Below are 57,073 nucleotides of genomic sequence, written 5' to 3' on the forward strand. Positions count from 1 at the left end.
TTATAGTATCCTCTTTCCTCTTTGTGGAACACATGAGCAATGACATCTCCTAAATCAATCAAGACCCATCTTGCTTCGTCAAAGCCCTCCATCTTTTTAACTTCGATGCCGCCTTCTTCTGCAAGGTGTTTCACTTCTCTTGCAATGGCCTGTACTTGTTTGTCAGAATTCCCGTGACAAATGAGAAAATAATCTGCAACAAGTGAGATCCCTTGCATATTCAGGGCAATAATGTCCTCTGCCCGTTTATCATCGCACGCTCCAGCTGCGATGTTTAAAATTGATGATGCATCCATCAAAATTCCTCCTTAGTTGTTCTTTTGCACAAGTGAGTTATAAGTAGCAAGTGTATCTGGGAAAACCGGCTGATTCTTTTTCATTAAAAAGCTGACGGTGTTTTTTAAAGATTGAATCAAGGCAAGGTCCAAATCCTGCTCTGCTAACTCTCTTACTTCCTCTACACCAGGAAAATGGCGTCCTGGCTCTATATAGTCGGCCACATAAATAACTTTTTCAAGCAATGTCATGTTCGGTCTGCCGGACGTATGGAATTCAATGGCTGTTAAAATATCTTGGTCGTTAATTCCAACTTCTTTTTTGACCAAATAGGCACCAACTGGGGCATGCCAAAGCTCAGGTGAATATTTAAGCAATAGAGGGTTCATCTGTTCTTGCTGGATGATGCCCTTCATTTCTTCTTTCGGTCTAAATTTAGCATAATCGTGGAAAATAGCCGCGACCTCTGCTTTTTTCACATCTGCACCAAAACGTTCAGCTAATGAAATGGCCGTCTCCATGACCCCAATTGTATGTGTATATCTATGCTCTGTTAACTGCTGTTTGACACAGTTTAAAGCTTCTTCACGATTCATATAAATGATGCTCCTTTATATAACACTCAACCGCTTTCGGAATCAAATAATCAACAGGTTTCCCCTGCTTCATTCGCTGCCTAATCAATGTCGATGATACATCAAAAGCCGGAACATCTGCAAACAAAAGAGGATACGCCGTACTTCCTTCATAACCTGGTCTTTTCATTCCAATAAAGGTGATCATCTGAAGCAAATCATCGATTCTATGCCATTTCGGCAAATACTCGACCATGTCCGCTCCAATCATAAAAAAGAACTCATCTTCAGGATGGCGCTTCTTTAACAGCTCAACCGTATCTACTGTATAAGATGGACCCTCCCGCTCCATTTCAATAAGCTCAACTCGAAAATGAGGATTTGTCTGAATCGCTTTTTCCACCATTTTTACGCGGTGATGACTCTCTGCTCGTTTTCGGCCCGTTTTATGAGGGGGCTTGTGATTTGGGATAAACCAAATTTCATCAAGTCCTACTTGGAAACGCACCTCACTTGCCATCAGCAAATGCCCATTATGCGGGGGATCAAACGTACCGCCGAACAATCCTATTTTTTTCATATCATATCCACCTTTACGGCAGCTTAATTTGTTTATTTTCCTTTGATTCCTTATAAAGGACAATCACATTTCCGATCGTTTGAACGAGTTCAGCTTTTGCACCTTTTACAAGTGCTTTTGCAACCTCTGTTTTGTCCTCGTCGCAGTTTTGCAATACGCTGACTTTCAAAAGTTCTCTTGCTTCAAGCGCCTCGGAAATTTGCTTGACCATATTGTCATTTACCCCGCCTTTTCCAACTTGAAAAATAGGTGATAAATGATGTGCTTGCGCACGTAAAAAACGTTTTTGCTTACCTTTTAACATGGTGTTCCTCCTAATTTCTCTATGACAATTGACTTCATTTTTCGGGCGTCAGGTGTAATGCCCGTCCACAGTTCAAAGGCTCTTACCGCCTGACCAACAAACATGCCGACGCCATCGACTGTTTTCAAACCTAACCCGGCTGCTTCGCTTAGCAGCTTTGTTTCTATTGGATTATACACAATATCACAAACGACCGCTGTTTTTTTTGCGTTCGCTAAAGAAATCGGGGTTTCTTCAACATTCGGATACATACCAATCGAGGTCGTATGGATGATGACATCATATTCCCCAAGCCGCTCTTCTGCTGTATTTAATGCAATGGCACGAGATGTGATTTTCCCATCGGCACTTTCAATTAAAGCCTCAGCTTTTTCAATGGTGCGGTTGGCTATATCAAATTGTTTCGGTGCATACTCAGCAATTGTCGTGTAAATCGCTCTTGCTGCTCCACCAGCACCAAGCAGGAGAAATGACAGCTCTGATAACGGCTGATCCAAGGCTTCAAGCAATGAATGAAGAAAGCCTTCTCCATCTGTATTGTACCCAACGAGCTGATCTCCTTCGAGCCGCACCGTATTGACGGCACCAAGGCGTTCAGCTGTCACATCAATTTTGTCGAGGTACTTCATGATGTCTACCTTGTGCGGAACAGTGACGTTAATGCCGCTGATTCCTAACGCTTTCATGCCGCTAATCGCATCTTTCAGGTCATCATTTTCTACTTGAAAGCCATGATAATGTCCATCAATTCCAGCATCCTTTAATGCTGCATTATGAATATCTGGAGACATTGAATGGCCAACAGGGTTACCGATTACTCCGTATAAAGGTTTCAAGGTCTCTCCCCCTCTGAACATTTAAATTAACGAACGTCTCATAAACACGTGCACGCCTTTTGGCGCATACACTTTGATTTGTTTCCCAGCATCATTTGCAGTCACCCAGCCTAATCCTGAAAAGACAATGTCCATTTTTGGCTGATCGATGGTGAAAGTATGCGGAACGAGCGGCGGGAAATCTTCCATTCCCTCTTTTGATGGCGGTGAAAGCAGTTCACCTGCATGCTTTTCATATAAGTCATCCGCATTCTCCATCTTCGTCCTATGAATATTGAGTTCATTTGGCATGTAGCAGACAAAGGATGTTCTGCCGCCTTTTACATAATCAAATCGAGCCAGTCCGCCAAAGTAAAGCGTTTGAGCTTCATTTAACTGGAACGTTCTCGGTTTCAATTCTTTTTTCGGCGTTAAAATCTTTAAGTCATTTTTGCCGACATAGTGCGCCATTTGATGGCGGTTGATGATCCCCGGTGTATCGAATAAAGCAGACCCGTCATCAAGCGGGATTTCAATCGCATCAAGTGTTGTCCCTGGATATTGGGATGTGGTAATCACATTCTCTTCTCCAGACACCTCTTTGATAATGCGGTTAATAAATGTTGATTTCCCAACATTTGTACAGCCGACAACATAGACATTTCTGCCCTCACGGTAATGATCAATGGCCTCCATGACCTCAGGCACACCTTGTCCTCTGCTCGCACTGATTAAAAACACATCAATCGGATTGAGCCCATTTTCTTTTGCTTCCCGCTTCATCCATTGAACAAGACGGTCTTTTTTCACGGATTTCGGTAAAATATCTACCTTGTTGCCAACAAGTAAAATGGGATTGCCACCAACAATACGGCTCAGTCCATTAATCCAGCTTCCGTTAAAGTCAAAAATATCAACGACCTTGACGATCAGAGAATCAGTCTCGCCAATGCTGTGTAAAATATTTAAAAAGTCGTCTTCTGTTAAAGACACATCCTGAATTTCATTGTAGTTCTTTAACCTAAAACAGCGCTGACAGATCACATCTTCTTTCAATAGAGATGCTGCCGGCGCATATCCTAATTGATCTTTATCTTCCGTCTGAATGGCTACACCGCAGCCAATACAAACAACCTTTTCCATTATTACTCTTCCTCCCACTGAATGTGGCCCTTACGCTTTAAGGCTCCTAAAATTCTGCGTTCAATCTGCCTGTTAAACTTCGTGAAAAATCCGTCCGATGCCGCAACAGGTACAACCAAAATGGTATGGAAGCCATGCCTGTTTCCGCCAAGCACATCTGTCATAAGCTGATCGCCAATGACAACCACATCTTCTTTCTTCAATTGCATATCAGCGACGGCCTTATTAAAGGCTCTTCCCATCGGTTTTCTCGCTTTATAAATAAACGGGATATGAACCGGCTCAGAAAAAAGCTTGACCCTTTTTTCATTATTGTTCGATACAATCGTCACCTGTATCCCGTGATCTTTCATCTCTTGAAACCATTCAATTAAACGCGGGGTCGCACTTGGACGATCCCATTCTACTAGTGTGTTATCTAAATCCGTAATAATTCCTTTTACATTTCGTTCTTTTAGTTTTTGCGGCGAAATGTGGAAAATACTTTTCACAAATTCATCCGGTAAGAAATACTTCTTTAGCACAATTTGCACCCTTTCTTCCATTGGTTTTTCAGCGATTGTGTCGAATCAAATCACAATTTGTCTGTCTATCGAATACAATGAAAAAGTTTTCGACATATGATGAGGACCTTCAACAGGTGTGGATAATTTTACACACATTATCCACCTATATTTCATCACGCTTTCATTCAATTATAAACACTCTACCCACAAGTTATCCACTTAACCATGTGGATAACAGAACGATTGTTCTTGTTTCCCATTCATGGTAGATTAAAGGTACTTCAAAGACATTCGATCAACCTATGATGATATGTCTTTTCCTCAAGTTTTATGCCAACTTTTTCAGGGGAGGTGTTTTTCCCATCATATGGGTTTCTAGTATGAAAAAGCTGTCAGATGATTTACTTATAGAATCGTATTATAAAGCAAATGAAATGAACTTAAATCGCGACTTCATTGAATTAATTGAGACAGAAATGAAAAGACGTTCGCTCGGGCATATGCTCTCTGTTTCCTCTTAATTCCATATATCCAGGAACCATGCCTCCCGAGCACTCTCCTTTTTTAAACTCAGGTGACTGATATTATATCACTTGCGCTATAGGCTTACTACTATTTTCCGTAAAAAACACCCCTTCTGATCAAAGAAGAGGTGTCTTATTTGCAAGGCTGTTCATTCCAAAACCATAACCCTCCACCTACGACCAAAATAACGACAAGGAACACAACAAGAAAAGCGTAACCGATTCCTGCTCCTTGAGCTGGATAAGGTGAACACGCAGGGTAAGGATAAGGACATCCCCACATATCAGTTACCTCCTTCTAAGAAGATATACTGTTAGACTATGCTGGATGGATCGTCTTGTTTAGGCTGATGGCCTGCATTTAAAAATGTTTAATGACATCACGCTCTTTGATTTCGTTATAAATGATTCTTGCCCCTTTTGGTGTCATATGATTGCCAGAAGGGTCAATGAGGCCAGACTGAATCAAGGCGTTGTCACTATCTTCACCCGCTTCTCGGATGAACGCTTTCCAATTGTCGACAAGCGGCACTTGCTGTTTTTCAGCTACTTGTCTTGTGATGTCATTGTATGAGTTTTGCCAAGCTCTCGCCCCGCCTCTCTCAGCAAAATAAGATGACTTATATCTAGAATAATAATACAAGCCCTTTTTGCCTCCTTCCACCACAGGCACGCACGTCATGAGGATCGGGGTAATTCCCTCTTTCCTACTTTCAGAAATGAAGTAGGATAAGTTTTCTTTAAATCGTTTTTTGGTCACACGGGGATGTTTCCCGTCTAGAATCGCCGCATCATTTGTACCGAACATGATGAGGACGTAAGTTGGTTTTTGTTTTAAAATATCCTGCTCAAAGCGAAGCTTCGCATCTTCTGTTGTCTGCCCGCCAATCCCGGCATTCTGTACCTTAATTTGGCCGCGCTCGACGTTTTTCATGAGATTCACCCATTTTTCAGATGTGGGATAATCTCGAAAATCCCAGTTCGATCCTCTTGTGTTACTGTCACCAAATGCAATGACACTTTCCTGCGCCTGCTTCGAGCACCCAGCCGCAACACATATCAGGATGAAAAGGAAAACAAATTTCTTCACAACATTCACCTCCAAAAGCCCTCTTCATATAGTAAACGACAAGACTTTTGGTTTCAATGAATGACTGTTTCTTATGGTAATTGAACCGGCAGATAATCTCTGTCATGGTGCAGTAGTTCGCTTACTTTCACAAACTCATAGCCCCTTTTCTTTAGTTCAGGTACGACTTGTTTCAGCGCTTCTACTGTCTGCTTACGATTTCCTCCGCCATCATGTAAAAGGATGATATCACCGCCCTGAATATTCTCAATAATACGGCTGGCAATTTTGTGAGCACCTGGCCTTGACCAGTCCTTCGGATCTTGCGTAAAGGACCACATTACGATATCGTATCCTTGCTTAGAAAGAATGCGGAATGACTTCATTGTCAAGCGCCCGCCCGGGGGACGAAATAATAAGGGTCCGCCAGGCTGGAGAGAAGCGATATGAGCCGCTGATTCTTTTAATTCTTGCTTGATTTCTTTCGATGACAAAAGGTCAAAATACGTATGGTTCATCGTGTGATTGCCAAGCTCATTTCCTTCGCTCACAATCCGCTCTGCGAGCAGGGGATATGCATGAATACGGCTCCCGATGACAAAAAAACTGGCATTCACTTCATGCTCTCTCAGTACATCTAGTATTTGATTTGTGTATACCGGATGAGGCCCATCATCAAAGGTTAACGCAATCTTTTTCCGTTCCTCTCTCATGTCCCAAAAGGCTCGTCCCGTTTTTTCTAGGTCGATTCTTTTTAATGTACGCGCCTCTATGTTATCAGGAACAAAAGCGCATATTACCAATATACATAACAAGATATGCAACCCTTTCATCAGACCGCCTCCACAGAACATCATTACACATTAAATTGCCCGCTTTCTGATGAATTCATTCAAGTTTCGTGGTCGTCTACGCTTCTTTTTCACATAAAAAAAGCCGGCCCATCAGGCCCGCTTTTTGTCTCACGTTTGGTTTCTCTCTTCAACTGTCGAACGTTGCTTAGAATTCATACAGACACTCTCCTTCTTGGATTTGATTTTGAGCCCATAACAATTTTTGATAATACTGGTTGGACTTCTGGTATTGTTGAGAGGTTTCTAAGGCTGTCGCAATTTCTAGTGAGATATCCTCTATATAAGAGTATAGGCTAAGTTTTTCCAAATAATCAATGGTTTTTTGCAGTTGTTCTTCATTGATTTCCTGAACATATAAAGCATCCAGATACTCAAACATATGACAGAACAGCTGGTCTTCATGCTTCTTTGCGGCCAATTTCCCATCCTCTAATATGCGCCTTGCTTCAATCTGCTCATTTTGTCTAAAAAGCAGCTTGGCCAGTGTATAAAGTGTATGAGGCAGCGTGGGAAGCAGCTCTTTTTTGGCGAGGTCAGCCGATTCGGTTAAATATCGTTCTGCTTCTTCTCGATAACCTAACTCCCCGTAACATTTCCCTAAATTATAGAGTGCTGAGCTATAGATGCGCGGGTGATCAATTTCGGATGCGAGTTGTTTCGCCTTTTTCAAGTGAGGCAGTGCTCGATCTTTACGTTTTAAATCTTGATAATTTCCCGAGATGACAAAGAGGCACTGAATAATGCGAATGGAATATGCATCATGCTGATCGTATATTTCAAGCGCTTTTAAAATATGGTGCATGGAGACATGCGTTTGTTTCATTATATAGTAGGCTTCTGCTACTTTAAAATGAAACTCGGCCTGCTCAATATCATCAAATACCATAGACAGCTGTTTTTCTGCCATGCGATAATATTTGACGGCCTCCAAATATTCTTTTTGACTAAACTCATGCATGCCACGAAAAAATGCATGGTAATAATGCAGCATATCAGATAACTCATGATTGGAATTTTCGATTTTATCGACAAGGTTAGATACTGAGAAAGGTTGATATTTTGAAGGGTGTATATAGTCGAGCATAATTTGGTGCCGAAAACACATGAGCTGATAATAAATCAGTAAATGCTGGTCCTCTTCCATACGTTCAATTTCCGCTTCTACTTCCGCTTTCAAGATTTCCGCATCTGGAACACTGAACTGCCGTATCATTCGATACCATTCATTAATTTTCATACCGACATGTGAAGAAAGAACCTTCCCCATGTTCCGAAAAAACCCCTTCCTTTTCGGTCTAATATTACATATTTTAGCACGCTTCTAGACCGCCAAGCACCGCAAAGAAACCGCAAACATATGAGAGGGGCAGCAAAAACATACGCACAGAAGCACGTTTCTTTCAGATAAGATGATTTTTTCATCGTACAGACACAGACAATCCTTCCTTCACATACATTTGAGGATATAGGCAGCGGCCTAAACATGGTGGAGGTGAAAATCGTGGCAGGAGTATTTACAGCGATGGGATTGATGGTCAAAGAATTGGTGTTTTTAGTGTCCTATGTCAAAAACAATGCCTTTCCACAGCCCCTTTCGGGAGATGATGAAAAAAAATACTTAGCCCTTATGGCAGAGGGCGATGAACACGCAAGAAACATGCTGATTGAACATAACCTTCGGCTCGTCGCCCATATTGTCAAGAAATTTGAAAATACCGGGGAAGACGCTGAAGACCTCATCTCCATCGGGACGATCGGACTCATTAAAGCCATCGAAAGCTATTCCTCTGGAAAAGGAACAAAGCTGGCAACATATGCTGCGCGGTGTATTGAGAACGAAATCCTCATGCATTTACGCGCACTCAAAAAAACAAAAAAGGACGTCTCTCTGCATGACCCCATCGGTCAGGATAAAGAAGGCAACGAAATTTCATTAATTGACGTCTTAAAATCAGAAAATGAAGACGTGATTGATACCATTCAGCTCAACATGGAGCTTGAAAAAGTAAAAGAATATATCGACATTCTCGACGGCCGGGAAAAAGAAGTCATCGTCGGCCGGTTCGGTTTGGACTTAAAGAAAGAGAAAACGCAGCGGGAAATAGCCAAGGAGCTCGGGATATCGCGGAGCTATGTGTCTCGGATAGAGAAACGCGCACTGATGAAGATGTTTCATGAGTTTTACCGGGCGGAGAAGGAGAAACGGAAGCGGGAGAAGGGGAAGTGATTTGAATTTTGTAAAAGAATCCTTCTTGTTAGTGGATAAAAAACAGACCATATGAGGTCTGTTTTTTATTTTATCTCTAAGCTAATGTCTTTCTGTATTACTTATTAAAAATAGCCGTATTCTATTTAATTGCCTAATGGGAGATCCTCTTTGTTAATTAAATATAACTTGTTATTATCTTGATATTTGCTAGGATAATGACCAATTAGATACTTCGTTAGGGTTTTCAGTTCAGCTATATCAATCATTTTTGATTCTATAGCATTTTCCCAAAGTGTATTCAATGTTTCATCATCTATTATCTCTAGCACTTGCGGAACAAATTTTTTATTTTCTCGTTTATACGCTTGATAAGCTGTATAAGAAACCGCATCTAATACTGAATACCAGCCATATTGTTTTTGTTCATCTTTTTCTTTATTTGCGAACTCGGCTACATCCATATAATCTTCACTATCTATGTAGTTACATAAATCATCTGCACTTAACTCTTTACCAGAAAGCCATTTCCAGCAATCTTCTAAAGCTTTTTCTCCTATGTGGTAACCATCATCTTCTTTATCTATGAATGTATACATTTTTTCGGCTATTGCTAAGCCTAGTGCAACTTTAGCTTCTTCACTAATGTCATTGATAAAATCCATTCTATAGCCTCTTTTCTATTTTTTTATTTTAACGACATTTTCTGTAACACCATTTTTAACATCAAAAGATAAAGTATCTCTTGGGTACGGGACACTTGGATCTCGTTCTGATGTTACTTTTATTTTCAATTCAGGATAGTGATCTGTCAGTTGCTTGAATATTCTCCTCTTTCCTCACTTGGAACTTGATCAAACAAACCTTTTGTACATTTCCTATCTAAACTCTAAAAAAACACGCCTTCATAATCAAAACCATGTTCATCATACCCTACATGTAAATGCATAGTTTCATCTAAGTTATGTAACTTCTCATATGTACTCACTTTCATCTTGCTCCCTCTAACTTTTCTTATCATACTGAAAATCAATATCCCTCAACTCTACCCATTCAACAAGGTCAGGAACTGTTTTTGTCGTCAAAAAATGGTGAACGATTTGATAAGCTTGATCCCGATTGATGTAGCTACATGACGGCACATACAATGGGGCGCCTGCGACCAAATGCTCGATCGTTTCAATTTTTTCTCCCTTTTTAAAAGGGACCAAAAAATTTGGATATCTCATGATCAAGAACCCATACGGTTCCGTATAAAAGAAAACTAGACTTTCACTTTCCCAATCTTCTTCTATCTCAATGGAAGATTCACCGTTTCCTTGTTTCCAATACTCTTCACCCTCCTGAAAGAAAATTCTTTTCATGAATTCTTCTCTCGGATTTTCTACTGGAGCTCCTGTGGGGCCGTAGTATAAAAACATCCATATCTCTCCTTCATACCTATATCAACTTGTTAACCAACTGTTCTATTTTCTTCAAATTGATAAAAAGCTTGTGGGTCTTCGTTTAATTTTAATAAGTTATATAACTTTGGGTTTAACTTTTGAAAGTTTTGCTTGCTGATCCATTTTACTTCTTCAATATCATGATCCGGATCGAGAATATCTATTTGCCCTCCGGTGCTTTCAGCAAAGAAGGTGATTATCAGAGCATGATGCTTTTTGTCTTGAAAGACTGCTTCTCGAACCGAATGAATTTCATTTACTTTGCAAACATACCCTGTCTCTTCATTCACCTCGCGTATCACGGCTTGATGCAGGTGTTCGCCTTTTTCTACAGCCCCACCCGGCAGTTCCCAATATCCCTTTACATTTTTAACTGCTAAAATATTTTCTTCCGTATCGTAAATAATAGCTGATACTACATCTACTCGTTTCAAATATATCTACCTTCATCGCTCTTTGTTTACATCAATTGTCGAATAAATAGCACGAACTGTTCATTTCAATACATTCATTATACGGTATCCTTGATACATGCAAAAAGAAGCATTCAGCAGATTGGATGCCCCAGCATGTGGATCATCATCATTTTACTGATTGTCCTCATTTGGTTTACTTGGAATATCGTTTCGTTATTAAGACAAATGAAAGAATCAAATGAGAAAAATATACAACTGTTAGAACATCAAAAACCGCAAAAATAAAAACCTCACTCTTTTAGAGAGAGGTTTCTTAGCGTACGCAAGTATTCTTACCGTTTCTCATGAAACAACATATTTCTGATTCGTTGAATATAATGCAGCGCAATATGAACGAGACATAAAATAAGCCCGATCATCGCAAGTATATAGATGGGCAGCATCAAACCAGGTACATAGTTAACGATAAAACCCAAACTAAATGCTGTCAGCATATATAGGCTAATCAACCTCATGAATACCATCCGAAGCCCTCCCTTTCTACACTCACTTTAACATGATTTCCCTTTATTTTCATAATATGCTTTAAAAAATGCGAATCTACTAAGATTCGCATAATCATTACGTATTCAATTCACCTTTCTTCTCACGCGCTTCCTTCCACTGCTCAAGCTCAGACACCGTCAATAATTGATATCCCTGTTTGGTGAGTTCTTTGATAATCGTGACGGCTGCGTTGGCTGAGGTGTCATAGATGTCGTGCATTAAGACCGTTTCACCGCTAGATGCATGGGCTAGAATGTAGTTCGCGACGTATTGGCTGTTTCGATATTTCCAGTCTTCAGGATCCACATCCCAAAGGGTCACTTTCATGTGAAGAGCTTCGTTGATTTGTCCGTTTGTCCCGCCATATGGCGGTCTAAAATGAGTCGGTGTGAACCCGCTCGCTTTTTCAATGATTTGCTGCGTGTCTTCTACTTGTTTGACCGCTTGTTTTAAAGGGAGTCTTGTGAGCAAAGGGTGGTTATAGGAATGGTTTCCAATTTCATTTCCACCCTTTCTGATTTCATTTAACATATCGGGATAATATTGAACCCTGCTGCCTAATACAAAAAATGTGGCATGTCCTTTGTTCTCTTTTAATGCTGTTAAAATTTTTGAGGTTGTTGATGGATTGGGCCCATCATCAAATGTGAGTGCAATGGCTTTTTGATTTGGATGAAATGTGGATGTTTTTGGAAATTTCACAATCTTTCTTGTTGGAATCGGTTCTTTTTTCTCGTTTTTGTTCAATTCTTTCTTAATATATTCAGGTTTTAATATTCCTTTCAGCAGTGTTTTCTTAATCGCTAACACTTGAGGGCCTTGATGATTTGGAGCGATTTGTCCTCTTGGAAAGTAGAATTCGATATAGCGATCCTTGATGGCAAAATACTGATAATTCTTCGCCACAGGAGACGTTCCCTGTTTGAGCAGCGGCTGATTTTCAGCTAGCGTTCGATCTTTTTTTAATTCCTCAAAAGTCATATGAGATAATTTTTGAAGATTGTCCTTCTTTGATAGAAAGATATCGTTGATTGATAAAAATGTCTGTTTCTTGAAATCAAAGTTCATCACCTTCGTTTGATTGACGCCTTGCTTTCCGCCCTTCACTTCATATGTATTGAATTTGATTGCGACGGTTTGCTTGGCATAATGAATGATCTCATAATCGATATTTAATTCGTATCGTTTTTCTTCATTGACATCACTCGCTTGACTAAACGATGTTTTAAACCTTTCTAACGCTGTCTCTGCAAATCTTTTGATCTCCTGATCTAGTTTTTCTTGATGAAACAGCGGATAGTTGACAGCATATCTCATGAATTTCCCGTCATTCACAAGTGTGACTATTTCAACTTGTTTGTAGCTCGCATCTTGTTCTACTTTTTTCCTCTCTGTCCCGCTTGCTTGCTGATTATGATAAAACGCAGCGATACCGATAACGACCGCAAGTACACATAGGACGAGACTGATCTTCCCTTTCGTTGACACAATGATTCTCCTCTCGTGATGCCGTCCTGTCTGGATGACGTGTGTTTGTAGGATAGACTTTTCGCAGCCCCTTTTAGTTTGCAAAAAACACATTTGTCACATTTTCGACATATTTTACGAGAGGCATATAAAAAGGGCTTGATCTCTCAGCCCTTATTTTTGCATATACAGTTGGAATAACTTTGTTTCTTCATCAATAGAGCGTGCCTGCTCAAAAGCTGCTCTGACTGTTTTTGAGTTGTTCACCAGCTCATACAGCATGGTGAGAACAAAAATAAATGACGCATTTCCATCAATGTAGTCATCGGGCGCTGTATAGGAGATCGCCCCTGTTTCTAAAAAAGCTTCTGCCACCTTTTTTTCGCCTAGTGTACAGCCTGTACATATAATGTGGACTCCATTTAACGAAGCATAGCGCTTTATGTCATCCGCACCAAAAGCAGCACCTCTCGGCTCACCCTCTTCGTATACATCTTCTCCTAACTCCGGCATGAGAAACGCTCCTTCTTCTCCGTGAAAGGATAAAAGAATGAAATCCGTCTCGCCTCTATTCCTCCCGGATAAAACATTAATCAGGTCATTCGGTCTGCCTATCCAATGCATATCGACTTTTGCGCCAAAGTTTTCAAGTGCTGCACGAAGCGCAAAGGATTCCAGCTCACTATTTGGTCCGGCTGCCAATGTGATGCGCATGACTGGCTGGCTCATTTATATCCCCTCCAAACGATGATAAACATAGCACCATTTTTTCCTCATCTACATATGCACCATTTATTTTTAGTGCTTTTTCTTCTACCGCATACGACTTAAATCCAACAGACTTGTAAAGATGTTTGGCTGGGTCGTTTGTTGTGACCACTGTTAAATATATTTGTTCGATGTCTTTTTTTTCGCGTGCAAAAGAAAGTACTTTTGTCAGAAGTGCCTTCCCCATTCCTTTTCCGCGTCCATTAGCCGTTACATACATCGCTACCACATTGGCACGGTGCTTTAATTTCTGCAAGGTTTCTTGTATGAGTGTAACCGAGCCGACCAGCTGACCTTGATGAAAGGCACCGAATGTCCACATAGATTGTGTAGAGGCAAAACGAGCCTTATATTTATTCTTCGTATCTAGCTTCTCTTCCTCGTAACTCATAGCAAAACTCTCTGGATTTAATCGGAGTGCTTCTAATCTCAAGTTCGCATATTCTTGAGCATCTTCTGGTGTTAACAATCGAATATTCAGAAAATCGCCTCCATCAGAATGAATTGATACTTCCAATTTTATCTTGAAAGAAGCTTTTGATCAAAGAATATTGGTTCATTTACATATAGCACATTTCTTATAGACTTTTAGGCTCTCTTTCGTTTTTGTGAAAACAAGGTCATTTTGATCATGTTCACTCGATATTCCCTATCCAAAACGATTCTTTTCTCACTTATCTTTTCACTTATTTTATATTAACCTATAACTAATTCATGAAAAAAAAGAAAAAAAAGGATTGATATGAACAAAAACATATCATAAGATATAATAGTAATAAAAAGACAAAAAAGGGAGGAATTTGATATGACAGAAACAAGAAATGAAATCAAACTACATGTTCTTTTTGGTGCTTTAGCAGTAGGATTCCTTATGCTAGCTCTTTTTTCCTTCTCGCTACAAGTACTGCCAGTTGCTGATCTAGCAAAAGAATTTGGTATTCCAGGCAGTGTTGCCGCTGTGGTTCTTAATGTGGTTGAAGCGGGTGGAGCTGTCACTACAATTGTCTCCATTTTAACTGCTGTAGGTTCAGGCGGTCTTTCTCTTATTGCTGCGGCTGGTAAAGAGACAATTCGTCAATACCTTAAAAACGAAATTAAGAAAAAAGGCCGTAAAGCCGTTATCGCTTGGTAATTTATTTAACGACTCAATAGAAGGAGACTCTGTTCTCCTTCTATTTAAATTTTTGTGAAGGTGAGAAGATGTTATATCCTTTATTATCACTACTTCTATCCATTAGACTGGAGCAGCAGTATTCTAATATCGCTCAGTACGTTATACGAAAAATTCCATTTCTCAAGTCGTTTTCTTCAAAACAGTACATATTTTTTTCTTGTATTCTTGATATCATATTCGGATGCATGATTGTATTCGTTATATCTTCATTTCTTTACTCCCCCGTCTATCAAATAGAATGGGAAAGTGCTTTTGTGATGTTTTTATTTCTATTTTCTATCGTCAAAGGAATTGAATCTTATAGAAGAACTCATCTTCTTCCTTTTAAAGAATTGATACAGCTAGCACCTGTTTCCTCTAGACAACTTTTTCAAACACTTCTGTTTTCAGAATTGATTTGGCTTGTTTTTACGAGTTTGAGCACTTATTTGATCTATTTTTTGTTCCAATATGATATTGTTCAAACACACGATCTGGCATTCTGGTTAAAACATGTCAATGTGATGCTGACAAGTATCTTCCTATTTATCATCAGCAATAAGATATTCGGTGCTTATATTTATAACATCGTCGTGAAAAAAATCGGGGCCATTCGTGTCCTCTTTTTTGCAAGCATCGCTTTGCTTTTTTTCTTTTTCGGAAGGGTTCTCATATTAAACATCATTTTCCCTTTTTATCACACCTTCCGGCAACTATTTCAATCGATCTCATCGCTTGCAGAGGATTCGTTTTGGATCACTCTTTCAAACAAGCTGATCTCTTTATATCAACATGATCTTCAGCAAATGCAACATGCTTTATTTTCAGATGGCTCTGTTTTTCTACAATTTCAAGCCCTTTTTAATTCACCTATTACATTGATTGTTGTGATACTAGGTAGTGCGCTTGTCATGAGAAGTCCTGTTCGATGGATTCCAACGGAAAAAGATCAAGACCAAAGCTCAAAGCATTTTCGGGATTTATTTTATTGGTACTTTCAAGTACTGCATAAAATTCAGGGTTCGCTGTTTAGACAAAATGTGTTGATCCAAAAAGACATCAAGCTGCTGAAAGAAAAAAGGTGGCTCTTATCTAAAGAATTTTTTAATTATATGTTCATATCATATGAAGCCTTCTTTTATATTGGTGTTTTTACCGGATTGATCTCGATCATCGATCATCAAGCCTTGCAAATTCAGCTGCTATTCACACTCAATATTATGATACTAGCGAATCAATCTTATGAGATGAGAATGCTGACACCTTCTATTTTTACTTTAAGTGCTGAAAAAAAGAACATTTGGCTTTACGAGCTTTCTCAAATATCTCTTTTGCAATTTTTCTTATCAAAAATCCAGTTATTTTATTGTTTATTTTCCATACCAGCGCTCTTTTTACTATTCATTAATTTATCTATTATGACCGTGTATCAACTGTTTCATGTTCAGATGCTCATTCAACTGGTGGTATTAGGGGTTGGCTTTTTCATTTTTCCTTTGATTCAGCTTTACTTGTTTCCATTCACAACGAAATTCAATTTTATTCATGAGCATGAAATAGGGACAACAAATGAGGAACTAGAGATCATCGATAAAGGTCAGGCATTTGCCAGAAACTTTCTTGTTCTGCCTTTCATGTACTATTTGATTTTGACCTCTTTTCTCCCTATATTGCAGAAATCCTCAGGGCTCGTAAACGTGCTGTTCGCTATATATTTTGTGATCGTTTCAGTGATTTGCTGGATATTATGCCGCAAGACCATTAATAAAGGAATTGAGTATGTTGAAAAAAATAAGATATTTTCTATCGGAGAATAGATTGATTCTACGTCTCGGCTATTTTTACGCCGGTGTATTTATTGCAGCTTTGCTCATTGGATGCCTCCTTCCTTATGATCAGATTCCTTATTTAAAAAAGGATGAAAACATATTTTTTCTCTCTATTTTTTCAAACAATTTACAGGTTGGGCTTGCCATTCTAGGTATCGGGGCTTTTACTGGCGGCATTATGTCTGCGGGCATTCTTTTTTATAATGGCTATATCATTGGAAAACTCATTCAGTTTTTGATAGCTCAGCATGAAGTGCAGCAGTTATTCACTGGCCTCATGCCGCATGCTTTTGTTGAGGTTCTTGGTTTGATCCTATTTTCAATCGTCAGTGCTTTTCCATTTATTTATCTTTACCGGTTTATGAAAGGTAAGGCCATTGATGTAAGAAAGCTGACTCGGACTGTGGTTCAGTTAATCTTTTCCGCTGTAGTGCTCTTGTTGATTGCCTCTCTTTTAGAGGAATATGTCAGCCATGTACATCTATCTTAGAAGAAAGGAGAATGTGGTTCTATGGAGCTACTTCTACGCCCTAAACAATTTTTCAATCAACATCAATCGATCAAAACCATTGTAGGTCTTGTCTTACTATCTTTATTTGTTTCGACTGTTTTTTTAACATTTTTTATCATTGATTTGTTAGTAGAGGAGCCTTTATCTGCTGGAAAACAATTAGCCAGCATTGTGTTTATCTTTTTACTGACAATCCCGCTTTATTTCATATTGAATTTTCTCGGTACTGTCGTGACTTCGATTTATATGTACTTTTTTCATAAAACGTTTATTTTGCGCAAAATGTATTTTGTCATCTTGCTTTATAATGCGTTTCTTCTATTAGTGAATAGCGCAGCAATCTATTGTGTGATGGTACTCGATTTAGATCATTATTTTATCTTCATCCAAACGGTTTCTTTTTTGATCAACTTGTACCTTTTACGCATCCTATATGATGGGATCATTTATTATGCTAAAGGATCAAAAAAAGCCGCCCTTGCGACCGTCATCTTGTATATGCTGGTGACCACTGTTTTTGTTATTGGAGGATTTATCAATGTCTAGTTTGCAAGTGTCTCAGCTATCTTTTCGTTATGAAACAACTGAAGAAAGCTCTCCCCTCCTTGATCAAGTATCCTTTCATCTGAAAGAAGGTGATCGTGCTTGTATTATCGGGAAAAACGGCAGCGGTAAATCGACACTTTTAAAGATCATCGCAGGTCTGCTTCCTTCAGTATCCGAAACGGTTTTACTCAATGAACAGCATCATCCTGGGTCAGCTCTTTTTAAAGGGTTGGTCGCGTACATTCCAGATAAGCCTTTGGTTTATGATGCGCTGACTGGTATCGAGCATATGACTCTTATACAGTCGCTATGGAAAATGAATCAGTCAGAAAAAGAGGTATACAAAAAGACCTTTCTCTCGCTTTGTGATGCATTTGATTTAACTCATGCACTTAAGATGCCTGTCAAACAATATTCACTAGGCATGAGATATAAGCTTTTCTTTAATTGTATGGCGGCCAGATCACCAGAGCTAATCATTCTTGATGAACCTTTTACATCTCTTGATGAGGCATCTCAAATGCAGTCTATTTCTTTATTAAAAGAAGAATTCTCTGATCAGTGTGTTTTATTCACAAGCCATCAGCGCTACCTTTATTCAGAATTAGGAAATCGTTTTTTCGAGCTTGATCACGGACAACTAAATGAAATAGAGCGTTAAACATACAAAAGGCATCCCATCACAGGATGCCTCACTTCTTTTTACCATTAAACTACCACTTACAGCGTTTGACCGGGCGGCAGCAAGGATTCTTGATATCACTGCCACAGTCATATTCTTCCACAATATACTCATTTCGAGTAGATTGCGTCACAGGGTAGTAGTTTTCAATTCTTTTGATGTTTTTATTGACGTTTGTGATATGAGTTGGATGAATCTTTCTGATCGTTTGTACATTTGTTGTCGTGTTGACAATTTGACGTGTAGGGGATACAACCGTTTCAACTTCTCCATGATTCCCCCTGCGAGGTCCAAAGAAAAAATTGTCTAATCGATTCCGGCTCATCTCAACACCCCTTCAAGTTGTCTTTCACTTACACTCTATCGTATGTAAGAGGCGCGATTAGTGATTAGATGCTTGTCTATTTTTGATAAAATCCGCTGGTGATCTAGTAGTCTCTTTCTTTACAATAGGACAATTTTAACATATTATACAAATGATCTCTTGTGAAGGAAAGGACATTCATTGATGAAGACAAGACATAAACTTTTTTCATTTTTCATCCTGCTCGTCGTAGTTATCACCCTTCCCTTGCTGTCGCCTATGGTTTTTACAAATGCGACTGAGAGAGGAGCGATACGGCATGCCATTTATCAAGAAGGCTACCCTTACCAAAGCTATTTTGCTATTTTGCAAAAAAAGGACGATGTAGACCCTCAATATGGTCAGCTGTATGATGTGTATTGGCAGGCTTGGAAAAGTGAGACGGGAATGACGCCTTCCGTCTGTTATTCAAAAAAGGTAGAAGACCATGAATATAAGGTAAGCTGCGGAACTGCACCGTAACATTTTTCAATAACTTTAAAATAAGAGGTGAACGATTTGATCAACACAACACAAACCATCGAACGAAACAAACTGGACATTGCACTTGAACTGACGCAATTGCATTTGAATCGATATGAAGCAAATCATCCTGATCAGCTGAGTGAAATTTATGCGAAATATTATGCGCTTCTTGAAGTGCTGGACGTATCCTCACCTGATCAATTAATGGATTTACTGCCAGATGAACTGAAACAAATACTTGATTAAAAAAGCCATCTATCCTGTGTGGATAGATGGTTGCCTTTAGACACGTGCAGCCATATCGGTTTCGATTTGTTCTAAGCTTCTTCCTTTTGTTTCGACTAATACAAAGCGGGTGAACAACAGGCCAATTAAGCAGATGACCCCAAATGAGGAGAAAATGACGCCAAAGCTGAATTGGTCAGCCAAGATTGGGAACACAAGGCCAACTGCTAATGATCCCGTCCAGTTAAAGGCAGAGGAAATGCCCGCTCCAATACCCCTGACAGAAAGTGGGAAAATTTCACCAATGATAATCCATGTGATCGGTGCCCATGAGAAGGCATAGCACAAAATAAAGCAGCAAAGTGAAATCAATGTGACCCAGTTTAATATACCTTCACTCACTCCGAGCGCACCTAATGCCGCTGGTGCAAAGAAAGACAGGGCCATCCCCGTTCCCCCAACTGTGAGAATCGTTCGGCGGTCGAACCGGTCGACGAATTGTAAAAAGGTTACGGTCGTCACAACAAATATGACACCAACAATGACGGTAAAACCTGCGGCAACTTGCGGAGCAAGACCTACATTTCTTGCGATACTCGTTGCATAATACACAATGGAGTTCGCCCCCTGTATTTGCTGGAGTGTCGCCATTCCGACTCCAATAAAGAGAGCCATTCGGAATTTCTTTTGAAATAATTCACGAATGCCTGAGCGTTCTTCTTTTGCTACTTCTAAAATTTCTTGCATTTCTGCTTCAATCTCTTCACGTGATGAACGAAGTGATCCTAATACTTCACGTGCCTTATGAGCCATTCCGTGTTTAATTAAATATCTTGGAGATTCAGGAAGTTTCAGCATGCCAATATAAAGCACGATCGCAAATAAAGCAGCACTTCCCAGCATCCAGCGCCAGCTGTCTGGAATGGGTTCAAACACAAATGCGACGATATAGCTAAGCAATAATCCACTCACAATCATCAGCTGATTCAGGCCAGACAATTTCCCGCGGATTTTGGCTGGAGCGATTTCAGACATGTAAGCAGGCACGAGCGATGAGGCTGTCCCTACAGCTGTTCCTAAGAAAATTCGGGCAATGGTTAATGAGATTTCTTCTGGTGCAATGGCTGAGCCAAGCGCACCGACAAAAAAGATAATCGATGACACCAAAATGAGCTTTCTGCGGCCAAACTTATCCCCCATTAGACCGCTTAAAATGGAACCAATGATCGCCCCGCCCATTAATGAAGAAACGACGATGCCAAGCCATAACGGGCTGAGCTGAAATTCTTCCTGAATGTGCCCTTCCGCTCCTGCGATAATGCCAATATCATATCCAAATAAGATGCCTGCAAAGGACCCGAAAAAGAAGATAAATTTACTTGATACTTTTTTCTCCAAGTGGATGACCCCCCTCACTTAATAAACCGCTTTCATTTCTCCCTGCCATTCTACCGTTCACAGTAGAATGCATTTCACCCTTCTTTATAAAACCACATATTCTGCATTCACAAGCTTTGCAAAATGAACAATTTGATCAACCGTTAAATTGAGAGATACGACTGTATGATGACCTCCGCCGTGCTTAATCCATGCTTTGACGCCATCTTGAAAGTTCGGTTTGATTTTCCAGAGGACTCGTGCCACCGGTAAATGTGGTGCTGCTTCCTGCGGCTCAAAGGCTTCCACTTCTTGAATCAGCCATTTGAAATGTGTTCCAAAATCAGCAATGGAGACAACAACGCCCTCGCCTGCTTTTCCATCAAACACAAGACGTGCTGGGTCTTCCCGGTTTCCAATGCCTAGCGGAGACACGACAATGACAGGTTTTGTATGTGCAAGCGCTGGATCTACTTCTAACATATGAGATTGCAGCACTGCTTCCTGACCAGAGGTCATTTCATATGTGTAATCTTCCATAAAACCTGTGGATTGATGATGGCTCATCACCTTTAATAAACGATCCAGTGCGGCGGTTTTCCAATCCCCTTCACCCGCAAAGCCATATCCCTTTGCCATCAGCCGCTGAACGGCTAAACCCGGAAGCTGCTTCATGCCATGTAGATCTTCAAAGTTTGTCGTAAAGGCATTGTAGCCGCCTTCATCTAAGAAACGTTTGATGGCAATTTCATATCGTGCTTGCACTTTTACACTTTGTTCCCATTCTTCCGCCGAATAACTCCCATAATCCACGTCATATAACGTTAAGTACTCAGCAAACAGAGCATCAACTTCTGCTTCTTCCACAGCATTTACATAGTTCACAAGATCGCCAATTCCAAAGTAATCAACGGTCCAGCCCAGCTGGATCTGCGCTTCAATTTTATCTCCTTCTGTCACCGCAACGTGGCGCATATTGTCACCAAACCGGGCCACTTTGATGTGGAAGCTCTCATGATAGGCAGCCGCAACGTCCATCCAATCAGCGATTTGCTGCTTCACCTCCTGCTTCGACCAATGACCTGCAACGATTTGGTTTTGCTTATTTAAACGTGCATTGATATAGCCGTACTCTCTGTCTCCATGTGCCGATTGATGGAGATTCATATAGTCCATATCAATCGTGTCCCACGGAATGTTTTCATAGTATTGCGTGACGAGATGCAAAAGAGGCTTTTGCAAAAGAGACGTACCACGTATCCACATTTTTGCTGGAGAAAACGTATGCATCCAAGTCATCACACCGATGACCTCATCACGATAGTTCACCTCTTTCATCAGCTGTGTGATTTGATCCGCACTGACCGCCAGTTCCTGCAGAATAATTGGATAAGGCAGCAAACCGCTCTCATTTAAGGCATCTGTTATCTTTTGCGCATCTGCCTTCACTTGCTTCAGTGCTTCATCCCCATATAAGTGCTGTGAACCGACGACAAACCAACATTCTTTCTTCTGACTTGTTAACATAGAAATCCCTCTTTTCTTTATCTTGAAGGTTTTTGTCCGTAATACGCATGTGTTCCATGTTTTCTTAAATAATGTTTATCTAAAATCACCTGCGGAAGAGGCTCCGCATATTCGTTCAATTGCTTTGCAAACAGGTTCATTTTCGCTACTTCATCTAAAATGACACTGTTCGTTACCGCACTTTTTGCATCTTTTCCCCACGTAAAGGGACCATGACCTTGCAGCAAAATACCAGGAACCGCCATGATATCTATCTGTCTTTTCTCAAACGTTTCAATGATCAGGTGTCCTGTTTCCACCTCATACCCGCGATTCACCTCTTCTTCTGTGAGAAATCGAGCGCACGGAACAGGTCCGTAAAATGTATCGGCATGTGTTGTGCCCATTGCTGGTAAATCAAGTCCAGCTTGCGCCCATACCGTTGCCCACATTGAATGGCTATGTGAAATGCCGCCAATTTCCTCAAAGTGTTTGTAAAGAACAGCATGTGTGGCAGTATCGGAAGAAGGATTGAATTCTCCCTCGACCACTTGACCGTCAAAATCGACCACGACCATGTCTTTTGCTGATAATTTGTCATACGCTATGCCGCTTGGCTTAATGACAAACAGTCCACTGTCACGATCGCACGCACTGACATTGCCCCATGTAAATTTCACAAGTCCGTACTTTGGTAGATCTAGATTCGCTTGAAACACTTCTTCTTTTAACCGCTCTAACATACAGGTGCCGCTCCTTTCTGTGGCGTCAAATGTTCTACTGCCGCTTTTTCTATCGGGAGTCCTTCTTGATAGCGCTTTATAAATGCCTCAAAACCTTTGACATCCAGTGGATCAGGATCAATAAGCTCTTCTAATGTATGGGCAAATACTTGATGCTTGAGAAAATGGCTCAGTGTTTGCTGCTGGTGATTGAGCATATATGAAGCAAGGACCGCCATCCCAAACGCACCGCCTTCTCCCGCAGTTGATACGACGGATACAGGTGTCCCGAGTGCAGCAGCGACCATTTTTTGCCCAACTATCGGTGTTTTAAATAAACCGCCATGTCCTAGTAAGCGATCAATCTTGACTTGTTCATGTGCTTTTAAACGATCCATCCCAATTTTCATTGCGCCAAATGCAGAGAAGAGATGCGTCCGAATGAAATTAGCAAGGGTAAACCGGCTTTGAGGAGATCTAATAAAAAGAGGTCTTCCTTCTTTTAGTCTCGTAATATTTTCACCAGAATAATAGCCATAGCTTAAAAGCCCGCCCCCATCATGATCTGCTTCTAAAGCTTGATTTAATAGGGTTTCGTACAATCTTTCTGTTTCAACTGGCTGCCCCATTGCTTCAAACGCTTCTCTGAATAGATTCATCCAAGCGTTGAGGTCACTTGTACAATTGTTGGCATGAACCATCGCGACTGGCAGGCCATCTGGTGTCGTGACAAGATCCACTTCTGGGTACACACCTTTTAGATGATGCTCTAACACAATCATGGCAAATACAGATGTCCCAACTGAAATATTCCCAGTTCTCTTTTCCACACTGTTTGTTGCGACCATCCCTGTTCCTGCATCACCCTCTGGTGGGCAAAAAGGGATACCTGGCTGCAACTGTTTGCCTTGGTCTAAAATCGCTGCTCCAGCTGCTGTTAACACACCAGCTTCTTCGCCTGCTAAATAAATGCGCGGCAAAAGATGACGTAGCTTCCACGGGTAGCCTTTTTCTGCAATCAATGCTTCAAATTGATGAAGCATCACTTCGTTGTAATCCTTCGTTTTTTCATCAATGGGGAACATTCCCGACGCATCGCCAATTCCGATGGCCTGCTTCCCTGTTAACAGCCAGTGAATGTAGCCGGACAAAGTGGTCACATACTCTAACCGGGACAGATGTTTTTCCTCTCCTAATATCGCTTGATATAAGTGAGCAATGCTCCATCTTTCTGGAATATGAAATTGGAATACATCCGTTAGCTTTTGACTCGCCTCGGTCGTTGTTCCATTCCGCCACGTTCGAAACGGGACGAGGACTTCTCCTGTATGATGACAGGCGACATAGCCATGCATCATCGCAGATATCCCGATGGAGCCAATGGTTTGAATCGTCACCCCATACAATTGTGCAGCCTGTTCTTTCATCTGACGGTATGCCACTTGAAGACCTGTAATGATCTCAATTAAATTGTACGTCCATATTCCTTCTTGAAGAGAACTTTCCCATTCAAATGCACCTTGCGCAATTGGCTGAAACTCTTCATCTATTAAAATCGCTTTAATTCGTGTGGAACCAAATTCAATGCCCAAAGATGTCCTGCCTTCTCTAATGACTTTGGCCGTCTTTTCACGATTCATTTTGTTCACCTCCAAGATGATAGCGGTTTCAAATATCTTTTTCGTTTGATTCACCTTTACCTGTGCACAAAAACAATATAATATTTGTACGTACATATGTCAATAATAAATACAGTTGTGCATACATAATTAGACAAAAACTTTCATATTCTCTAAGGAACAGACGATAGACATTGTAAGCGCCTGTTTTTGATTAAGCAACCATGTTAAAATATGTCCATACAAGTTCTTCTCAACCCGAGTAGAGGATCAACTGTGAAAGAAGTGAAACGATGAAAAAGAAGTACCAGATCATTATAGATGATATAAAAAGCAAAATACTGACAGGGGATTACCGGATCGGGGAGCGTATTCCAACCGAATCAAGCTTACAAGAGATGTATCAAGTAAGCAGACATACGGTGCGAAAAGCCATCTTGGAATTATCGAGTGAAGGTTTTTTACGAAGCGAAAAAGGCTCAGGCACATTTGTCACCAATCAATATCAAACAAAACCTGCTGGACATGCTCATATGAAAACGATTGGCGTCATCACCACATACATATCCGATTACATTTTCCCGTCGATCATTCGGGGCATCGAAAGCCGATTAAATGAAGAGAACTATTCTTTGTTACTGGCGAGTACAAATAACGATGTGGAGCAAGAGAAAAAAGCGCTTGAAATGATGCTGTCCTTTGGTGTGGACGGATTAATTGTCGAACCGACAAAAAGCAACTTATATAATCCAAACATTTCGTACTACCTATCCTTTAAAGAGCAGGATGTCCCGCTTATTATGATCAATGCCTACTATGAGCAGTTAGAAGTTCCCTTCCTTTGTTTGGATGATGTAAAGTCCAGCTATTTAGCGACAAAGGAGCTGATCACCTCTGGACATCAGCACATTGGACTGATTTCAAAAACAGATGATTTACAAGGAAAATATCGAATGAAAGGCTATATTCAGGCACTCGGTGAAGCGAAGCTCAATTTCCTACCAGAACATGTCCTTTTTTTCGATACAGAATCGAAGCAGTATTTAGGGGATCATATCAAAACCTTTTTACAAGCACACCAGCATGAGCTGACCGCCCTTGTTTGCTATAACGATGAAGTCGGGTTAGAAGTAGCAAATGTATGTAGTGAAATGGGTTTATCTATTCCAGATGATCTTTCCATTATTGGACAGGATAACTCGTATATTGCCCAAAAAAATGCCCATGTGAAACTGACAACGCTGACACACCCTCAAGAGCAAATGGGACGAGATGCGGCAGACTGGATGATTAAACACGTACAAGGGAAAAAGAACCTGCCTGATCGAACATTTTATGAGCCTGAACTCGTTCCTGGTGAAACGATTAAAGAACTGAACGCAAGAAAAAATGAGCCCTCTTCATAGAAGGCTCATTTGGCTTTAGGCTCTTGTTCAAGCATATTCATCACATCATAGGCAATTCGGTCAGGAGAGTCTTGCGTGATACGATTGCGATAGTTAGACAAGACGACTACTCCTGTTTTTGAATGCGGGCGGAAGCCCATGAAGCTGGAGAAACCAGAAGTTGCACCATTATGGCAAATCAATCCCGTATCATCTATGACCCACCCGAGTCCCATTGACATGTTTTGCCCTATCTTCACCTTTGGTTCGTGGGTCATTTTCCATGGAGAAGTGGCGTCTGCACTCATATGTGCAGAGAGAAATGAAAGCAAATCAGTGATCGTCGAACGAATCGCACCAGCCCCTTGATAGTCATGCATCTGAAGCGGAGGAACCTCTTTTCCATTCTCTTGATGACCGAGGATCATCTTCTCTTTGACGTCCTCCTTGATCGTAATAAAGGTGTTCGATAGTTTCAGCTCATCCACGATATATTCAGTCAGCAACTCTTCATATGTTTTGTGAAGAGACCATCCCATAATCAACCCGAGGAGTCCCATCCCTACATTGGAGTAACGAGATGGGTATTCCTTTCGCTCATTCCGTTTTTTCGAGTGTAACAGTTTCATTAATTCATCAAGGGAGTATTGACAGTACATATCTCTTCTCACTTTTGGAAGGAACCTTAGTTGTAAATCTCTGAGAAAACGATGTGAAGGAAGTCCAGACGTATGGGTTGCCAGCTGTTCCAATTGGATGGGGTGATTCTTTTTTATTTCAGGACAATACAGTGAAATGGAATCGTCTAGCTTCATCTGCCCTTTTTGAATCATGCTTGCCAATATACTTGTCGTAAAGACTTTTGAAATAGAGCCGATTTCAAAAATGACCTCCTCAGGCTGGACGCGCTGCTGTATCGGGTGATCTCCGAAATGAAAAACGTGTCTTTCTCCTTGATGAATCAGGCCGATCACAAGCAGTGCCTGTTTCTTTTTCTCCGTATAAGAAGAGGCAATTCGCTGTACTTCTTGTTTGAGCATCATCAATGGATCATCATCCTTCCCCTTCATTTTGATCTACAATCAATTGATCTAGCTTTGTATAAATGGATGTCAATGTGTTGATCTCTTCGAGGCTTAATTTTGAATAGTATTTTTCAATGATCGCAAGTTCTATCTTTCTCATATTCTCCAAGTACGTCTTTGCCTTTTCAGAAAGTTCAACGTGCAATTCCCGACGATTTTGCGGGTTGATGCTGCGGCGAACCCATTCTTTTTTTTCAAGCGTGTTTAACAACTGGCTCACAGCACTTTGGGTGATGCCTAGTTGCTGAGCAATTTGAATAGGTGAGCTCCCCCCTTTTCGCTCTACGAAATCAAGGACAATGTGCTGCTTATCAGTTAACTCATCTACAAATAACTCTTCAAACTCTAATCGGAGCTTTTGATGGATGCGCGCTTCGATTTGGTTTAATTCTTGGATCATCGTTGTTTTGGATGTCAATGTCATCACCTTCATAATTAAGATAACTTAAGTATAAAGTTATATTAATTATTAATCAACAAAAATCCCTATCTTTTATCAAAGATAGGGAAAATGCCGATTATACTTCTTCTTTAGGTGAAGGTACTGCACATACGCCATCTGCACATGCTTCTTCAAATGAAGCATCAGCCGCTTTCTCCGTTTGCGCTGCCTCTTCTGTCCAAGCCGTTTCAAGTGCACGAAGGAACGTATCTGCTGGCTGTGCACCAGCAACCGAATATTTGTCATTGATCAAGAAAAAAGGCACAGCAGAAATCCCAAGCTGTCTTGCTTCTTTTTCGTCTTCTCGCACATCATCTGCAAATTCTTGCCCGTCTAGAACCTTCTGTACTTCGTTCTGATCAAGACCTGCTTTTTCTGCAATATCTAAAAGGGTTTGACGATCACCAACATGCTTTCCATCTGTAAAATACGCTTGAAACAGCTCTCCCATGACGAGATCGCCTTTTCCCATTTTTCCAGCATATTGTGCGAGCTGGTGGGCATCAAAGGTGTTTGTCAAAACGAGTGGATCGAATTGAAAATCGATTCCTTTCTCCTTGCCCGCCTGTTTCACCTGTTCATTCATCGCGATGGCCCGGCTACGGCTCATGCCATATTTTTTGACAAGCATATCATGCACATCATAATCCACTGCAACAGGTGCATTCGGATCAAGCTCAAAGCTTTTAAACTCTACTTCTACCTGTTCTTTATGAGGGAATTGCTCAAGCGCTGTTTCCAACTGTTTTTTCCCTATATAACAAAAAGGACAGGCGATATCTGACCAAATTTGCACTTTCATCTTCATCTTCCTTCCGTTGCTTACGTTTTTTCTTCGAGATGTAACTATTATAGTTACATCTTATCCTTTATGTCAAGTGATCCTTCTTTTTAAGTTCCATGTATTAAAAAAACCTTTCCTTCAAAAAAGGAAAGGTTTTCATCATGGCTATTCTAAGTTCGCATGGTGACCGTACATTTTATGGGTGTCGAGCTCTTTCATTTCCATCAATCTCAAGATGACCGCATCGTACATAAGAAGCAAAGTTTGCTCAAATAATGACCCCATCGGCTGAATCGTATGATGGTTTCCTTCATGTTGATCCTTTGGCGCACCTGACAGTAAGATGACTTCATCAGATAGATCAGCTATAGGTGACTCAGCTGAAAGTGTGAACGACGCCACGCTTCCGCCAATCGCCCTTGCCTTTTTTGCGAGCACAAGCAGCGTCTCTGTTCGGCCAGAACCGCTCCCTACAATCAATAAATCCTCAGATGTAAAAGCAGGCGTATTCGTTTCACCGATCACATAAGCTTCGAGACCAATATGCGTGAGTCTCATCGCAAACGATTTTCCCATCAAACCAGACCTGCCAGCCCCTGCGACGAAGACCTTTCGAGCCGCTAAAATGCTTTTGACAAGCTGCTCTGCTTGTTCGTCTTGAATCGCGGGCGAGTGTTCAGAAAGCTCGCTTAGAATTACTCTCACATAGTCACTTATTTTCATGATTGTGCAATCAACTGCTTCATTTGCGCAGCCACTTCTGCTTTATTGTCTTGAGCCGCAATACCGCCGCCGACAATAATCAAATCTGGATTTAATTTGACGACTTCAGGCAATGTATCAAGCTTAATACCGCCTGCAATCGCTGTTTTTGCCTGTTTGACCACTTGTTTAATGGTCATGAGGTCAGCAAATGAGTTTTGACCAACCGCTTGCAGGTCATAGCCTGTGTGCACACAAATATAATCTACTCCAAGCTCATCCAGCTCTTTCGCGCGGCCGGCGATATCTTTGATCCCAATCATATCGACTAAAATTTGTTTCCCTCTTGCTTTTGCTTCCTTCACCGCTCCTTGGATAGACATATCTTCCGCTGCCGCAAGAATCGTGACGATATCCGCTCCAGCTTCAGATGCCTGCTGCACTTCATAACCGGCAGCATCCATAATTTTCAGATCGGCGAGTACACGTAAGTTTGGAAATGCCTGTTTGACTTCTTTGACGGCACGCAAGCCTTCGTTGATCACAACAGGTGTTCCAATTTCGACTACATCGATCGATCCTTCTACTTCTTTGATCAGCTCGATCGCTTCTGGTATATTCACTAAATCTAACGCTAATTGTAATTTCATGAACGTTCACTCCCGTTTTTTCATCTCATCTTCAAGAGCTCCGTGAATAGGGCATCTTGAACGATGAAATGAGTATAACAACAGGATGGAAGCAATCCAAGTACGCACTTTTTTTTTACATACTATACTTTTTCGCATATGGGCACAAAAAAGATACTGTCTTTCGACCAGTATCTATTTGTAGGTATTTCTATTTATCGTCCTTTAAAAAATTGCTGTCGAGATATTGTTTGCCCCAATCATACATCGCCTCTAAAATTGGCATTAAGCTTTCTCCGAGTTCTGTGAGAGAATACTCAACCTTTGGCGGAACGACAGGATAAACCTCCCGGTGCACAATGTGATCTTCCTCTAATTCTCTTAGCTGATTGACAAGCATTCTTTGCGTAATCCCAGGCATTAACGACTTTAACTCACCAAACCGTTTTGTCCCTTCTCTGCCAAGGTGCCATAAGATCAGCATTTTCCACTTACCACCGATAATATTCAGCGTCAGCTCTTTTTCGCAATTGAACACTTTATTTTCCATACGTGATGACAACAACATACACTCCTTTAATTTCAAACCACTTTATCATATACTTCGGCAAAATGGATTGCCCTAGCATACAGTCTTTGTTATTGATTTTGTTTTTTGACGAAAGCCATCACAGCCTTTGTCATCTCTTGCGCTTCTTTTGGCGCTCTGTCAGATCCAAACCATTTATTTAAATCACTGTGGCTCAGCGAATGAACCCGAAACACAAACCGAGAGCCTTGATCATGATTGAGTTTTTCTGCAAATCGGTACACTTCAGGATTTTCCCAGCCTGTGACCAAATAAACAGGCGGAACATTCGTTTGATTCATATAAGTTACAGGTGATGCCTTTGTCCAGTTCTTCTCCTGTTTGCCAAACACTTTTTTATACGAGGGAATGGCTTGTATAAATTGATTGATGTTTAACGGTCCATCTAAAATCACGATAGAATTGATCGTTTTTGGCGACAGCCCCACACGTTTTAAGTAAGTCGAATCTGTAGCAACCAATGCCGTCAAATGACCGCCCGCTGAGTGACCCATGACATTGATTTTTGACGAATCGATTTGATATTCATCTGCATGATCCTTGACCCATTTAATAGCGCTTGCCGTATCATCTGCCATCTGCTCGAAGTTGGCATCAGGGTGAAGCCTGTAATTCATTGAAACAAACACATACCCTTGACCCGTAAAATAATCGGCCTTTGAAGCGACTCTATTCTTATCGCCGCCTGTCCAGCCGCCGCCATGGAGATAGATCATGACTGGATGCTTCTTCTTTTTGTCTTCATCTTTTCCCTTTGGCATATATATATCCAGTGTTTGCTGTTTATTTTGTGTGTCTGCATAATGGATGTTCGTCGTCGGCTTAGGCTGGTTGAAACGGAACACAAAGAATGCGCATACCAATAATCCAGCGATGACCGCCGCAAATAAGAGCCATTTCATGATTCGATTCAATGTCATTGCACCTTTCTGTGTTGGGATGGGGAAGTATGATTCGCACATATGTAGAGCGACTAGCCCGATTCATTTGATACGACTTGTATGACTTGAACCGTTTGACAGTAAAAAGAAAAATACTGTTCTTCATAATCTTCGACAAAGTAATTCAAATATTCCCAGCCTCTATCCAAAAGTTGAATGTTCAAAAAAAGATAGGAATCGTTTGTTAACTCCAAATCTTTGATTTGAACAGAAGAGACGTTGGTAAATTTCAGATGAATGTCTGCTTTATGGGTTGCAGATTCGTATGGGATGTGTAGATGAATACCGTTGATCAAGTCGTAATGTTCATTATACTCTTTAAAGTAGTGAAATTCATTGATTTGCTTTAGATGGTTGATATTGAAATGAGGGATTTGTTTCTGGACTTTTTCATCTAAAAACCATGTCATCGTTTGTCCGCCAAGAGGTTATTGTATCAGTGCAATGATTTGTTTTCTTGTTTCTTCATGGTATTGAACATAGGAGTGCAATAAAGGATATGATTCAAGGATCTGTTGATACGATTTGATTTGGGGATATTGCTCTTCAAATGACTGACGCAGCACGTTTAACTGTTTTTTCGGTATTCGTTTATGATCGACCACATAACTTAAGCTGCCTGCAACAAGTGAAAAAAACATATAAAAATCATCTGAACATATACCAGTTTCCTCTTCAAAAGAGACGATTTCATCTGGATAAGATGAATCTAATAAGTATTGATAACGTTGTTTTACATCATCGAATAAACCTTGTTTATCACGGCTGATTCTCATGGTTTTTCCCCAATCTCTCATTGTTTTTAATTCTTATTTAGACGCTAATGAGATCTTCCTATACACTGCAAATAAATTCTTGTGAATCGAAACATACGTTTTTCGATTCTATTGCGAGTAACATCCCATTGATGTTAAATAGAAAATTTGCATTTGAATCAAATTCTTCAAGAAGTACATTTTTAAGGTTCCCTATCCCATTAGGATGGTAACTACATTCAAAAATTTGCCAATTCATCTCTTCTTGTATCAATTCTTCAAATCTATCATTACCTTCACCCCCATTATAATAAAGACTCGCCACATTCATAAATCGCAATTCATGATACCGAGCATCATTTATTTCACTTATACTAATGTTTATGACTAGTTCTTTACGAAAAAAATCAAATGAGAATGCCAGTACCTCACAGACACCATCTAAATAATCGATCCATTTCTCAATACTGCTAAACATCTCATTCACTCCCCTAACGTATTCCCCTATTTTTTCAGAATGAACTCTATTCTTATCGTGTCACGGAATTTGTAAATATTCTTCAAATGAAATAAAGTCCGCTTTTTTTCGAAATTCGCTTAAGATTTTCTGATCTCCTGTAAAAATAACATCTGTCGAATCAAAAAATCCGATTTCAAACACGGCTTGAGGGATAACGGGTGTATAATTCACGTTCCAATATCGTTCATTATCTTCAATTTGAGGTATTGAATGAATATTCAAATGATCTACATGACGAGGCAATGCGGTCAAAACAGCGAAAATAAAAGAATAAGAATAGTCATGTAAGAATTTTTTGAAATGTTCACCCTTCAGAAATAAAAAATCCGTATAATCCGGCATGACTTCTGAATGAGATTGATTATTCCGATCATGAAGCATTGGGAGTGTCACATCACTTATGACCCAATGATACTCTTCTACGTTTAAATTGATTTTCTTTATTAATTCATTTACTTCGAATAGATTTTTCTCTTTTGCTAATACGATTCTCATTACTTGCTCCACCTCACCGATTTAAAACATCAGACGAAACTAAAAATATTCCACAGTATCAAAATCTGACCATAATCTCCAGTCAGTGTTCGTGTTTATATTTACAATGCATGTTGGATCTTGATAGATCAAACTCTTCGCAACCGATTGAAAAAAAGGAGATTGACTAGGGAGTTGGCTATGCGTTTCTGGATGAAACCATGATTCAGTTGTATAGAGCGGTTTATCATATACATGCTGAACGATGTCAAATTGTTCTTGATCTGTCATCCATAAACTATCCAGCAAATCTCGATGTTTGGCCATTTCTCTTAACAGAGTAATCCATTCATTTTCCTCTGTTACATCAGATTGGCATGACTCTGGTATTTGAACATTAAAATAGCCACCATTCAATTTAATTCGTAATGGTTGTTTGGTGAATCCAGGTTCTATCTCATCATCATCTATTATTTCATCATGCTGATCCGAAAACAAAGAGCTCATCCAATAGAAAATTGATGGATCCATTATTCAACTCATGACCAAACGCAAAAAAATCAATAGCCGGTCCTAACTTCGATAAACCGAATAATTGAATCGTGATCAGCCAATTTCCATCTCTAGTAAATAGAGAAAGCTTCCCTTTGGCAAAATCAAAGTTCTCGTTATCTAATAGCGGAAACTCTTTATTTAGAAAAGACTTATCTAATGTGTTTAATACATGGTCTATTTGTTTCATTTCTTCCTCCTTATGAAGTCATTTCTTCAAAGTTAGTATAATTTCGAATCAGTTCTTTTTTAAAATCATCAGGAAGTTTTTGATTCGGAAATACAACTGAAATCCAGCCTAATACAATCTCATCTAAAATTCTCCACGTTTTTAACAATTGTTTATTCATTTGTTCTAATTGAAGAATCGCTAGTACTCCTATCTCATAACCTCTGTCGCCATAAATGATCCATTTCGCAGAAGGGGAAACCCATATCACACGTGAAGCAATATCCATTATGCTATCATTTACACTCTCTATCGGATAATCGGTTAAGAGATCGAGGTAATCACTTGGTGTGAGGTTTAACGGTACTTTCACCCAAGGATAATAACCAAAATCATGATAATAATCATCCATGCTCTTCTGCTCATCTAATACAGCCATGAGTATATAGTCATCATGATGATTCAAAGCTAAACCTTTTAACATTTCCCAGCCATCATCTGATAACAACCAATGGAATTCTTCGAATAAATAATGAGGGGTTTTCGTTTTCAACACTTGATCAGGGAATGTCTTCGTACTATGAACGAGCGAATGAACAAACGATAGAACATGTTCAAATTCTTTTGGATCGGATATAAACAAATGTTTCACTTTATGCTCCTTTCATATCTTCGGGTAAGGCTATTATCAGTCATTGATTCTCAATTCCACCGCTTGGAACATTATGCATAACTAGAAAGCATTTGAGTGAAATAGTTATCGAATGTTTTTTGATCCTTTAATAATAGTTGTAGCCATTTTGCTAAAACAGGGTGATCCAGTGGCTTCCATCCTTCTTTTAATAACATATTTTTTGCAGAATCTTTTGTTGATACCATCCCTATGATACAAATTTCCATATCTCTATCTGCCCAAATCGCCCACTGCAAAGAATGAGATAACCAGACAACTATATTCGAATTCGTGATTATATTATCCGCTATGGCACCTTTTGGGTGCATCCATAGTGCATTTACATAATCCTCACCTGAAATGTCCACACTCGCTTTCAGCCAATGATAATAACCAAATTCCTTCAAATAATAATCAGTTGGATCTGGTTGAAGGACTGCAGTCAAAAATTCTCTATCTTGTGTAACAGTTGATAACTCTTTTATGGTTGGTAAAATATCATCACTCAATGCCCAATCAAACTCTTGAAACAAATAACAATCAAATGTCTTACGAAAGACTTGTTGTGGCAGCTCTTTATTTGTTTCAAACACATGGTCTACTAAATTCTGATAGAATTTGAATTCTTTTTCTGAACGAATAAATAAGTCTTCAAGCCGTTTCAAACAACTACCTCCACTCTTGTCGAACTAGTAGTTTTTTAATTCTTCCTCTATATCTTCTTTTAATGTTTGAATTTCAATTGACACCGAATTATTTCGATTATAGAAAATGGACGGATTGATTCCATCTGCTATCATTCCCGGCAGCCATTCTTCTATAAAATCGTCTAAATCAATCATTTCTGGTACTGTTTTTTCCCATTGATCGATCGCACAATAAGCGGCATGATCCTCTGTCGGCCAAAAATGAAGCTGCGGTACACGATAATCATCCTCTGACATCACCCACCCCTTCTCGTTTCTTAATGACCAAACCTCTTCAAAATCAACAATCTTTTTGATGAAATAGTCATAACGCTTTTTCGCAGGTAATTGCATGGTGGTTTCTAATTCTTTCGGATGCATGGATATTGCGTCACTCCTTTTATTTATAAATGGGCTTAACCATAAGAATTTAGCAAGCTCATATATAGGAACTATTTGTATTCTTCTAACCAGTCATTCAAATCATCTACAGGATGTAAGTAAGAATTAGGTGAATCTTTCAAATCAATTCCACTTAAAAGAATCAGCATATCCCAAACTTGATCATCGTCTATTTCTGGATCGTCTGCAGAAACGTAAATTTCAGCCCCCCTTTAAGACATTTCGTATTTTATTTAAACAGTCTAGCATTTTTGGTTCAGCCATTTATTACACCATTCCTTTCTCAAAACTCATTTTACGCTGTAAACTGCCTATATTTCATATTTAATAATATCCTCCATTGACATACCTTTAAAATATAAAGTAAGAATGTTTTTAATAGTGTATTCGCTACGTATACCCATCGGGTTAAATATAGTCTTAGCCGTTTTTGGATCAGCAACCTCTAAGTCCATAGCAGGTGTATCGGAACCTTCTTTACCCTCGCTTACGTAATAATTTCCATTTCGGTATTCCACGAATTTCAGATTTTGAAGATCCTCTTCTTTTATAAAATCTTGATTTATTTTTGTGATGACTTTCCATGAACCACTTAAAAAGCCTGTCAGGCCTGTATTTGCAACAAATAGTTCATTCTCTTTTTTCATCAATTGTTTTAACTCATTTTTTTCTATTCTTTCATCAACAAACAAATCATAGTATTGGATTAAAATATCATCATATTGATTTTTCCCCTCACCCGAAATGATCAAAGCATAGCTCATCTTCCCAACTTCTTTTAATGTCAGTTCAAATATAGCTCCTGGTTCCACTTTACTTAAAGTTTTTACTTTTTTAGTTGTTATTTTAATATCCGTTACTTCTTTGTCGTTTAAATCATCAAAATAGTGACTACCTCCATTGTTTAAAGCCATCATAATTGTCAAAAGCATCTCATCAACCGTTGGCTTTCTCTTCAAATATTCCTCAGTCATTTCATAGAATTGTTCAATCGCTTCTTCAAAAATATCTAATCCATCATCACCAATTATGATGTTCTTTTTCTTATGTTCTTCTTCCCAAAAGCCCATTTAGAATACCCCATTATATATTGTGTTCTTTATGTTATTCTCATTTTGCTTTATCACGATAAACGTATACTTGTATAAACTGTTTTATTTGCACGTTTGAAAAGTGCCACTTCATGATCTGTTAACCACTTAAGCTCTCTCATATGATAGGAAATTTCTTCTAAGTAAGTATCGGTTTTAGCAATTAATTTTTTATCTAAGATATTTCTTTTATTGTCTTCAACTACAAGATAAAGAGTAAACTGTTTTAAATCTAATTCGATAAGTGGGTAAGCTTTTCTTTTTTTATCGGGACTTAGTTTTGTTCTCCCTTTAATCTCCGCTTTATATTCCTTCTCTTTCATTTTCTTAAATGTCGCTTTGACTAGCTGACTGTCCCAATTTTTCAGTTCACACAGATAGAGTATCGCTTTTTCCAAAGTATCTGCTAAGATCTTTTTCTTATTTGTTGCATTTTCAAATTCACTGTAACGGAAAGGTATTTCCAGCTCGTACGTATTTTTTAAAAATAAGATGTCTGGTTCATCTTTTAAAGTACTAATTAATTTGTAGTCTTTAAAAGACCCACATATCAAAACAATAGCCTCACAATCTTTCGTTTGAAATTTCTTTTCTAATTCGTATAAAAACATTTCAGTCATACAAAGGGATTGGCTGGCTAAGTTCCCACGATCGTTATCTGACATTAATTGTATATTTTTCAAATGCACTTCTTATAGGCCCCCTAATAAGATTTTATTCATCATGGCTTTGAATGGTTTGCTCATTCTTTTTCCTTTACTTGCTTTCTTACTGCAAATACTCTACTTTATCTTGTTCCTATCTAAGCACCATTTCTCTCCCTTTTAGACCGGTTGAAAAAATCCTAGCTGCTTAGGATTTGAAGAATTTCTGTTGCTTCTTTATACAATTCATCAATTAATGGTATAATCATTCCCCGCAAATCTGATTCATTTTCAAATACTCTTAAATATCCTTTTTTGCTAACGAGATTATTCGATACACAAATCCAAATATCGAGATGGTCTATACAATAACCTGGATCACCTTCTTCACCATCATGAAGCTCTTCGCCATTTTATGGATGAATGATATCCTGCTGTAAAACAATCTGAAACTTGAATTTCTCTTCCTCTCTATTTTCCGAATACAAACCTTCCAAATTCAGCATTGATTGTTAACCCTAAATCTTTAAATTTTGTTTGTTTTTCTTTCACTAGATTCAGTGCGGAATTTATTATTTCTTTTTCGATATCTGCGATAGATTCTTTGGTCATCGTGCTTAATTTAACTTTCTTCAATTTTTTCACCTCAATTACTGTACAAACTCAAATGATCTTTATAGCAAACAAACCTCCTACTGATAAGTGGAGGTTTGTTTGCAAACTTAAAAGTATTCATTTGAATCTTCATGTTCTCATTGATCAATCAATATCATAATCTTTCCATTCCATCCAATGATTATTTGGGATACCAACATTAACGGAGTCTACCTCATTTGCCAAAAATTGAGCGAACGATTTAAATGATACTGTCTCACTTGGTTCTGTTAAGTAGTCTGGATACTCCCATTCCTCTGTCTCAAATACTTTTTCATAACCTTCTTTTAAACCCACAAAATTCAAAAGAGAGCTTGGTGTTTTCCAAAGAAAATTTCTAAAAGAGGGTATTTCATAAAGATTTCTAAAAAAAGATTTATCACTCTTATCCATTTCATCATTTAGATTTAGATTTTTCAAACAAAAAGAGTCTTCATTAAACTTTATTTCTTTTATTAATTGTAAATGATGGGGTTCAATATCTGAAAAAGGGATGTAACTATTATTATCTAACTTAAAAGTCAAGTCGTCCATTAGTATATTTTGATATCTGTTTTGTGTGTCATTACGGTAAAAATCTATTGTCACATAAGGACCTTTCTTATCTAATAAGAAAGATTGTATTGCTATCAACCACTGTTGATGATTCAAGCGAATAATTGTACATTTACTTCCAATATAATTCATTTCACGCCACTCAAAAATAGGACGATTTAAATTATCAAACTCTTCGTCTAATATATTAAGAATTTGTGTTGAATTCATTAGTATTTTCTCCTTTTAACAATGAGATTAATAATATTCTACCGAGTCAGTATGTGCCCATAAATTCCATTCTGTGTTCTTTTTTTCATTTTTGATAATACTAGAATCATGAAAAACTATACTCTCAGCAACTGTTTGAAAAAAAACATTTTGGCTAGGCAGATGTTTATCCGATTCTGGGTGAAACCATGAATTAGTTGTATACAGTTGAGTATAACTTGATTTTAAATTGAATAATTCTAGTTGTTCTTTACTTGTCAACCAGAGCCTCTCTAGAAACATTTGGTCTTTAGCCATTTCTCTTAAGCAAACAATCCATTCATTTTCTTCTTTTATATGGGTTTGAGAGGACTCAGAAATATGAAATTCAAAAAATTGATCTCTTAATTTAATATGAATTGGATTTTTTGTAAAACCTGGTTCTATCTCTTCATCCACAATAATTGTATTATGTTGATCAATGAAATCAAAAGGAAAGTCTAACAAAGTATTCGAAGGTTTGTTGTTTAATTGATTTCCAATTGCAAAACAATCTATGGCCGGTCCCAATTTGGATAAACCAAATATTTGAATTGTAATTAGCCAATCTTCTCTTCCAACAAATACAGAAAATCTACCTTTGACAAAATCAAAATTTCCATTATCCAAAAGAGGCATCTCTTTTTTAAGAAAAGACTGATCCAGTATTAATAAGATCTCTTCTTTTTTCACCTTTAATTACCTCCTAGATTTTTTTCTAATAATTGCACTTACATGCCCACCCTGTTTTCGAGAGCAAGTCTGACAATGAGGAAATAACTTTTGAGCTTGGCCTTTTTTTCTCAATTGTGATACAGGTTGATGGTCAGCTATCCAATTTCCACTTTTTGTACCTGAGGCTCTCGCACCACACGTATGACAACCGTGTGTATTTCCAATTCTATTAAGGATTCTACGTTCTTTCTTTCTAAGCCTACTACTTGTACTCCTCGCTGGAATAGATCTCTTAGCAAAAGGTCCTGGCTTTAAGTATTTTTTACCTTTCGCAAAACTATAAACCCTTTTCGCACCTTTAAATATCTTCCCAGGTCCAAAGTTCGAAGCTGCTGCTAAAGCCGCACCTTTCCAGCCCTTGCCCGATTTATAAGCTTTGTATCCATCATATACCGCAAATCCTGCATTGACAACAAACCATACCCAATGACCATCCGGGTCCACATTCATGACTGGGTTGTTGTTTCCATAGGTATATCCGTTTTGATCTAGTGCATCTCCATCGCTTCCTGGGTCTGGGTCAAGTGATAGGAATACGCCATTTTTTGGTTCATAGTAGCGGGCGATTAGATAGTAAAGTCCTGTTTCTTCATCGAAGCGGTAACCTGCATAGCGATATGGGTTGCCTTTTACTTCTTCATCTTCTTTTACTTTTGTTGGAACGCCCCATGTATCGTATTCGTACTCAGCAACGATTTTTCCTGCACTATTTGTGATGGCTATGACATCACCGTGTGCATTGTAGTGATAGAAATATTTGTTTCCATTTTGGGTGAATGCAAGGAGTTGTCCACTCTCACCGTATGTGTATGTTTTTGTGACTTCGTTGTCTCCATCTGTTTCGTATAAAACATTCAGACTATCACCATCATAAAAATAATTGGTGACTTTTCCATTCACTGTTTTTTGAATTCTATATCCACGCTCATCATACTTGTAAGTGACAAATGGCTTGTCTTCCCCTTTTTTCGTGATGGCCGTTATGTTATCTTCTGCATCCCATTTATAATGGAATTGCCCGTCAGACGTTCGGTTGCCATTTTTGTCATAAGTTAAAGTCTCATCATTTACCTTTGTCAGTTGGTTCATGATGTTGAATGATGCGTTGATTGTTTTTTTAGTGCCATTTTTTTCAGTCGTGACGGTTTTTCTGTTTCCAAACCCATCATATGTGTAACCAATGACCGTGCCATCTGGATAAGTTTCTTTGATCAATTGATCTAATTTTCCATATTCATAACGAACCTTCCCGTTGCTTCCTTGATCAACCTTTATTCTGTTTCCATTTTGATCATATTCGTAAGCTTCGTTTAAGATCGTTACCCCTTGGCTTGTTCCAATGTGCAAATCATTAATTAAATTGCGCTCATCATAAGCAAAGCTAGCACCACTGCCGTTACCTGTAATAAAGGACTGAACATTTCCATTTTCATCATAATCAAACGAATACGTAGAACTCGAATCCTTCATCTGCGTCATTTGATCAAGCTTATTGTAACTGAATTGGTTCGTTCCTTTTTGATTTCCGTGTGTCCATTCAAAGGATTTCAGTTTATCTGAATTGGCTGGATACGTCCAAGTTTGGCTGCTGCCACGCTCTGTTAACTTTGTGATGCGGTTTTGTTGGTCGAACGTTCTGTTTTTGGTTGTGTTTTGTTCTTTGTTAACAACCGTTGTTTCGTTTCCGTTTTTATCATAGCTAAAGTTATATTTTTCTGTCCCATTGTATGACTTGGATTTCACTCGGTCTGTTCCATCATACGTGAGAGACACTTCATGTCCATTTGCAGAAATTGTTTTGATTAAGTTGCTATTCGCATCATATTCACTTTTCAACACATTCCCTAATGGATCAATGGTTTTTGTCAATTTGCCCATTAGGTCGTATTCGAATTGATACGTCTGATCTGACTCTGCACGAATGGTTTTCGACTGTTCATTGCCCTCTTTATCATACGTTCTCACAATGGATGTCCCGTTAGATAAAGTGATTTTCTTCAGCTGATCAGCCTGGTCATATTCGAATGTTGTTCTTTCGCCTTTCGCATCTGTTTCAGAAAGTTTTTTGCCAGTTTCGTCGTAGTTAGATTGAGATGAGTAACCAAGCTCATCCTCTTCTTTAACAGCATAGTTCCCTTTCTCATCGTAAGTGGTTTTCGTTAACAAGCTACCTTCTACTAGACGGATATCATCAAACCAAACCGTTCCAATCGCGCTTTTTTGGAAAACGATCTGAACGTCGACTTTTTTCAATGGTTTTGTTTTTGGTATGACAACCGCCGCTCGGTTCCACTCCTGTGTACCGGTTGGGAATTTCGCATTAAACGTTCCTGTTGTGCCATCTGTATACGTAACGGACGCTTGAAGTGAGTAATCATTTTCATTTGAGGCTTTGACATTTTCAGCCTTAGACATCCCAGTCAATGTGACATACACAGATTGATCATTCGCACTTTGTTCAATCGGTACAGATTGTTTATAGATGGCATTTGCTTGAGTTGAAGAGGTTCTTGTCATTTTTAACGAAACGTCATCGTTAAAGCCTTCTTCATTATCTAATGAACCACCTGACCCACTCCAGCTTGTTGTTTTATCTGTAAAGGAATTATTTTTGACTGGATTATAACTTGATGAAACTTCGCCTTTTTCTAACTGAATTTCATCGAACCAGGCTTTTCCTTTTCCAGCCTTATCTCGATGATCCACTTCCATATAGATCACAGCTTTACCTGCATGAGATGGCGTCGTAAACGTGACTTGGCGTTTTGTCCAATCGTTTTTGCCTGATAATGTGCTGTAACCGTTACTGATCCATTGAATTCGTTTGTTGTTTGTATCTCTTAAATCGATGTTAAAAAATGCTCTTGCTTTTGTTAGCTCTGTCTTTATTTTCCCACTAAGTGTATACGTCGTATTTGGCTCTAGTGTCACTTCTTGAGTAGCAGAAGAATAGCCAAGATCAGTTCCTTCAGTGGTCGATTGTGAAGTGATCTCTAACACTCGACTGCCAGACAAAGCACCACTTTTTTCAGCTGTTTGCGCTAATTTCCCATCATCCTTAGATGCTGTAAGCTTCCAGCCAGTTAGCGTATCTTCAAAACTGCCATTTTTCAATATACTCGCACCTGCAGCAAGTTCTTTACTCGTTTGTACCAAATTCCCGTACGAGTCATAAATACTTGCTGAAGACATATTTCCACTTTGATCCGTTTCAGATACAGCATCTAATCCATCATAGGCGATATCTGTAATATCTCCTTCTGTATCTTTCACTTTAGTAACATCATTGTTTTTGTTATACTCGTAGGTTTCTGTCCCGTAAGCATCTTTCGCCAGAATGACGTTGCCATTTTTGTCATACGAATAGCTTTCTGTAGCTTTTCCTTTTTCTACATCATTGGGATCAGTTTCTTCTACGATTTGGTTGCCTTCATATTTCGTTTTAGTAGTAATTTTAAGCCCTTCCGCATCATCTACAACTTGAATCGGGTTGGCTGCTTCATTATACGTATACTGTATTTTCCGGCCGTTTGGCTGCGTCAGCATGAGTGTCTTTTTAGACATATCATATGCATACTCAAAGGTTTCTTTTTTTGCATTGATTGCCTTAACTAAACGGTGATTTTCATATTGGTATTCTGTAAAAACAGGCTGATCTTCTGTGCTGTTTTGAGAGAATTGTTTAATCAATCTGCCTTCTTTGTCGTATTCATATGAGATACTCGTTCCATCTGAATCAATGACTTTCGTTAGTAAACCTGCATCATACTCATAAGAAAGCTTTTTCCCTTTTGGTCCTTGAACTGAGATGATATGACCATCTTCATCATAATCCATTGTTATTTTACGGCCAGATGCATCTTCCATTGAAGTGAGCTGATTGTTTTCGTTATATTTGTATGTCGTTGTATTTTTATGCCCATCTACAATCTTGGTGATTTTCCCACCATTTTTACTAAAGTGTGCAAAGGTTTGATCCTTCGTTTTTAACATGTATTCATCTTTTGATTCCGTTAATTCAAGGAAAATACCTGTTGGTGGTTGATACGTACCATCTGCTTTTTTTGTAAAAATATGAGTTGTAGCATCCTCATCAAGATAGATGGCACCTTCTTTTGTTGGCGTGATACTAGTTTCTACATCTGCGTACCACCCTTGACCAAACAGATGGTCAGCTGCATCTAAACTGTTGTACGTTCGACCAATTCCAAGTCCCGGTCCTCTTCCATCGATCGACATTTCTTCTTCACTGACAATCACATTACCAGTTGCACCATTCAGCTGGCCGTCTGGTATATCAATAATCGACCAGTAATCTTCTATTCCAAGGAATTCGGCACCTTCATGGAATGTCGGGTTAAAGGCTGGTGTCGGAATGGTTTCTCCATTTGCATCGTAGGCGGAAAGGGTAAAGGAGTAGTTCTTTCGTCCTTTATAATTTCCATTCGCATTTTCATAAACTGGTGATGGGTCTAGCGCTAATTCCCCGCCTTTACCATCTGTATGAAGCACATATTTCCCACTTTTAACTTCAGTAGGAGTCGGCCAAATATTCTTATTTTGTGTTGTCCAATGATCGACATCACCAACATCAAATGATTGATATGCCTTACCATTATAGATGTTAATTTTATATCCTTTTGCATTTTTTACTTTGTCCCAATGTAAATTGATATAACCTGTTTGGCTCTCTTTCGTATTCGTATAAGCATATCCAGATAAAGCTTTTGGTCTAGATAGATCAGGTAAAGTTGGTCCAGATGGCGGTGAAGCAATAGCTTCTCCATCTTTATTGTAGGCAATCACTCTGAAGGAATAATGTTTTTGAGCCGCATCTCCTCCAGCATTTTTATAAGTCGCACCAGGATGAATTGGAAGCTCAGCCCCTTTTCCATCTTGGAGGTGCAATGCAAATTTACCTGCTTTAATTTCAGCAGCTGTTGGCCATACTTTTTTTCCTTTTGTTGACCATGATGTTTGATTACCGAGATCCAATGTCTCATAGCTTTTCCCATTAAACATTTGTATTTTATAACCGGTCGCACCGGAAACTGAAGTCCAAGAAAGATCAAAGTAACCTGTTGCATTATTATTATTGAATCCTTTTGTACTAGGTGCTTTCGCTCTAGCCACATTCGGCACGACAGGTTTTACTTTTGCTGACATTGCGCCTTCACCTTGGTCAAAAATCGCACTTACAGCTACCCAATAATTTTTGCTTGTCGCATAATTACCACCTGAGTTTTTGTAAACCGGGGAAGGATCAACTGCTAATTCTGTCCCCCCTTTTCCATCTAAATGAAGTTTATATTTCTTAGCTGCAATCTCACTTGCTGTCGGCCAAATATTCTTTCCTTTTGTACTCCATGATGCCACATTCCCAACTGAAATGGCTTCATATTCTTTTCCGTTGTATAGCCACACTTTGTAACCTTTTGCGCCAGACACCTTTTTCCAACTTAAGTTTAAGTAACCTGTCCCATTTCCATTACTAAAACCTTTTACAGTTGGTGCATTTGCTTGTGGAATGGTATACGTGACTTCAATGACTGGTTTTTTGGTTGAGTTTGTTGATGAGATTATTTTTTTCCAATGATCTTGTCCATTTCCATTAGCATGTAATTTAAAGCCATAGTTAGCTGTTCCGCTATTCCAAGCTTTGATGGTCGATGTCACATCATAACTCGCCCATTGTCCTTTATATACGTTGGCCTTACCGATGTTTTTAGAACTTGGTTTATTGTTCCATGTTAGCTTTGTATGATCATAGTTGGCATTCACTGTATCAAGCCAAAGACCAGTTGCTTTCGTCCCGTAATATGAATGAGCAACATACGTTTTGAGTGTCGCTTTTGTTACATTCATATTTTGAATCGGTTTGAATGAATTAAACTTCATGAATGCGTAGTTTGTACCAGTTGTTTTATCATAATAACCGGTTTTCAGGACATAACTTTTCAGATTAGCATCCCATTTTTGCGTAGATGTTGAATAGTTTGTTGTTGGGTATGCACTCATAATGAATGTGTCTGATGAAACAGATAAAGATGTCGATGGATCGATAGACACAGGATAAACTCGTTCAGGATCCTTGAGCCATTTCTCATCAGCAGTTACACGAAGTAAATAGCCATCATCTTCTTTTTGCAATTCAAAGCTCACATCTTCTGATCGAGCCACTTCGCCTGACTTTTCATCTAGATTTGAATCGGTCATAAACGGTTTTGGAACTTGAAAAATGGTCTGTTTTTTCTGATCAAAAAATCTAATAGAACCATCTTCCTCAATTTCTCCAGTTAGATCTGTCTTTATTTTAAATGTAAAAGAATTGTAGCCATCATATCGTTTGAGTACAATATCTTCTTTGATATTTTCATTAAAAGTAAATGATCGTAAATCAATATGTGGAAATACCTCTTCGTATGTAAGTTCGTTGGTGTTTTCTTTAAATTGTGCAGAGGTATCTTTGGAACGAATTTCTGATTTGTTTGTTCCTGAAGCTTTTAAAATTGAAAATTCAATTTGATGCTTCTTGTGTTCGAATGTAGCATAAAGCCCTTGCTTCATTTGTTTTTGAAAGGTTGAATCTAACCTTGCATTTTCCGTTTCTATTTCTTTTTTCGAAGTTGCTTTTAACTCTGGAGAGATGTCCTCCCACTCAGCATCTGGTGACTCTTTTATATGAATGGGGTCAGGATATACTTCTTGCGTAAATACTCCCTCTCCTTCATAGAAAAGTTTGCTGTTTGCTGTTCTTTCCGAAAGAACTTCTCCGTCTTTACCAATTTCAGCTTCATCAATCCCTGCTATTTCAAGGGTTTTTGAATCGTCTGTTTCTGGCATGCTGTTATGACTTGATTTTGTATTTTCTACATGTTCTTCTGCAAAAATGTCAGAAGGTAACATTGATATAAGCATCACAAAGGCTAGAAGCGCTGCAATATTTCTTTTCCAATTTACTTTTCTTTTTAGATTCATATTAATCTCCTTATCATATATTTGTAACATTTGTAACAATACGTCATATATCATAATATATTTGAGATAACGTTTCAATATTTTTCTAAAAATATATCATTCTTTCAAACTAACCCAAGTATCATCTTTTTATCAATATATACCCAATTTTACTCATAAAAAAAAGCACCCTAAACGGATGCTTCTACCAAATGATATTTTTTCAAAATACGATAGGTGATTTCTTTTGCTTCTAGTCCGGTGCCTTCTATATTTGTGGCGAAGATGTAGGTTTTGTTTTCATGTTTGATGAAGCCTGCGTACCAGCCGATTCCTGATCCGGAGCCTGTTTTTCCGTATAGCGTGGTGTGTTTCTCTTCTTCTTGTATCATCATTCGTTTGACGGTTCTCATAACCGATAGGTCAAATGGGAGACTTTCTTCATATAGCTGTTTAAGGAAATGAACTTGTTCTACTGGAGAAATGCTCAACGTACTGCTTAGCCAAAACTGATCAATTCCGCCAGATATGTCTTGATTCCCATAATGAATGGCTTTTATCCAATGGCCCATGCGTTCTTCCCCGATGTCACGTGCCATGGCTTGATAATACCAGACGACTGAATCTCTCATGCCAGAGCCCAGTGTATGGTCCTTATTCCAGTTATCAATCTCTCTTTTTACTCCGTCCCAATATTTGATGTCGTATTCATCTTTAACTGCACCTGTTTGAAGTCCGATTAAGGCATTTACTATTTTAAACGTTGATTGTGGTGCAAAGCGCTTGTTCGCTCTTTTTTTGTTATACACCCATGGTGATTTTTCTTTTACTTCTTGAATCACAAATGTGCCTTCCCGGTCTTTCAAAAATTCATCTACTGACCACGATGGTGATGTTCCTTCGCTTGATGAAGGTTGGCCGATAAAAAGTGCCATCAGCATAATAGTGGAAAATAGCCATTTTATATGCTTCTTCAAAAAAACCGCTCCTTTTCCCATGATTTGTATCGATTTTAGCATGTTGAGCGATAAGACATAAGGTACGCTTGTCCTCTTTTCTGCCAAATAAAAAAAAGCCGGTTTTATCCGGCTTTCTGTTTATTGTACGTTCCATTTTTTCTCTTCAATCGCTTGCTTTGCAATTTTCGAAATGGTCATATCGTCCATTGGTGGGTTATGAAGGCCAGCACGAATGTCTCGATAGTAACGTTGAAGCGGGCAGCTAAGGCTTAAGCTTTTTGCACCGACTAAACGCATGGCTTTATCGACCACTTGCAGACTATGATTGACGACTGTATGCTTCACAGCACCGAATTCATTGATTAACAGCTCTCTTTTCTCTGACTGCTCATACAATGTTGTCGTTGAATAGATGACATGACGTGCTTGCTTTAGTAGTAAATCAATTTCGCCAATCAGTGTTTGGACATTTGGCAGTTCGCTAATCGTTCCGCTAATACTGTTCGGTGAATGGGTGATGGCATACTGAACAGCATAGTCTCTTGCCGCTTGTGCAATCCCTAAATAACAGGAAGGAATATGTGCGATCCAAGGGTTTAACGTACCGCCCCGAGGTCCTTTTTGCACTTCAACCAACATGTCATCTGGAACTTCCACATGATCTAGAATTAAATCATGGCTCTCTGTTCCTCTCATGCCAACAACATCCCACGTTTCTTCTATAGAAACACCTTTTGTATCACGGTGAATTAAGAAGAAGCCCATCGCTTCTTTTTCTTCGATCCATACACCGACGAGAAAATATGTGAGTGCTGGTGACATCGTTGTGAATGTTTTCCTGCCACTGATCACCCATTGATCTCCTGATTTCGTTGCAGTTGTTCCAGGTTTGCCCCCTCTTGTTGGACTCCCTGTTTGCGCCTCACTGACGGCCCGGTTCACAAGAGCCCCATTCTTGATTTCTTCAGCAAAAAATTGCAGCTGCTTCTCATTCCATAGTTTCTTTTCATAAATTTCACCAACAACTCCTTGATGCCAGCCGATCGATAAGGCAGTTGCTCCATCCATACTTCCTAGTGTTTCTTGAAAAAGGACCATATCCTTTACAGATTGACCCCCGCCCCCGTACTCAACAGGCAGAGACAACGTTGTATAGCCCAGTTTAACTAATGATTCGATATTCTGTTTAGGAAAATAGGCACCCTCATCATGTTCTTTTGCAGATTGTTCGATCGTTTCACGAAGGGATTCTAGTTGATCTAGCCAATTTTTTTGAAAATCTGTATCGACAAATAATGCTTTAGACAAAACGTATCCAACTCCTCTGTTTCTTGCAATCTATCATATCCGATTTATCCAATAGGTATTATTAAAACACACTTTACTTATAGGATTTAATGTGTTAAATTTTATCAATATTAAGTACATATGTCAAAGGAACGTGATGCTTTTATGATTTCTGCTACTAATCTACATAAATCCTATGGGTCAACTCATGTGTTAAAAGGAATTGATTTCACCGTACAAGAAGGTGAAGTGGTCGCCATTATTGGACCGAGCGGATCAGGAAAAACAACCCTTCTCCGCAGTTTAAACAGCCTTGATATCCCAGACAAAGGAACGCTGACAGTTGGAGAGGCCACGATTCAATTTGAACAATATCGAAAAAAAGATCTTCTAAAACTCAGACAGCAATCGTCTATGGTGTTTCAGCATTATCACTTGTTTCAAAATAAACGAGCTCTTGAAAACATCACAGAAGGATTGATTGTGTCTCAAAACATGTCTAAAAAAGAGGCGGAAAAAATCGGAGAGCAATTGTTAACGCGAATTGGGCTGCTTCATAAAAAAGATGCGTTTCCAAGTGAATTATCCGGAGGTCAACAGCAGCGGATCGGAATTGCCCGTGCGCTTGCAATGAATCCTGCGGTGCTTTTGTTTGATGAACCAACGTCCGCACTGGACCCAGAGATGGTCGGAGAAATCCTTGAAATGATGAAAGATATTGCGAGCCAAGGCATGACGATGGTCATTGTGACGCATGAAATCTCGTTTGCAAAAGATGTAGCGGATACAGTGATCTTTATGGCAGATGGGGAAATCGTTGAAAAAGGCTCACCAGAAGACGTCCTGATGAAGCCACAGCATGAACGGACGAAACAATTTTTATCAAGAATTCATCGCGGGATGTGGCAAGGATTGGAGGAAGACAGATGAAGCGCAAGACTTTATTCACTGCCGCTAGTATCCTTCTGTTTCTCCTCTCTCTCATTGGCTGTAGCAGTGTGAAAACGACAACAGATGATGGCAGACAAATTGTCAAAGTCGCACTAAGCGCAGAAGTCAATCCGCCTTTTTTAGCCACAAATGACCGCAACGAGCCGATTGGCTATAACATCGATTATTTAAATGAAGTCGAGAAACGTTTGCCACACATTCATTTTGATTATATCTTTGGCGAGGAAGAATCCAATTTAATTGGGATCGGCGCTGGGAAATTTGAAATGGCGGCTAATTGGTTTTTTAGTAATCCTGAACGTGAAAAACGCTTTCTTTATCCTAAGGTTCCATACGGCTTTTCGATGACAGGTTTAATTGTGAATGAATCAGAGCAAGATATTCAATCTCTAGACGATATGACATCAAAAAAGCTCGCTCCCGTCAGTCCTAGCGGCGGCCTTCGTTCCATATTAAATCAATATAATGAAGAAAATGATCGGAAAATTCCGCTCACGACCATTGAAAGCCCTTCAAACGAACTCAATTTAAAACGAGTCGAAAGTGGACGGTCCGATGCGGCTTTTATGAATATTTCGACCTTTGATACGATTCAAAAACATCTTCACCTGAAAGTCAAAGTGGGCGGCATTGTCTCAAAGGAACCTATTTATCTTGTCTTACAGCCTAGTCAAAAGAAACTAGCATCAGAATTGGACCGAGTGACACAAGAGATGATAGAAGACGGAACATTACCTGATCTTGCGAAGAAATGGTTTGGCGTTGATTTCTTTCAAGATATTGACTATATATCAGAGCAAGGCTATCAATATGAAGAAAGGAAGGAAGCGCCATGACGTTTACAGCTGGAGATTGGCTGAGAATCTTTTTACAAGTGGTTGATCGTCTGCCGCTCACATTTCTTATGATTGTGGTGTCATTGTTTTTTGCCATCATCATCGGATTGCTGTTTGCTTGCATTCGAATCAAACAAATTCCAGTGCTGAAACAATTGGCGGTCATTTATTTGTCATTTACACGAAGTACACCGCTCATTGTTCAGTTATTTCTGATTTATTTTGGCCTGCCTCAGCTTTTACTCATGGCCGGAATTCAAATCAATCATTGGGATCGTGTGTTATTTGTGATGATCACATTCTCGTTACATACGGGCGCTTATTTATCTGAAGTCTTTCGCAGTGCATATTCTTCTGTTGGGAAAGATCAGCTTGAAGCAGCTTACATTGTTTGGATGACAGATTCGCAGGCATTAATGAGGATCATTATTCCGCAAGCCTTTCTCATTGCACTTCCGAACCTCGGAAATTACACCATTGATCTCGTGAAAGATACCGCCATTGCATTTACAATCGGACTCATTGATATGATGGGACAGGTCAAAATCATCCTAGGCAATAACTACGGGATAGGGATGTTTGAAGTGTACGTCATCATTGCAATTGTGTATTGGCTGATTTGCATCAGTATTGAACTGATCACGATGCTACTGGAAAGAAAATTTGTGAAAGGCCGCACCAGCCTGTCACGCTAAGGAGGCGATTTGATGCAAACCATTGATATATCATTTGCGATTGACCAAATACCACATATTCTAAAAGGCGTTCCCTTTACCTTATTGATTGCACTTGTTTCTATGGCTGTGAGCCTTTTGATTGGATCTGTTTTTGCTTTCATTCGCCTCTTTCGTATCCCTGTGCTCCGCCAGCTGGTCACGCTCTATGTCTCATTTTTTAGAGGAACACCTCTCATTGTTCAGTTGTTAGCTTTCTTTTATGGCATTCCATTTGTTTTGACCAATATGAATGGCACTTTTGGTTTGACCTTCCACCCGGATCTGGTCTCCCCGCTTACCGTTGCCCTTATCACCTTCAGCCTGCATTCAGCCGCACATTTAACCGAAGTGGTCCGCAGTGCACTTCTTGCAGTAGACAGAGGGCAGCTTGAAGCGGCGAAAATCGTTGGCATGACCACTAGACAGGCGATGATTCGCATTATTTTACCGCAAGCGTTTGTGGTTGCCCTGCCAAACCTAGGGAATCAGCTCATTCAGCTGTTAAAAGCCACATCCCTTTCGTTTACAATTGGTGTACTGGAAATCATGGGAATCTCTCGCATCATTGCAAATGACGGCTACAAATTTTTAGAAACGTATCTTGTCTCTGCTTTGATCTATTGGATGCTTAGTATTTTCTTTGAACTCGCTTTTGCTTTGTTAGAGAAACGAGTCAGCGTGTACGGAAAATCTCTTGGACGTTAAAAAAGTCGATCAGGTACAAACCCTGATCGACTTTTTTATTCTCCTTTTTTCGGTGTGTTATATAGTTCTTTCGGTGCTGGTTTGAGTTTAGGCGCAGAGCCGAACACGACAGGAGCAGAAATATATCTGAATTCTCCCTTTCCATCCATACTTCGGCCATGTGCCCATCTGCCTTCTTTGCTTTCTTCTCCTCTTGAGAAGTTAAACAAATCATAGGATACTTGCTGTTTTTCCAGTGAGCGCGGGAAGGTGGTTGGAACAACGACATCCCCTTCTCGTTCTTCTAATTCCTTAATTGCAGCCAGCCACATATTTTGATGATATGTATCACGAGCAATGAGAAAGGAGAGCATATCCTTCACTCCGCGGTCATCGGTCATTTCATAAAGCCGTGTAACCTGAAGTCTGCCTTGTGACTCCGCATTCAAATTTGCCCTGAAGTCAGCCATTAAATTTCCGCTTGCAATGATATATTTTGCATTCCACGGATACCCTTGACTATCTGCTGCCATTGCCCCTAAGCCTGCAACAATTGCATGTTGAGGATTCATTCCGCCCATGACGGCTGCAAGTGCTGGATCACTTTGATACGCTTCTTCTTGTTCTTTAACTGGGGCATTATCAAGTAATCGAGCAATCATCGTTGCCAGCATTTCGACATGACCGATTTCCTCCGTTCCAATGTCATGGAGCAAATCTTTATATTTTTGATCCGCTCGGCAGTTAAACCCTTGAAATAAATATTGCATCATCACGCTGATTTCTCCATATTGACCGCCTAACACCTCTTGTAATTTTTTCGCATAAAGAGGGTCCGGCTTAGAGGGCTTTGCTTCATATTGCAGTTCTTTAATGTGATAAAACATGATGTCATCTCCTTTATTTACAAAAACCTTTGCACTTATCACTATTCAGCCGATGCCCTCTTTATGAAAAATCGCATGCTCTTATAAAAAAAAAGAGAACGGCATCTGCCATTCTCTTTATCGTCCTACTTATTCAGCACTGACTAAAATTTTCACTTGATCTTTTTCATTGATTAATGCATGGAAGCCATCTTCGATCACATCGTCCAGCTTGATTTTTTTCGTGACGAGTGTATCTGCAGAGAAATAGCCTTTTCTCATTAAGTTTAATACAGATGGGAAAACATCTCTGTAGCCGATGATTCCTTTGACTGTACGTTCTTTAATGACAATGTCATTCGGCATAATTTCTGCGCCTTTTTCCCAAATGCTCACAATGACTGTTTCACCTGAAATTCTAGTTGATTGGATTGCTTGCTTCAATACAACAGGTACACCTGTCACTTCAAAAGAAACATCGACTCCACCATTTGTACGGCGTGCGATTTCTTGAACAACATCTTCATACTGAGAAGGATCTACAATGATCGCTCCAAGTTCTTTTGCTTTTTCTTGGCGCTCTTTTGATAATTCCACTGCATAAATGTCAGTAGCACCAGCTGCTTTTAATGCTTCAATGACAAGTAAACCGATTGGCCCACAGCCAAACACAGCTGCTGTATCCCCAGCTTGCACTTTACTAGAACGAACCGCATATAAAGCAACTGCAGAAGGTTCAACAAGTGCACCTTGCTCATATGAAATTTCGTCTGGTAACAAATGAAGTAATTCTTCATCGACAGATACATATTCAGAGAATCCTCCACCGCCACCAGCAAGTCCTAAGAAGCCCATGTTTTCATCTAAGTTGTAAGCACCTTGGTGCCCGTGAGTTGCAAAAATAGGTTCAACAACCACTCGATCGCCTACTTTGTAATTACTCACGCCTTCTCCAACTTCTACAACTTCACCAGAGAACTCGTGTCCCAATGTAATGGGTGCTTTTTCTTTTGTAAGTGGATGAGGTTCATTCACAGGAATAAAGATCGGTCCGCCTAAATATTCATGTAAATCACTACCGCAAATGCCGCACCATTTTACTTTCAGTTTCACTTTTCCTGGAGCAACTGTTGGTTCATCAATTTCCTCTAGTCGAATGTCCTTTTGATCGTGCCAGCGTAGTGCTTTCATTTGTAAGACTCCTTTTCTCATCAATTTAATTAACTTACTTAAATAATGATATCATAATTTTTTTAATTTTCTAAGTAAGATGCACTATTTTTTTGACAGTCAATGGACGAAAAATGACAAAACATAGCAACAGACAAATAAGAAGCATACATATGCAGCCAATTATGACAGAAGTACGTATCGATAAAACATGCGCCAATGCGCCGCATATTCCTGTCATCATCATCGTCAGAACAGCTTCACATAACGCATAAAAACTTGCCACTCTCCCCATAACCTCTACCGGGATATTCGTTTGATAAAAAGTCATAAAACCGGTGTTTGCAAATGCTAAAAAGAAAGCTAGAACAAAAAAGCCAGCTGCTGCGACAGTCAATGTGCTTGAAAAAGCATAGATCAAGTATCCAAAAGCCACAAACAAACTTCCCGCACCAAGCATCACTGAAATAGGCAGCCTTTCGACAATGACCGTATTGAGACATGCCCCTGCGATAATCCCTGCCCCAGCTACACTGACAAGAAACCCATATTCGGTATTGGTCAACATCAGCACTTCCTTTGCAAAAGCTGCTTCAAGTGAGTCAATCGCAGTCGGCAGCACCGTGATGGCGGCACTAAATAATAAATACACGGCCATCACTTGACGGGATGTGAGACTGAAACGAAAGACAAGTTTTGCATCTTCCTTTAACACTGAGAGAGAAAAGCCTTTTTGTGCCCCGGCTGCTTTTGACAAAGTCGGTAAACACATCGTCAAAACAGCAGATATCAAAAGGCAGATTGCATTTACATAAATTGAAAGGACTGGTGTACCAATGAGAAACAGCAACCCTGCTACGGCGGGTCCGAGTAAAAATCCACCAGACTGAAGCATAGATCGAATGGCATTAAACCGTTTTCGTTTATCCGCCGGGATTAGTGCTGTCATATACACCATCGAAGCTGGATGAAACATGGCTTGTGCCATATGAATGAGAAATAGCATCACATATACGATCAATAAGTGGCCTGAAAATAAGGCAAAGGGTAAACAAGCAATCAGAATGGCCCGGCATAGATCTAGACTGATCATGACATTCCGCTGATTCAGTCTATCTATTAAACTACCAGACCAGCTATTTGTTAAAAGAGCCGAGACAGGTCTTAACATATAGACGGCTGTTACAGCAAGAACGGATCCCGTTTCCTGAAAAATCAGCAGATGGAGAGCAATCATATAAATCCATTCTCCTATGTTCGCAATACCAATCGCTCCAAGTAACAAGCTCATATCCCGCCAATGTTTTTTCATCGTGGTGCCCTCCTTTTTGTCATAAAAAAATCCCGCCCCCAAGACATTTCTGTCTTGAGGACGGGATTGACTCCGCGTTGCCACCTCAGTTCATTCACCTGTTACCAGATGAACCTTAGCAGGTTATCGCTAACCCATCTCTATAACGGGAGAATGCCGCTGCACCACCATCACAATGAATCCGGTGCAGAGCTAAGAGGCTTGGTTCTGTAACGCTTCCCAGCTCCTTCTCAGCTTCACGGAGTTCTCTGTGTGGGGCAGCCATTACATACTCTTCTCTATTTGCGCTTTATCTTTTTTTCATCACGATCTTCAGCTGAATTGTTCTATATTGTACTGCGCCTCCGTCAAGACGTCAATGTTTTTTCATGTTAATCCGAATAAATCATTTTTCTAGTCATACCGCCATCAACAACCAAATCTGTTCCTGTCACAAATTGATTGTCTTCATCTGTTAAATAAAAACAAGCTTTGACAATATCCTTTGGCGTTCCTACTCGATTGGAAAGGTGCTGCTGATGGTCAATTTCTCGCAAATTTTTCTCATCCTTCGTTTCAATCCATCCAGGGGAAATGCTGTTTACTGTTATATGATCCTGACTAAAAGAAGCAGCCAGCGCATGAGTAAGTGCTGATATCCCGCCTTTTGATGCAGCATACGCTTCTGTATGAGGCTCTGACATGGTCGCACGGGTAGATGAAATATTCACAATGGAACCGCCGTTTGGATTCTCTTTGATATAACGTGCCGCTTCCCTTGCACATAAAAAAGCACCTCGTAGGTTTGTATGCAGCACATGATCAAACTCATCAACCGTTAGCTCATAAGGCGATTTTGTACACATAACCCCTGCATTATTGATGAGAATATCGATCGTTTGATAACGAGCCACAGCAGCCGACATGATGTCTTGAATATCCTTCTCTTGTTTCACATCCGTTTTTTTAAAAAAAGCCTCAAAGGACTCCTTTTTCAGCTGATCTTCCAAGCGCTTGCCCTTCTCTTCGTCAATATCCGCAAGCACAACACGCGCCCCTTCTTTCGCATAGCCATACGCGATCGACTCACCAATTCCATTGGCTGCGCCAGTGATAACGACTGTTTTATTGTGAAAATTCATCGTATCCTATCCTTTCTCTCATGAGATGTTGTCGTCTATCATACCACTCATGTATACACGATACCTAGTCAAATGGGAAAAACCACCACCTAAATCATACATTAGGAGGGTGGTATATTTGTAATTCTCCATATTGACGACATAGTCGTTTGCTTCTTGTGTAAAGTCTGGGAAAGTTTGTGTTTATCATTCAGTCATTCTATTCGGCTCTTTTTCTGTATGACTATATGAAAAAGCAGCCTTTAGTATATCTAAGTAGTCCGCTTTCGTAACGGCACGAACATTGCTTTTTGTAGAGTTGTTTTGTTCTGCTAGTTCAGCCATTTTTTCAAAATCTTCTACTTTTACATAAGATAATTCTTTTAGTGATGGAATACCTAAATTCTTTGTGAATGTATACATACCATCCATTAATTTTTGAATCGCCACATCATCTGCATCCGTTTTATCTGCAAACCCCATAATGTTTGCAAGCTCTATGTGCAATGATTTGTTTTCAGCTGCATTAAATTGTATGACATAAGGTAAAAACACAGCATTTGCGATACCATGAGGCGTATCATAAAGACTACCGAGCGCTTCGGCTAAACAATGCACAGCTGCTACATCAGCGGAACCGAAGCATAAGCCAGCGAGTAAACTGCCTTCCTGCATTTTGTATCTTGCTTCTAAATCAGACCCGTCTTCATACGCCTTCGGTAAATAGGTCACAATGGTTTTCATTGCGCTTGCCCCCATCGCCTTAGAAATAGGGTTTGTTTCTTTACATGTATAGCCTTCAATCGCATGGACCAGTGCATCAACACCTGTTGCCGCTGTTATACTTTTTGGCACCGTAGAAGTAAGAGCAGGATCCAAAATCGCAATAGTTGGTCGAAGCAAGGCATGTTTTAAGGTGATTTTTTTATGTGAAGCAGCTAACGTAATCACAGATGAACGGGTCACCTCAGAGCCAGTTCCAGCCGTGGTTGGAATACAAATTAAGGGTGATACATTTGTGTACGCTTTCTTGCCTGCTATATACTC

The 57,073-nt window shown here is 39.5% G+C and carries 67 protein-coding genes and 1 other annotated feature (2 of these 68 cut by a window edge); of the genes, 15 read left to right on the forward strand and 52 right to left on the reverse strand.

Features of this window, described 5'->3' with window-relative positions; translation table 11 throughout:
• The 7 genes in view from rsfS to ACNO7B_RS11820 are tightly spaced (at most 21 nt apart) and all read right to left on the reverse strand, a layout consistent with a single transcriptional unit that may run on beyond the window.
• On the reverse strand, positions 1–296 hold the 5' portion of the coding sequence (gene rsfS / locus ACNO7B_RS11790) for a ribosome silencing factor (protein ID WP_008342502.1). It extends 61 nt beyond the left edge of the window; the window shows 296 of its 357 coding nt (coding positions 1–296); its start codon is at positions 294–296; its stop codon lies beyond the left edge, outside the window.
• Positions 297–308: 12 nt separating this feature from the next.
• Positions 309–872, reverse strand: a complete 564-nt coding sequence (yqeK, locus tag ACNO7B_RS11795) for a bis(5'-nucleosyl)-tetraphosphatase (symmetrical) YqeK (protein ID WP_058214212.1) — start codon at positions 870–872, stop codon at positions 309–311.
• Positions 862–1,431: a nicotinate-nucleotide adenylyltransferase gene (locus tag ACNO7B_RS11800; RefSeq protein WP_008342505.1), complete on the reverse strand. Its 570-nt coding sequence runs from the start codon at positions 1,429–1,431 to the stop codon at positions 862–864. The genes yqeK and ACNO7B_RS11800 overlap by 11 nt, the downstream gene beginning before the upstream one ends.
• A 13-nt stretch (positions 1,432–1,444) precedes the next feature.
• A complete protein-coding gene (gene yhbY, locus ACNO7B_RS11805; RefSeq protein ID WP_008342507.1) occupies positions 1,445–1,735 on the reverse strand; it encodes a ribosome assembly RNA-binding protein YhbY in 291 nt (96 codons plus the stop codon).
• Positions 1,729–2,571, reverse strand: coding sequence for a shikimate dehydrogenase (gene aroE, locus ACNO7B_RS11810; protein ID WP_019743209.1), 843 nt, complete (start codon positions 2,569–2,571; stop codon positions 1,729–1,731). The genes yhbY and aroE overlap by 7 nt, the downstream gene beginning before the upstream one ends.
• A 21-nt stretch (positions 2,572–2,592) precedes the next feature.
• Positions 2,593–3,693 carry a ribosome biogenesis GTPase YqeH gene (yqeH, locus tag ACNO7B_RS11815; RefSeq protein ID WP_007501357.1) on the reverse strand — a complete coding sequence of 367 codons (1,101 nt, stop codon included), beginning with the start codon at positions 3,691–3,693 and terminating at the stop codon, positions 2,593–2,595.
• Between the two features lie 2 nt (positions 3,694–3,695).
• Entirely contained in the window at positions 3,696–4,217 is a 522-nt protein-coding gene (locus ACNO7B_RS11820; protein WP_008356191.1) for a YqeG family HAD IIIA-type phosphatase, read from the reverse strand.
• Between the two features lie 362 nt (positions 4,218–4,579).
• On the opposite strand from ACNO7B_RS11820, the gene ACNO7B_RS11825 reads away from it, so the two are divergent.
• The gene (locus ACNO7B_RS11825; RefSeq protein WP_003217327.1) at positions 4,580–4,720 is read left to right on the forward strand and encodes a sporulation histidine kinase inhibitor Sda; all 141 of its coding nucleotides are present in this window, start codon (positions 4,580–4,582) and stop codon (positions 4,718–4,720) included.
• A 136-nt stretch (positions 4,721–4,856) separates the two neighbouring features.
• On the opposite strand, the gene ACNO7B_RS11830 is transcribed toward ACNO7B_RS11825, so the two are convergent.
• The 4 genes from ACNO7B_RS11830 to ACNO7B_RS11845 all read right to left on the reverse strand — a co-directional run bounded on the left by ACNO7B_RS11830 (position 4,857) and on the right by ACNO7B_RS11845 (position 7,913).
• The gene (locus tag ACNO7B_RS11830; RefSeq protein ID WP_003217499.1) at positions 4,857–5,006 is read right to left on the reverse strand and encodes a hypothetical protein; all 150 of its coding nucleotides are present in this window, start codon (positions 5,004–5,006) and stop codon (positions 4,857–4,859) included.
• Positions 5,007–5,084: 78 nt separating this feature from the next.
• Positions 5,085–5,813, reverse strand: coding sequence for an SGNH/GDSL hydrolase family protein (locus ACNO7B_RS11835; RefSeq protein ID WP_224563799.1), 729 nt, complete (start codon positions 5,811–5,813; stop codon positions 5,085–5,087).
• 71 nt (positions 5,814–5,884) lie between these two features.
• On the reverse strand, positions 5,885–6,625 hold the full coding sequence (locus tag ACNO7B_RS11840; RefSeq protein ID WP_417901532.1) for a polysaccharide deacetylase family protein: 741 nt from the start codon (positions 6,623–6,625) through the stop codon (positions 5,885–5,887).
• Between the two features lie 166 nt (positions 6,626–6,791).
• Entirely contained in the window at positions 6,792–7,913 is a 1,122-nt protein-coding gene (locus tag ACNO7B_RS11845; RefSeq protein WP_178897077.1) for a tetratricopeptide repeat protein, read from the reverse strand.
• 231 nt (positions 7,914–8,144) lie between these two features.
• Between ACNO7B_RS11845 and sigK the strand changes: the two genes are divergently transcribed.
• Positions 8,145–8,873 (forward strand): RNA polymerase sporulation sigma factor SigK, encoded by a 729-nt coding sequence (gene sigK, locus ACNO7B_RS11850; RefSeq protein ID WP_058014952.1) that lies wholly within the window; start codon positions 8,145–8,147, stop codon positions 8,871–8,873.
• Between the two features lie 125 nt (positions 8,874–8,998).
• Here the strand turns inward: sigK and ACNO7B_RS11855 are convergent, their stop codons facing one another.
• The 3 genes from ACNO7B_RS11855 to ACNO7B_RS11865 form a co-directional block, all read right to left on the reverse strand.
• Positions 8,999–9,517, reverse strand: a complete 519-nt coding sequence (locus ACNO7B_RS11855) for an Imm6 family immunity protein (protein WP_417901533.1) — start codon at positions 9,515–9,517, stop codon at positions 8,999–9,001.
• A 339-nt stretch (positions 9,518–9,856) separates the two neighbouring features.
• Positions 9,857–10,273 (reverse strand): Imm1 family immunity protein, encoded by a 417-nt coding sequence (locus ACNO7B_RS11860; RefSeq protein ID WP_144625367.1) that lies wholly within the window; start codon positions 10,271–10,273, stop codon positions 9,857–9,859.
• A gap of 32 nt (positions 10,274–10,305) precedes the next feature.
• Positions 10,306–10,731 carry an NUDIX hydrolase gene (locus ACNO7B_RS11865; protein ID WP_144625364.1) on the reverse strand — a complete coding sequence of 142 codons (426 nt, stop codon included), beginning with the start codon at positions 10,729–10,731 and terminating at the stop codon, positions 10,306–10,308.
• Between the two features lie 135 nt (positions 10,732–10,866).
• Between ACNO7B_RS11865 and ACNO7B_RS11870 the strand changes: the two genes are divergently transcribed.
• Positions 10,867–10,998, forward strand: a complete 132-nt coding sequence (locus tag ACNO7B_RS11870) for a hypothetical protein (protein ID WP_272951266.1) — start codon at positions 10,867–10,869, stop codon at positions 10,996–10,998.
• Positions 10,999–11,045: 47 nt separating this feature from the next.
• Here the strand turns inward: ACNO7B_RS11870 and ACNO7B_RS11875 are convergent, their stop codons facing one another.
• The 4 genes from ACNO7B_RS11875 to ACNO7B_RS11890 all read right to left on the reverse strand — a co-directional run bounded on the left by ACNO7B_RS11875 (position 11,046) and on the right by ACNO7B_RS11890 (position 14,011).
• Complete coding sequence (locus ACNO7B_RS11875; protein WP_035702712.1) at positions 11,046–11,237, reverse strand: hypothetical protein; 192 nt, start codon at positions 11,235–11,237, stop codon at positions 11,046–11,048.
• Between the two features lie 97 nt (positions 11,238–11,334).
• Positions 11,335–12,747 (reverse strand): polysaccharide deacetylase family protein, encoded by a 1,413-nt coding sequence (locus ACNO7B_RS11880; protein WP_417901534.1) that lies wholly within the window; start codon positions 12,745–12,747, stop codon positions 11,335–11,337.
• A 153-nt stretch (positions 12,748–12,900) separates the two neighbouring features.
• Complete coding sequence (locus ACNO7B_RS11885; RefSeq protein ID WP_366963510.1) at positions 12,901–13,455, reverse strand: delta-aminolevulinic acid dehydratase; 555 nt, start codon at positions 13,453–13,455, stop codon at positions 12,901–12,903.
• Entirely contained in the window at positions 13,409–14,011 is a 603-nt protein-coding gene (locus ACNO7B_RS11890; protein WP_366963508.1) for a GNAT family N-acetyltransferase, read from the reverse strand. The genes ACNO7B_RS11885 and ACNO7B_RS11890 overlap by 47 nt, the downstream gene beginning before the upstream one ends.
• A 288-nt stretch (positions 14,012–14,299) precedes the next feature.
• On the opposite strand from ACNO7B_RS11890, the gene ACNO7B_RS11895 reads away from it, so the two are divergent.
• From ACNO7B_RS11895 to ACNO7B_RS11915, 5 genes are all read left to right on the forward strand, one after another.
• Complete coding sequence (locus tag ACNO7B_RS11895; protein ID WP_017358050.1) at positions 14,300–14,626, forward strand: uberolysin/carnocyclin family circular bacteriocin; 327 nt, start codon at positions 14,300–14,302, stop codon at positions 14,624–14,626.
• 299 nt (positions 14,627–14,925) lie between these two features.
• A complete protein-coding gene (locus tag ACNO7B_RS11900) occupies positions 14,926–16,464 on the forward strand; it encodes a hypothetical protein (RefSeq protein WP_417901535.1) in 1,539 nt (512 codons plus the stop codon).
• 1 nt (position 16,465) lies between these two features.
• Positions 16,466–16,966 (forward strand): stage II sporulation protein M, encoded by a 501-nt coding sequence (locus tag ACNO7B_RS11905; RefSeq protein ID WP_417901536.1) that lies wholly within the window; start codon positions 16,466–16,468, stop codon positions 16,964–16,966.
• 21 nt (positions 16,967–16,987) lie between these two features.
• Positions 16,988–17,533 carry a hypothetical protein gene (locus ACNO7B_RS11910; RefSeq protein WP_417901537.1) on the forward strand — a complete coding sequence of 182 codons (546 nt, stop codon included), beginning with the start codon at positions 16,988–16,990 and terminating at the stop codon, positions 17,531–17,533.
• Complete coding sequence (locus tag ACNO7B_RS11915; RefSeq protein ID WP_417901538.1) at positions 17,526–18,194, forward strand: ABC transporter ATP-binding protein; 669 nt, start codon at positions 17,526–17,528, stop codon at positions 18,192–18,194. The genes ACNO7B_RS11910 and ACNO7B_RS11915 overlap by 8 nt, the downstream gene beginning before the upstream one ends.
• A gap of 52 nt (positions 18,195–18,246) precedes the next feature.
• Here the strand turns inward: ACNO7B_RS11915 and ACNO7B_RS11920 are convergent, their stop codons facing one another.
• Complete coding sequence (locus tag ACNO7B_RS11920; protein ID WP_017358055.1) at positions 18,247–18,540, reverse strand: CotD family spore coat protein; 294 nt, start codon at positions 18,538–18,540, stop codon at positions 18,247–18,249.
• A 183-nt stretch (positions 18,541–18,723) separates the two neighbouring features.
• Between ACNO7B_RS11920 and ACNO7B_RS11925 the strand changes: the two genes are divergently transcribed.
• Positions 18,724–19,041 (forward strand): hypothetical protein, encoded by a 318-nt coding sequence (locus ACNO7B_RS11925; protein ID WP_048003119.1) that lies wholly within the window; start codon positions 18,724–18,726, stop codon positions 19,039–19,041.
• Between the two features lie 27 nt (positions 19,042–19,068).
• Positions 19,069–19,290 (forward strand): hypothetical protein, encoded by a 222-nt coding sequence (locus ACNO7B_RS11930; protein WP_223255645.1) that lies wholly within the window; start codon positions 19,069–19,071, stop codon positions 19,288–19,290.
• A 36-nt stretch (positions 19,291–19,326) separates the two neighbouring features.
• Here ACNO7B_RS11930 and ACNO7B_RS11935 read toward each other — a convergent pair whose 3' ends face one another.
• From ACNO7B_RS11935 to ACNO7B_RS11950, 4 genes are all read right to left on the reverse strand, one after another.
• Positions 19,327–20,667, reverse strand: a complete 1,341-nt coding sequence (locus tag ACNO7B_RS11935) for a sugar porter family MFS transporter (protein WP_417901539.1) — start codon at positions 20,665–20,667, stop codon at positions 19,327–19,329.
• A gap of 84 nt (positions 20,668–20,751) precedes the next feature.
• Entirely contained in the window at positions 20,752–22,173 is a 1,422-nt protein-coding gene (gene araA, locus ACNO7B_RS11940; protein WP_019743625.1) for an L-arabinose isomerase, read from the reverse strand.
• A 17-nt stretch (positions 22,174–22,190) separates the two neighbouring features.
• The gene (locus tag ACNO7B_RS11945; RefSeq protein ID WP_017358058.1) at positions 22,191–22,895 is read right to left on the reverse strand and encodes an L-ribulose-5-phosphate 4-epimerase; all 705 of its coding nucleotides are present in this window, start codon (positions 22,893–22,895) and stop codon (positions 22,191–22,193) included.
• A complete protein-coding gene (locus tag ACNO7B_RS11950; protein WP_417901540.1) occupies positions 22,889–24,514 on the reverse strand; it encodes a xylulokinase in 1,626 nt (541 codons plus the stop codon). Before ACNO7B_RS11950 ends, ACNO7B_RS11945 begins: the two co-directional genes overlap by 7 nt.
• Before the next feature lie 272 nt (positions 24,515–24,786).
• Between ACNO7B_RS11950 and ACNO7B_RS11955 the strand changes: the two genes are divergently transcribed.
• Entirely contained in the window at positions 24,787–25,899 is a 1,113-nt protein-coding gene (locus ACNO7B_RS11955; protein ID WP_417901541.1) for a substrate-binding domain-containing protein, read from the forward strand.
• A gap of 5 nt (positions 25,900–25,904) precedes the next feature.
• Here the strand turns inward: ACNO7B_RS11955 and ACNO7B_RS11960 are convergent, their stop codons facing one another.
• The 24 genes from ACNO7B_RS11960 to ACNO7B_RS12075 form a co-directional block, all read right to left on the reverse strand.
• Positions 25,905–26,921 (reverse strand): serine hydrolase domain-containing protein, encoded by a 1,017-nt coding sequence (locus ACNO7B_RS11960; protein WP_417901857.1) that lies wholly within the window; start codon positions 26,919–26,921, stop codon positions 25,905–25,907.
• Between the two features lie 10 nt (positions 26,922–26,931).
• Positions 26,932–27,387: a MarR family winged helix-turn-helix transcriptional regulator gene (locus ACNO7B_RS11965; RefSeq protein ID WP_230680590.1), complete on the reverse strand. Its 456-nt coding sequence runs from the start codon at positions 27,385–27,387 to the stop codon at positions 26,932–26,934.
• 94 nt (positions 27,388–27,481) lie between these two features.
• The gene (locus tag ACNO7B_RS11970; RefSeq protein ID WP_035390904.1) at positions 27,482–28,207 is read right to left on the reverse strand and encodes a DsbA family oxidoreductase; all 726 of its coding nucleotides are present in this window, start codon (positions 28,205–28,207) and stop codon (positions 27,482–27,484) included.
• 147 nt (positions 28,208–28,354) lie between these two features.
• Complete coding sequence (gene hxlB / locus ACNO7B_RS11975) at positions 28,355–28,912, reverse strand: 6-phospho-3-hexuloisomerase (protein WP_417901542.1); 558 nt, start codon at positions 28,910–28,912, stop codon at positions 28,355–28,357.
• The gene (hxlA, locus tag ACNO7B_RS11980) at positions 28,909–29,541 is read right to left on the reverse strand and encodes a 3-hexulose-6-phosphate synthase (RefSeq protein WP_017367666.1); all 633 of its coding nucleotides are present in this window, start codon (positions 29,539–29,541) and stop codon (positions 28,909–28,911) included. The genes hxlB and hxlA overlap by 4 nt, the downstream gene beginning before the upstream one ends.
• Positions 29,542–29,731: 190 nt before the next feature.
• Positions 29,732–30,088, reverse strand: coding sequence for a winged helix-turn-helix transcriptional regulator (locus ACNO7B_RS11985; RefSeq protein ID WP_029708013.1), 357 nt, complete (start codon positions 30,086–30,088; stop codon positions 29,732–29,734).
• Between the two features lie 71 nt (positions 30,089–30,159).
• Positions 30,160–31,029, reverse strand: a complete 870-nt coding sequence (locus tag ACNO7B_RS11990; protein WP_046526843.1) for an alpha/beta hydrolase — start codon at positions 31,027–31,029, stop codon at positions 30,160–30,162.
• Positions 31,030–31,082: 53 nt separating this feature from the next.
• On the reverse strand, positions 31,083–31,460 hold the full coding sequence (locus tag ACNO7B_RS11995) for a hypothetical protein (RefSeq protein ID WP_417901543.1): 378 nt from the start codon (positions 31,458–31,460) through the stop codon (positions 31,083–31,085).
• Between the two features lie 18 nt (positions 31,461–31,478).
• Positions 31,479–31,826, reverse strand: a complete 348-nt coding sequence (locus tag ACNO7B_RS12000; protein WP_417901544.1) for a YxiJ family protein — start codon at positions 31,824–31,826, stop codon at positions 31,479–31,481.
• Positions 31,827–31,884: 58 nt separating this feature from the next.
• Positions 31,885–32,283: a hypothetical protein gene (locus ACNO7B_RS12005; RefSeq protein ID WP_163116333.1), complete on the reverse strand. Its 399-nt coding sequence runs from the start codon at positions 32,281–32,283 to the stop codon at positions 31,885–31,887.
• 60 nt (positions 32,284–32,343) lie between these two features.
• Positions 32,344–32,820: a hypothetical protein gene (locus tag ACNO7B_RS12010; RefSeq protein ID WP_417901545.1), complete on the reverse strand. Its 477-nt coding sequence runs from the start codon at positions 32,818–32,820 to the stop codon at positions 32,344–32,346.
• A 39-nt stretch (positions 32,821–32,859) separates the two neighbouring features.
• A complete protein-coding gene (locus ACNO7B_RS12015; RefSeq protein ID WP_417901546.1) occupies positions 32,860–33,297 on the reverse strand; it encodes a DUF7003 family protein in 438 nt (145 codons plus the stop codon).
• On the reverse strand, positions 33,278–33,541 hold the full coding sequence (locus tag ACNO7B_RS12020; protein ID WP_417901547.1) for a DUF7003 family protein: 264 nt from the start codon (positions 33,539–33,541) through the stop codon (positions 33,278–33,280). The genes ACNO7B_RS12015 and ACNO7B_RS12020 overlap by 20 nt, the downstream gene beginning before the upstream one ends.
• Positions 33,542–33,551: 10 nt before the next feature.
• Positions 33,552–34,172, reverse strand: coding sequence for a hypothetical protein (locus tag ACNO7B_RS12025; RefSeq protein WP_008342593.1), 621 nt, complete (start codon positions 34,170–34,172; stop codon positions 33,552–33,554).
• Between the two features lie 71 nt (positions 34,173–34,243).
• Positions 34,244–34,858 (reverse strand): hypothetical protein, encoded by a 615-nt coding sequence (locus ACNO7B_RS12030; RefSeq protein WP_417901548.1) that lies wholly within the window; start codon positions 34,856–34,858, stop codon positions 34,244–34,246.
• Positions 34,859–34,882: 24 nt separating this feature from the next.
• Entirely contained in the window at positions 34,883–35,260 is a 378-nt protein-coding gene (locus ACNO7B_RS12035) for a DUF2750 domain-containing protein (RefSeq protein WP_008342597.1), read from the reverse strand.
• A gap of 332 nt (positions 35,261–35,592) precedes the next feature.
• On the reverse strand, positions 35,593–36,351 hold the full coding sequence (locus tag ACNO7B_RS12040) for a hypothetical protein (RefSeq protein ID WP_417901549.1): 759 nt from the start codon (positions 36,349–36,351) through the stop codon (positions 35,593–35,595).
• 53 nt (positions 36,352–36,404) lie between these two features.
• Positions 36,405–37,061 (reverse strand): hypothetical protein, encoded by a 657-nt coding sequence (locus tag ACNO7B_RS12045; protein WP_410685085.1) that lies wholly within the window; start codon positions 37,059–37,061, stop codon positions 36,405–36,407.
• Positions 37,062–37,487: 426 nt separating this feature from the next.
• Positions 37,488–37,652: a hypothetical protein gene (locus ACNO7B_RS12050; RefSeq protein WP_410685084.1), complete on the reverse strand. Its 165-nt coding sequence runs from the start codon at positions 37,650–37,652 to the stop codon at positions 37,488–37,490.
• Between the two features lie 123 nt (positions 37,653–37,775).
• The gene (locus tag ACNO7B_RS12055; RefSeq protein ID WP_410685083.1) at positions 37,776–38,435 is read right to left on the reverse strand and encodes a DUF7003 family protein; all 660 of its coding nucleotides are present in this window, start codon (positions 38,433–38,435) and stop codon (positions 37,776–37,778) included.
• Positions 38,436–38,462: 27 nt separating this feature from the next.
• Positions 38,463–39,146, reverse strand: coding sequence for a DUF7003 family protein (locus tag ACNO7B_RS12060; RefSeq protein ID WP_410685082.1), 684 nt, complete (start codon positions 39,144–39,146; stop codon positions 38,463–38,465).
• Positions 39,147–39,152: 6 nt separating this feature from the next.
• Positions 39,153–46,166 carry a DNRLRE domain-containing protein gene (locus ACNO7B_RS12065; protein WP_417901550.1) on the reverse strand — a complete coding sequence of 2,338 codons (7,014 nt, stop codon included), beginning with the start codon at positions 46,164–46,166 and terminating at the stop codon, positions 39,153–39,155.
• 170 nt (positions 46,167–46,336) lie between these two features.
• Positions 46,337–47,122: a BPU family class D beta-lactamase gene (gene blaBPU, locus ACNO7B_RS12070; protein ID WP_417901551.1), complete on the reverse strand. Its 786-nt coding sequence runs from the start codon at positions 47,120–47,122 to the stop codon at positions 46,337–46,339.
• A 120-nt stretch (positions 47,123–47,242) separates the two neighbouring features.
• The gene (locus ACNO7B_RS12075; protein WP_417901552.1) at positions 47,243–48,412 is read right to left on the reverse strand and encodes an acyl-CoA dehydrogenase family protein; all 1,170 of its coding nucleotides are present in this window, start codon (positions 48,410–48,412) and stop codon (positions 47,243–47,245) included.
• 144 nt (positions 48,413–48,556) lie between these two features.
• Between ACNO7B_RS12075 and ACNO7B_RS12080 the strand changes: the two genes are divergently transcribed.
• From ACNO7B_RS12080 to ACNO7B_RS12095, 4 genes are read left to right on the forward strand one after another with little or no spacing between them, the layout of a single operon-like run.
• Positions 48,557–49,321: an amino acid ABC transporter ATP-binding protein gene (locus ACNO7B_RS12080; protein ID WP_024718348.1), complete on the forward strand. Its 765-nt coding sequence runs from the start codon at positions 48,557–48,559 to the stop codon at positions 49,319–49,321.
• Positions 49,318–50,178 (forward strand): amino acid ABC transporter substrate-binding protein, encoded by an 861-nt coding sequence (locus ACNO7B_RS12085; protein WP_417901553.1) that lies wholly within the window; start codon positions 49,318–49,320, stop codon positions 50,176–50,178. Before ACNO7B_RS12080 ends, ACNO7B_RS12085 begins: the two co-directional genes overlap by 4 nt.
• Positions 50,175–50,873: an amino acid ABC transporter permease gene (locus tag ACNO7B_RS12090; protein WP_417901554.1), complete on the forward strand. Its 699-nt coding sequence runs from the start codon at positions 50,175–50,177 to the stop codon at positions 50,871–50,873. Before ACNO7B_RS12085 ends, ACNO7B_RS12090 begins: the two co-directional genes overlap by 4 nt.
• Positions 50,874–50,885: 12 nt before the next feature.
• On the forward strand, positions 50,886–51,599 hold the full coding sequence (locus ACNO7B_RS12095; RefSeq protein WP_366968114.1) for an amino acid ABC transporter permease: 714 nt from the start codon (positions 50,886–50,888) through the stop codon (positions 51,597–51,599).
• 35 nt (positions 51,600–51,634) lie between these two features.
• Here ACNO7B_RS12095 and ACNO7B_RS12100 read toward each other — a convergent pair whose 3' ends face one another.
• The 5 genes from ACNO7B_RS12100 to ACNO7B_RS12120 all read right to left on the reverse strand — a co-directional run.
• The gene (locus ACNO7B_RS12100) at positions 51,635–52,465 is read right to left on the reverse strand and encodes a manganese catalase family protein (protein WP_007501404.1); all 831 of its coding nucleotides are present in this window, start codon (positions 52,463–52,465) and stop codon (positions 51,635–51,637) included.
• Positions 52,466–52,594: 129 nt separating this feature from the next.
• Positions 52,595–53,635 carry a 2,3-butanediol dehydrogenase gene (locus tag ACNO7B_RS12105; protein ID WP_017358082.1) on the reverse strand — a complete coding sequence of 347 codons (1,041 nt, stop codon included), beginning with the start codon at positions 53,633–53,635 and terminating at the stop codon, positions 52,595–52,597.
• 70 nt (positions 53,636–53,705) lie between these two features.
• Entirely contained in the window at positions 53,706–54,926 is a 1,221-nt protein-coding gene (locus ACNO7B_RS12110; RefSeq protein ID WP_338335387.1) for an MFS transporter, read from the reverse strand.
• Between the two features lie 53 nt (positions 54,927–54,979).
• Positions 54,980–55,220: a binding site (T-box leader), on the reverse strand.
• A 77-nt stretch (positions 55,221–55,297) separates the two neighbouring features.
• On the reverse strand, positions 55,298–56,047 hold the full coding sequence (locus ACNO7B_RS12115) for a glucose 1-dehydrogenase (protein WP_338335388.1): 750 nt from the start codon (positions 56,045–56,047) through the stop codon (positions 55,298–55,300).
• 186 nt (positions 56,048–56,233) lie between these two features.
• Positions 56,234–57,073, reverse strand: the 3' portion of a protein-coding gene (locus ACNO7B_RS12120) for an iron-containing alcohol dehydrogenase (RefSeq protein ID WP_255233997.1). The gene runs 360 nt beyond the window's last position; only the last 840 of its 1,200 coding nucleotides appear in the window; the start codon falls outside the window, past its right edge — the gene reads right to left on this strand; its stop codon occupies positions 56,234–56,236.

Source organism: Bacillus sp. AK25, assembly GCF_048270685.1.
GTDB lineage: Bacteria > Bacillota > Bacilli > Bacillales > Bacillaceae > Bacillus > Bacillus altitudinis.

Excerpts from the sequence above, each read along its gene's own strand:
- ACNO7B_RS11915 (WP_417901538.1), top strand. The coding sequence starts at position 17,526 with ATGTCTAGTTTGCAAGTGTCTCAGCTATCTTTTCGTTATGAAACAACT.
- ACNO7B_RS12020 (WP_417901547.1), bottom strand. The coding sequence starts at position 33,541 with ATGAAACAAATAGACCATGTATTAAACACATTAGATAAGTCTTTTCTA.
- ACNO7B_RS11830 (WP_003217499.1), bottom strand. The coding sequence starts at position 5,006 with ATGTGGGGATGTCCTTATCCTTACCCTGCGTGTTCACCTTATCCAGCT.
- ACNO7B_RS12080 (WP_024718348.1), top strand. The coding sequence starts at position 48,557 with ATGATTTCTGCTACTAATCTACATAAATCCTATGGGTCAACTCATGTG.
- ACNO7B_RS12010 (WP_417901545.1), bottom strand. The coding sequence starts at position 32,820 with ATGAGAATCGTATTAGCAAAAGAGAAAAATCTATTCGAAGTAAATGAA.
- ACNO7B_RS11800 (WP_008342505.1), bottom strand. The coding sequence starts at position 1,431 with ATGAAAAAAATAGGATTGTTCGGCGGTACGTTTGATCCCCCGCATAAT.
- ACNO7B_RS11925 (WP_048003119.1), top strand. The coding sequence starts at position 18,724 with ATGAAGACAAGACATAAACTTTTTTCATTTTTCATCCTGCTCGTCGTA.
- ACNO7B_RS11860 (WP_144625367.1), bottom strand. The coding sequence starts at position 10,273 with ATGTTTTTATACTACGGCCCCACAGGAGCTCCAGTAGAAAATCCGAGA.
- ACNO7B_RS11825 (WP_003217327.1), top strand. The coding sequence starts at position 4,580 with ATGAAAAAGCTGTCAGATGATTTACTTATAGAATCGTATTATAAAGCA.
- yhbY (WP_008342507.1), bottom strand. The coding sequence starts at position 1,735 with ATGTTAAAAGGTAAGCAAAAACGTTTTTTACGTGCGCAAGCACATCAT.
- ACNO7B_RS11855 (WP_417901533.1), bottom strand. The coding sequence starts at position 9,517 with ATGGATTTTATCAATGACATTAGTGAAGAAGCTAAAGTTGCACTAGGC.
- hxlA (WP_017367666.1), bottom strand. The coding sequence starts at position 29,541 with ATGAAATTACAATTAGCGTTAGATTTAGTGAATATACCAGAAGCGATC.
- yqeK (WP_058214212.1), bottom strand. The coding sequence starts at position 872 with ATGAATCGTGAAGAAGCTTTAAACTGTGTCAAACAGCAGTTAACAGAG.
- ACNO7B_RS11895 (WP_017358050.1), top strand. The coding sequence starts at position 14,300 with ATGACAGAAACAAGAAATGAAATCAAACTACATGTTCTTTTTGGTGCT.
- ACNO7B_RS11840 (WP_417901532.1), bottom strand. The coding sequence starts at position 6,625 with ATGAAAGGGTTGCATATCTTGTTATGTATATTGGTAATATGCGCTTTT.
- ACNO7B_RS11875 (WP_035702712.1), bottom strand. The coding sequence starts at position 11,237 with ATGGTATTCATGAGGTTGATTAGCCTATATATGCTGACAGCATTTAGT.
- ACNO7B_RS11960 (WP_417901857.1), bottom strand. The coding sequence starts at position 26,921 with ATGATGCTCAAACAAGAAGTACAGCGAATTGCCTCTTCTTATACGGAG.
- hxlB (WP_417901542.1), bottom strand. The coding sequence starts at position 28,912 with ATGAAAATAAGTGACTATGTGAGAGTAATTCTAAGCGAGCTTTCTGAA.
- ACNO7B_RS12005 (WP_163116333.1), bottom strand. The coding sequence starts at position 32,283 with ATGTTTAGCAGTATTGAGAAATGGATCGATTATTTAGATGGTGTCTGT.
- ACNO7B_RS11870 (WP_272951266.1), top strand. The coding sequence starts at position 10,867 with ATGTGGATCATCATCATTTTACTGATTGTCCTCATTTGGTTTACTTGG.
- ACNO7B_RS12085 (WP_417901553.1), top strand. The coding sequence starts at position 49,318 with ATGAAGCGCAAGACTTTATTCACTGCCGCTAGTATCCTTCTGTTTCTC.
- ACNO7B_RS11910 (WP_417901537.1), top strand. The coding sequence starts at position 16,988 with ATGGAGCTACTTCTACGCCCTAAACAATTTTTCAATCAACATCAATCG.
- ACNO7B_RS11845 (WP_178897077.1), bottom strand. The coding sequence starts at position 7,913 with ATGGGGAAGGTTCTTTCTTCACATGTCGGTATGAAAATTAATGAATGG.
- ACNO7B_RS12090 (WP_417901554.1), top strand. The coding sequence starts at position 50,175 with ATGACGTTTACAGCTGGAGATTGGCTGAGAATCTTTTTACAAGTGGTT.
- ACNO7B_RS12095 (WP_366968114.1), top strand. The coding sequence starts at position 50,886 with ATGCAAACCATTGATATATCATTTGCGATTGACCAAATACCACATATT.
- ACNO7B_RS11900 (WP_417901535.1), top strand. The coding sequence starts at position 14,926 with ATGTTTTTATTTCTATTTTCTATCGTCAAAGGAATTGAATCTTATAGA.
- ACNO7B_RS11970 (WP_035390904.1), bottom strand. The coding sequence starts at position 28,207 with ATGAAAGTGCAAATTTGGTCAGATATCGCCTGTCCTTTTTGTTATATA.
- ACNO7B_RS11995 (WP_417901543.1), bottom strand. The coding sequence starts at position 31,460 with ATGACATGGTTTTTAGATGAAAAAGTCCAGAAACAAATCCCTCATTTC.
- ACNO7B_RS11945 (WP_017358058.1), bottom strand. The coding sequence starts at position 22,895 with ATGTTAGAGCGGTTAAAAGAAGAAGTGTTTCAAGCGAATCTAGATCTA.
- ACNO7B_RS12100 (WP_007501404.1), bottom strand. The coding sequence starts at position 52,465 with ATGTTTTATCACATTAAAGAACTGCAATATGAAGCAAAGCCCTCTAAG.
- ACNO7B_RS11920 (WP_017358055.1), bottom strand. The coding sequence starts at position 18,540 with ATGAGCCGGAATCGATTAGACAATTTTTTCTTTGGACCTCGCAGGGGG.
- ACNO7B_RS12040 (WP_417901549.1), bottom strand. The coding sequence starts at position 36,351 with ATGGGCTTTTGGGAAGAAGAACATAAGAAAAAGAACATCATAATTGGT.
- ACNO7B_RS12055 (WP_410685083.1), bottom strand. The coding sequence starts at position 38,435 with ATGAATTCAACACAAATTCTTAATATATTAGACGAAGAGTTTGATAAT.
- yqeH (WP_007501357.1), bottom strand. The coding sequence starts at position 3,693 with ATGGAAAAGGTTGTTTGTATTGGCTGCGGTGTAGCCATTCAGACGGAA.
- ACNO7B_RS11985 (WP_029708013.1), bottom strand. The coding sequence starts at position 30,088 with ATGTTGTTGTCATCACGTATGGAAAATAAAGTGTTCAATTGCGAAAAA.
- araA (WP_019743625.1), bottom strand. The coding sequence starts at position 22,173 with ATGTTAACAAGTCAGAAGAAAGAATGTTGGTTTGTCGTCGGTTCACAG.
- ACNO7B_RS11990 (WP_046526843.1), bottom strand. The coding sequence starts at position 31,029 with ATGACATTGAATCGAATCATGAAATGGCTCTTATTTGCGGCGGTCATC.
- ACNO7B_RS12035 (WP_008342597.1), bottom strand. The coding sequence starts at position 35,260 with ATGCATCCGAAAGAATTAGAAACCACCATGCAATTACCTGCGAAAAAG.
- ACNO7B_RS12000 (WP_417901544.1), bottom strand. The coding sequence starts at position 31,826 with ATGAGAATCAGCCGTGATAAACAAGGTTTATTCGATGATGTAAAACAA.
- ACNO7B_RS11885 (WP_366963510.1), bottom strand. The coding sequence starts at position 13,455 with ATGAGCCAGCCAGTCATGCGCATCACATTGGCAGCCGGACCAAATAGT.
- ACNO7B_RS11955 (WP_417901541.1), top strand. The coding sequence starts at position 24,787 with ATGAAAAAGAAGTACCAGATCATTATAGATGATATAAAAAGCAAAATA.
- ACNO7B_RS11965 (WP_230680590.1), bottom strand. The coding sequence starts at position 27,387 with ATGACATTGACATCCAAAACAACGATGATCCAAGAATTAAACCAAATC.
- ACNO7B_RS12065 (WP_417901550.1), bottom strand. The coding sequence starts at position 46,166 with ATGAATCTAAAAAGAAAAGTAAATTGGAAAAGAAATATTGCAGCGCTT.
- ACNO7B_RS12110 (WP_338335387.1), bottom strand. The coding sequence starts at position 54,926 with ATGAAAAAACATTGGCGGGATATGAGCTTGTTACTTGGAGCGATTGGT.
- ACNO7B_RS12115 (WP_338335388.1), bottom strand. The coding sequence starts at position 56,047 with ATGAATTTTCACAATAAAACAGTCGTTATCACTGGCGCAGCCAATGGA.
- ACNO7B_RS12105 (WP_017358082.1), bottom strand. The coding sequence starts at position 53,635 with ATGAAAGCACTACGCTGGCACGATCAAAAGGACATTCGACTAGAGGAA.
- ACNO7B_RS11950 (WP_417901540.1), bottom strand. The coding sequence starts at position 24,514 with ATGAATCGTGAAAAGACGGCCAAAGTCATTAGAGAAGGCAGGACATCT.